We start from the raw sequence: 55,981 nt of genomic DNA, 5'->3' as shown, positions 1-55,981 counted from the left end.
AAGGCCCCGCTGGAGCAATCCGGCGGGGCTTTTCTTTGGCGATTATCGCGTTTGCCAACATAACCTTCGCTTTGTCCCCTTGACTTCGTCAGCCGTGCCTCCTCGCAATGGCGAGGGGCGCAATTGAAAAATAGGCTTTTATTGTAAGTCACACGCATTTTTACTAATCGGATTTTGCGAAAGTGCCCGAAACTCCGAAATTAACTGTACCTTGGTAACTATGCTGGCTGAAATTGGGCAGTATGGAACATATTTCGTATGATCAAGGACCAGACATCGCGCGGTGCCAAGCTGGTGATTGGCTTGCTCGTCTTGGCTATTGCTCTGGCGTCTCTGGGGGTGGGCTACATTCGCTTTGGCGGTCCGTTGCATCGCCATAACCTGCTGCAGGACGAATTGCTTGCCGACATCTTGCCGCCACCCGCATTTGTGGTTGAGCCCTATCTTCACGCGACGTGGATGCTGGCCGACCCTAACCATGCGGCAGAGGCGCTCACCGCGCTCAACGAGGAGCATGCACTATTCCTCCAGCGCAAGGCCTACTGGAAAGAGGCTCCTGTTCCGGAACAATTGCGCGATCAGGTGTCTGCCACCATCGGCACAGCGGATGCGTTCTGGACGGCACTTGATGCGCGCTTCATTCCCGCGCTCAAGGCGGGCAATGTTGATGCCATGCGCCAAGTCCACGCCGCAGAACTTACTCCGGCATACCAGCGGCAGCACGCCGCAGTTGCCCGCCTTGTCGAAAAATCAGGCGCATACCGCGCTGAGCTGATGGATTATGCCTATACTGTGGTCACATTCCTGATTGGTGGCTTTTTGCTTCTTGCCCTTACCGTCATTGGCCTGATCCACGCCGCTTCCCGCCTGATTCGTAACCGCGTTGTGGCACCATTGGTCGATACGGCTGAAACGATGCAACGCATGGCCGATGGTGATTACAGCGAAGTCGCCATTGCATCAGATCGCAATGACGAGATTGGCATCATGGCACGCGCGATGGCTGTTTTTCGCAGCAATGGCATTGCGCGGCAAACCGCAGCACAAGATCAGCAAGTCGTTGTGGCAGCGCTATCGGCAGGGCTTGATTGCATGGCACGGCAAAATCTGGAGTACCGTATCGAGCAATCCTTCCCCGAAGGCTACGAAGAGCTGCGTGTGAATTACAACACTGCGGTTGACGCGCTTGCATCAGCCTTGCGCACTGTGCGCGTGGGATCGGCCAGCCTTACCGCTGCGATTGCCGAAATTCGTGCAGCCAGCGATGATCTGGCTTTCCGCAACGAACAACAGGCATCCAGCCTTGCCCAAACCGCTTCGTCGATGAGCGAGGTTACCGCCAGTGTGCGCGACACAGCAGCTGGCGCGCGCAGCGTGCAGGAAACGATCAATGCCACGCACCGTCAGGCCAGCGAAGGCGGCGAAGTGGTGCGGCGCTCGGTCGAAGCCATGGCCGCGATTGAGGCATCGGCGCAGGAAATCAGCCAGATCATCACGGTGATTGATGGCATCGCGTTTCAAACCAATCTGCTTGCTCTCAATGCCGGTGTCGAAGCGGCGCGAGCAGGCGAGGCAGGCAAAGGCTTTGCGGTGGTTGCCACCGAAGTGCGCGCCTTGGCGCAACGCTCGGCGGAAGCAGCGCAGAATATCAAGGTCTTGATCGAGACGAGTACGGCGCAAGTGGGGCAAGGCGTCAGTCTGGTTGGCGAAACCGGCAAGAGGCTTGGCGGGATTGTTGATCAGGTTGCCGCAGTTGATGCGCTGATCATGCGCATTGCGCAGGCCGCTTGCTGCCAGGCGGAAAGCCTTGGCAGTGTGAACATGGCCGTCGCGGATATGGACCGGATGACGCAGGCCAATGCTGCGATGGTCGAACAATCGTCAGCTGCAACCCACAGTCTGTCGGCAGAGGCCGAACGCCTGACTCAACTCGTCTCCTCATTCCGCACGCGTGAAAAGAGGTCGCGCCCTACCCATGTGGCCAATCCCGAAGGTCTGCGGCGCAACTCTGCTCTGCAAAACGAACGTGCCGCGCCGCGCCTGGCGCTTGCCGCTGGCTGAAACAACAAAGCCCGGCGAACCTTGTCGGGTCGCCGGGCTTGTTTGTTCGTGGCTTTGAAAAGGATTAGCGGCCCCGGCGGTGTTCACCCTTAACCCAGCGCACGGTGCCTGATGAAGCGCGCATCACCACGCTCTCAGTCGTCATCACGCCGTCCTTCCGGACCTTTACGCCATCAAGCAGTGAACCATCGGTTACACCGGTGGCGGCAAAGATACAGTCGCCCTTGGCCAGTTCACTCAGGTCATACTGTTTGTTCAGGTCAGTGATGCCCCACTTGTAAGCGCGGCCCCGTTCATCGTCATTGCGGAACAGCAAGCGGCCCTTGAATTGACCACCAACGCAGCGCAGCGCAGCAGCAGCCAGCACACCTTCAGGCGCGCCGCCTGATCCCATGTACATATCGATTCCGGTATCGTCGTTGGTCACCGCGATCACGCCTGCAACGTCGCCATCGGGGATCAGCGAGATGCCGCAACCCAGTGCGCGCAATTCAGCGATCAGATTGGCGTGACGCGGGCGATCCAGCACGCACACAATGATATCGCCAGGTTCAACGCCCTTGGCCGCCGCCACGGCCTTGACGTTTTCGGTTGGCGATTTGTCCAAATCGATGATGCCATCGGGGTAGCCGGGGCCAACCGCCAGCTTGTCCATATAGACGTCCGGTGCGTTCAGCAGACCACCTTCTTCGGCCACCGCCAGCACGGCAAGCGCATTCGGACCAGCCTTCGCGGTGATGGTGGTGCCTTCCAGCGGATCAAGCGCGATGTCGATCTTGGGGCCACGGCCCGGTGCTGCGCCAACCTTTTCACCGATATAAAGCATAGGCGCTTCGTCACGTTCGCCTTCTCCAATCACAACGGTGCCGTCCATTTCCAGTTCGTTGAAAGCTGCGCGCATGGCTTCAACAGCCGCAGCGTCAGCGGCTTTCTCGTCGCCCCGGCCGATCAGGCGGGATGCGCCGATGGCGGCGGCTTCGGTCACGCGGACCATTTCAAGCACGAGAACGCGGTCAAGAACTTTTGATGGGGCGGGGTTTTTGGGCTGTTCGGTCACGGTGGCTCCCTATAGGTCTAAGCGGGCTTGATCACGCAGGCCGTATGTTCAGCCATTGTGCAGGGTCTAACCGGTAGTACCGGGTCGACGCAGGCCTTTGACTATGCAAACGTATGCGTGAACATCAATTTAAGACTGAGCAATAAATACGTGGCTCAAGTGACGTGGGTATGACCCAGAGTAGTAGACGTGAGGGCAGGGTCTTGTCGAGACAGAGAGTAACAGTTCTGGCCTGCATTGCGCTTCTTTTTGCTGCAATGCCGACGATTGCCCTTGGTCAGGCCGGCCCAGCGGCAGCTGTACAGGGGCCAACCCTGCCCGGAACTACCGCTCCCCAAGATGATGCGGCCATGTCGCAACGGCTGCTCACCGGCCGTCAAGCAGAACGCTGCCGTCCGATGCAGCGCGCCGATGGCACCATCGTCGTGTGTGGCGGCAAGGAAGCGAGCGAGAGGGAGCGTCTGCCCCTGCGCGGTGAAACCGACACTGCAAAATCAACCGACGATGGCAGACCGCGTGCGCCCAGCGTCTCGGGACTGCGTGATTGCAGCCGGGGTTGCATCGGCATGGGTAGTGCCCCTGCGCCAGTATACTACTTCGACATCAAGGCTTTGCCTGCCCCACCGCCGGGTTCGGACGCAGAACGCATCGCCAATGGTGAAATACCTGCGCCGTAATCGGGCGTAAACTGCGTTCAATCCCTCAGAATGTGCATGACCAAGGGTGCTTCGGCCAGCGCGGGTGACCCATCCAACAGGCGCAGCGCTTCTGTGATCGCGCTTTCTGGCCCTTCGTGAGTCACCATCGCCACCATCACTTGTGCATTGTCCGAATTGCCCTTTTGAATCAGGCTTTCGATCGAAACGCCCGCATCGCGCATAGCCGCGGTGATCTCGGCCAGCACGCCGGGACGGTCTGCCACGTTAAAGCGGATATAGGCCTTGCCCGTGCGGTGCCCCACATCGGCAGGCGCTGCATGATCCAGCTCGGCCACCGGGATTGAGAACGGCGCGCCGATATCGCCGCGTGCAATGTCGATAAGGTCCGCCACAACCGCGCTGGCGGTCGGACCATCACCTGCGCCTGCGCCTTGAAACAGCAGGCGGCCTACGAAGTTGCCCTCGGCCACCACCGCATTGGTTGCGCCATCCACGTGCGCCAGCGGGTGGTCGCGGTGGACAAGGTGCGGGTGCACGCGCTGGAACAGGCGGCGGTTGCCGTCTGCATCAATCTCGGTCTGCGCCATGCCGATCAGCCGGATGTAATAGCCGAGCGCATCGGCCTGCGCGATATCAGCCGCCAACACGCGGCGGATGCCGGTTGCCGCCACCGGCTTGAAATCTACCGCCGTGCCAAACGCTATAGACGAGAGAATCGCCAGCTTGTGCGCAGCATCGATGCCATCAATGTCAAAGCTCGGATCAGCCTCGGCATAGCCCTTGGCCTGCGCCTCTGCCAGCACATCGGCGAAGTCGCGCCCGGTATCTTCCATTGTCGAGAGGATGTAATTGCAGGTGCCGTTCAGAATGCCATAGACCCGCGCGATCTCGTTTGCGGCAACGCCTTCTTTCAGGCCCTTGATCACCGGAATGCCGCCTGCGACCGCCGCTTCAAACTTCAGCGCCACCTTCGCCGCTTCGGCTTTGGTCGCCAGTTCCACGCCATGATGCGCGATCATCGCCTTGTTTGCGGTCACCAGTGCCTTGCCTGCCTCAAACGTCGTGCGCGCTAGCGCCAGCGCAGGACCATCGGCCCCGCCAACCAGTTCAACCACCACATCGACATCGGGCCGCTCGCCCAGAATCACCATGTCGTCTTCCCACGCATAGCGCGAGACATCGAAGCCGCGATCTTTGGTGCGATTGCGCGCGCTGACCACGGTAATCTCGATAGGCCGTCCGGCGCGGCGCGCGATCAGGTCGGCATTGGCCTCGATCACCCGGATCACGCCGCCGCCCACTGTGCCAAGTCCGGCAAGTGCGATGCGCAAAGGTTCGCTCATATCTGTTCCGTCCGCCAAAATAGTCGCGCGGGCCTTAGGCGACAGGCGCGCCCGGGGCAACAGGGTGAAGTGGCCCCACAATCACTTCAGCGCATCACATCAGCGTATCACTGGCGCGCGGGTACGGCTGCATTCCCCCAGTTCGCGCAAAACAAAGGCATAGTCCTCTTCAGCAGCGCGATGCTCCTGTTCGCTGCCCGACAGCGCCGCGCCTTTGGGGATTGATCGCGGCAGGAAGCAGGCGAGGCGATACCAGGTCAGCGTATCGCGCATGGGCGGGCGCGCAGCCTGATCGACGATCTCCGACAAGCTGACCCCCCACGTCCGGTCCATGCCGGGGCGGCGTATTACGGACAACGAAACCGGCGCGCTGTTTTCGGTTTGGAGGAACAATTGCGTTTCGCCTTCATCAGCCAGATTGCCGGGCACAAACAGGACTTCGCGCAGCGCCATGATCCGGGGCGCTGCCTCGGCAGAAAGCAGTTCGGCCAGAATCGCGCGCACCCGCGCTTCAACGCCAGTCGTCCAACCGATTTGCGCGCCCCCGTCAACCAGTCGCAATTCGCCCGGCCGCCCCGCAACATTGCGCGCAAAGATCAGCATTTGCGCTTTGACCAGCTTTGGCAACTTGCCTTTGGCATCAAGCGGGATATCCGCCAGATAGCGCACAGCTTCTCCCATGGCCGGGCCAAATAGCAATGCGGTGGTGCGCGCTTCGATCAAAACCCGGGCTTGGCCGGGCTTCAACCCTGGCGCTTGTTCGGGTTTGAGGCGGGTTACTTTGCGCACTTGCACCCGTACAACCACTTCGGCTGAATCGGTCAGGCTGGCCAGATCGGCATATGTTAGATTGTCCGAAACAGCGGTTGCGCTTTTGATTGCAGCGGTGCCGCCTGCGCGAATCGCACCTTGTTGGGCGATTGCCGACGTTGCTGAAATGCTGCTCAGCAACCCTGCGATAACAAGGGTGGATAATGTGGATCGTGTTGCAGACGTGGTCATTTTTGCCTTTCCGGCAGCATAAGAGGGCGTCTCCATACTGCTATTTCCGTCAATTTCAGCCAGTGCAACCATGAATCGACAGTTAACGGATTAAAGCATTTGCGCGCCTTTGGCTTCGCCGTTAAGAATGCTCCTTGTTCGGGCAATCCAAAAACAAGCAGCCCGACGCTTGCCGCCGCCAACCCACCCGGGTTGCGTCGGTGGACCGGGTTGCCGGCAGGGTGGATTGAAATTTGCTGGATTGGCTTTCGCGCGGATCACCGATCTGTCGTGCTGGCCCCACTCTGGTTAGGGCGCGCACCCGCGTGCTCTTGGCCAAGGTGGACGATCAGGAGTATTGGAGCTGAATGGCATACGTTGACCAACAGATGAGCGGTAACAAGATCACCGCGCTCATCATCGTTGCGATCCTTCATGTCGTCATCGGTTACGCGCTGGTCTCCGGGCTGGCGAGCGAGGCGTACACGAAGGTGAAGGAGATAACCGCGGCGGTCAAAATCGAGGAAGAGAAGCCGCCGGAAGAACCGCCGCCTCCTCCCCCGAAGAATGACACGCCCCCACCGCCGGTCGTCGCGCCTCCGCCGCCGATCAGCTTTAACGCGCCTGCACCGCAAGTGCAGACAGTTAATGAGGCGCCACCATTGCCGCCTCCGCCGTCGCCGGTGGCTCTACCGCCGCCGCCTGCTGCACCGCCTGCTCCTCGGTTCCAACCCAAGGGCGCAGCGCCAAAAGGCAATCCAGGCAACTGGGCGACGTCGAATGACTACCCTTCGCGAGCACTTCGCGAAGAGCGTGAAGGCACAACAGGTTTCCGCGTAACAGTGGGTCCTGATGGCAAGGTTACGGATTGTCAGATCACCAGATCTTCAGGCAGCCCCGACCTTGACGAAGCGACATGCGCCAACGTTCGTCGCCGCGCGCGTTTTACGCCCGCAAGTGATGGTGATGGCAACCCGGCTTCGGGCTCATATTCGAACTCAATTCGCTGGGTCATTCCAAAGGACTGATTTAGCCGAACGGACACGAAAGCCCGTTCGACTGGCTTTCACGCACTTTGATTTGATTTGAAGAGGAAGACTCGCAATGTTCATCTACAACCTTGCCGCTGCGGCGACCAACGCTGCGCCAAAGAAGGCCTTCGGCCTGATGGAAGCACTGTTTCCGGATGGTAAGCCAAACTACATCGGCATCGCGACGCTCGTGATCCTGGGCGTCATGTCGTTCGGTTCGTTCTACATCATGTTCACCAAGCTGTTCGAACAGAACAAGATCCTCAAGCAGTACGCCAACATCAGCGCGTTCTGGCGTGCGCCGTCGCTGCGTGAAGGCGCTGCAAAGCTCGAAAAGAACAGCGCATGGCGCCAGGTTGTTGACGATGGCCTCAACGCCGAAGACCAGCACGGCAAGATGACCGATTCGATGGAAGCCCATGATTGGCTCCACGGTTCGCTCGCTCGCTCGGAAGCGTCGATCAACTCGATGCTTGCTGGCGGCCTGCCGTTCCTTGCAACCGTGGGCGCAACTTCGCCGTTCATCGGTCTGTTCGGTACCGTGGTCGGCATCTACAACGCGCTGATCGCCATCGGCCTTTCCGGTTCGGCATCGATCGACAAGGTGGCAGGCCCAGTGGGTGAAGCTCTGATCATGACCGCACTCGGTCTGCTCGTGGCTGTTCCCGCCGTGCTTGCCTACAACTGGCTTCAGGCACGCAACAAGAAGATCGCAGAACTGCTCTCGGGCTTCTCGACCGATCTGCTTGCGAACATCAATTCCAAGGGTGTCGTCAAGCCAGCTATCAAGGCTGCGCCTGCTGCTGCTCCGGCCGCTCCGGTCAAGAAGTAATTCTGTAACCTCTGGTCGGCGCTAGACGCCGACCTGTTCTACGCGGGGCTTCTGCCGGAGCCTCAACCCCACGGGGCAGGCTCCGGCAACTTCCGCGGATCAGAACAGATAGGATGTAACCCATGGCAATGTCTGTAGGCGGCGCTGGCGGTCAGGAACGCCCGATGTCGGACATCAACACCACGCCGCTCGTGGACGTGATGCTGGTGCTGCTGATCATCTTCCTTATCGCGGTGCCGGTCGCAATCCAGTCGATCGAAAAGCTTAAGGTCCCCATCCTTCCCAGCGAAGAATCGCAGGACAAGGTCGACAACCTGATGCTCTCGGTCGTCTCGACTGACGAGGCAGGCCGTAGCCCGAAGGAACCCGGATATGCAGGGTCTTCGCGCACTGGCCAATGCCGCGTCTATTTCAACAACTCGGTCCCGGTAGATAACAACGAGCTGTACCAGCAGGCTTTCAATCGGCTTGATTCGATTGTGAAGCGTGAAGGCGGCGCGGCAAATATGGATCCGGAACAGATCCCAGAAGTGCAGATCCGTGGTGACGTTAACGTGCCTTGGAAGTGTATTGCTGGGGCCATCTATAACGTCCAGATTGCTGGCTATCCAAAGGTCGGCTTCATCTCAACCCCGGTTGATCCAAACGGCTAAGTCCGCAAGGACTTAACCAAGTGCAGCCGGACCAGAGAACGAACAGGAGTACCTTAAGATGGGAATGAGCGCTGGATCCGATGATGGCCAGCCGATGATGGAAATGAACACGACGCCGTTGATCGACGTCATGCTCGTGCTCCTCATCATGTTCATCATCACCATCCCTGTGGCGACCCACGCGGTAAACATCAATTTGCCGCAACCACAGCCACCGTCGCCTAATCAAGTGATCGATCCGATCAAGAACAAGCTTGTTTTGACGACAACGAACGCGATTCTGTGGAACGGTGCGCCGATCACAGAAGGTCAGTTGGTGTCAATTCTGCAATCGACCCGGGCGATCAATCCCGAGCCGGAACTCCAGTTCCAGCCCGAGGAATATGCCAGCTACGAGATCACGAACCGCGTGATGAAGATCATCACCGATTCCAAGGTTTCGAAGTTCGGCTTCGTCGGCAACGAAAACTTCGCGACCTTCTCGAAAGCTCAATAAGCTTTCCAGAAAGTCTCGCGTTTTCCAGCCGCAAGGTTGCACAAAACACGAAAAGGGAGCGGCGTAATCCGCTCCCTTTTTGCGTGGGGGCCTCAACCAGCGCCTCGCCACCAACCTCCATCCCATCCACCTTCGTCATTGCGAGCCCCGCGCAGCGGGGAGAAGCAATCCAGCCCGGTGCTCACCAACTCGGGATGGATCCACCCGCAATACCAACTTGCAAACGCGCGCGTCAGTCCAGCAACGCTCAATCCGCCCGCATCGCCGCTGCTGCAAGGCTCTCGGCCTCCAGCAGCATCTCATCATCCGCTGCCCCCGCAGGCAGTGTTTCGCGCCCGATCATCACCAGCACCGGCACAGCCAGCGGTGACACGCGGTCCAGCTTTACATGGACCAATTGCCCCGCTGCACGATCCAATAGATCACCCAAACGCCCAACATCGGTCATCCGCGCGCGCGCATCAGCCCATGCAGCTTCGATCAGCAGATGATCGGGCTCATACTTACGCAACACGTCATAGATCAGGTCGGTCGAAAACGTCACTTGCTTGCCCGATTTGCGTTTGCCGGGGTGTTGGCGTTCAACCAATCCCGAAATCACCGCCACTTCGCGAAACGCCCGCCGCAGCAAGTGCGATTCCTGTACCCATTCCACGAACTCGTCCGTGAGAATATCGGGCGAGAGCAGCGGCACCGGATCATCCACCGCGCGCGCGCCCCACACCGCCAGGGCATAGTCATTGGCGACAAAGCCCAACGGCATCATCCCGCGCTCGTTCATCCGCCGCGTGATCAGCATCCCCAGCGACTGGTTCGCGTTCCACCCCTCGAAGGTGTAGTAAACCGTGTAATGCCGTCCGTTGTGCGGGAAACTCTCCGCCAGCAAATCACCGGGGCCGGGCAAGCGGCTGCGCCAGTCCTGCATCTCCAGCCATTCACGCACATCATCGGGAAAGCGCGCCCAACCGGGACGATCCACCATCAAAGCCCGCACACGCTCGGAAAGATGCGTAGTCAGCGGCAGACGCGCACCGTTGTAACTCGGGATTTGGCCCGGTTTCTTGGCCGCACGCACGATCAGGTCGAGATCGCGCACGCCCTCCACTTCCAGATCCATCCCGGCAAAACGGATCGTATCGCCGGGTGAAAGCGAGGCACCAAAGCTTTCCTCGACTTTGCCAAGGCTCCGACCGTTGCGGAAGCGCACCTCCAGCATCTCGGAATCAATGATGATCCCCGCGTTCAGCCGGTGCCGCGCGGCGTGTTCAGGATGCACCAGCCGCCACATGCCCTGCTTGTCCCGCACAATCCGCTTGAACCGGTCATAGGCGCGCAGCGAATAGCCGCCCGTCGCCACGAATTCGAGCACACGGGTCCACAGCGCCGCATCAATCCAGCGATAGGAATAGGACGAGCGCACCTCTGCCAGCAGCGCGGCTTCATCGAACGGCCCGGCACAAGCACAAGCCATCACATGTTGCGCCAATACATCCAGACCTCCTGCGCGGAAATCCTCACCATCGCGCTGCCCGTCTTCAACCGCCTCCTGCGCGGCAAAAGCTTCCAAAAATTCAAAGCGGTTGCCCGGTACCAGCAGCGCCCTGCTCGCACAATCCAGCCGGTGATTGGCGCGGCCTATGCGTTGCAGCAACCGCGACGAGCCCTTGGGCGCACCCATCTGCACCACCAGATCGATGTCGCCCCAGTCCACCCCCAAATCGAGGCTGGCCGTACACACCAGCCCGCGCAGTTCCCCTCGCGCCATCGCCCCTTCAACCTTGCGCCGCGCCTCTTTGGAAAGCGACCCATGGTGGATGCCGATGGGCAGCTTGTCGTCGTTCACGTCCCACAGCAGTTGGAAAATATACTCGGCCAGAAACCGTGTGTTGGTGAAGATCAGCGTGGTCTTGTTGGACTTGATCGCCTGATACAACTGCGGCACCGCCCACGCCGCCGCATGCCCGCCCCACGGCACGCGCTGGTCCTCAGGGTGCAGGATCGAAACCTGGGGCGGCGCGCCCACCTCGCCTAGTACCAACCGCACCGAAGCTGCATCGCCCTGCGGCCCCAGCCAGCGCCGAAAGTCATCCGGATCCGCCACCGTTGCCGACAATGCGACCCGCTGCATATCAGGCGCAATCGATTGCAGCCGTGCTAGCGAAAGCGCTACCAAATCACCCCGCTTACCAATAGCCAGCGCATGTACTTCATCAACTATCACCCGCTTCAACCCGGCAAACATCGTCGCTGATTCGGGATAGCTGAGCAGCAGCGACAGCGATTCTGGCGTGGTCAAAAGCACATGCGGCGGCTTGGCCCGCTGCCGCGCCTTGCGGTCCGACGGTGTATCCCCGCTCCGCGTCTCGACCCGCACTTTCAGGCCGATGTCATCAATTGGCGTCAGCAGATTGCGCTGCACATCATGCGCTAGGGCTTTCAGCGGCGAAACGTAGAGCGTGTGCAGCCCATCACCCGGCGGTGAATCGCCTGCAAAATCGGCCAGCGTTGGCAGAAATCCCGCCAGCGTCTTGCCCGCCCCGGTATCGGCCACCAGCAATGCGTGATCGCCCGCCCGCGCCGCCGCCAGCATATCCCATTGATGCTGCCGCACGCGCCAACCCCGCTGCGCAAACCAATCAGCGATGGAGGAAGGAAGCGTCATCGCTCTTTAGATAGGTTGTGGCAGGCGCAACCGAAAGGATGGCCTTCGGTGCCTTATGATACCAGGCTCCGGATCGAGAAGATCAGCACGCCAAGCCCAAGCGCGATCCATAGCCCTTTGCCAAGCCAGCCTGGCGCGTTGGCCGCTGCTTCATCCTGCACCCAAAGCGCCACCCGCACAGGATCGAAATGCTGCTCAAGCTCGGGAAAATTGTTCCGAATCTCTTCGAGCAGCATTGCCACATCACCGCGCCGGATGAACAGTCCGCGACGGCTCGCCGGTTGGGCGGGTGTGGCAAGCTCGATCCAAGCTTTGTGCCATGGATGGCCAGTCCTTTGGACGTCCTCAAGGAAGTGCAAGCCACGCAGGCGGCTGTTCAGGAACATAACCGCTGCGCGCCCGCTTTCCTTGCCGCGCTCGCTCCCCCACAGAAATACGCGCGCGGCAGGCTCAAGCAACGGAGCTGACCGCGGCCAGCTATCGCAGAGCAGCTGCGCCAGCCAATCATCAAGCGCGTCAAACGCGGCGGCGCTGACGTTTTCGGCATTGTGCAACACCGCCTTCAGGTGGCCGCGCGCCATTGCCTCCTCCCAGCCTTCGAGCGCAGCCAATCCTTCGCCAGCGGCTTCGGGCAATAGCAGCCTTTGCAGCGCCTGTTCGTGCGCCCAGCCCGGCATTACCGCATCGGCATTCTGTTCCAGGCCCAGCAGTACAGGCCGCGCAAACGGATCGCGCGCCATCGCAATGGCTTGCTCGGCAGGGGCCTGGGCCGCAGCAAAGCCTCGCGTCACATCCAGCGATTGCGCGCTTTCGCCCAACCGTGTCGTCAGCGTGGGTTCGGACATGCCCTTTGCCTCGGGCGCGCCGAAAAGCCAGTTTGCGTTTGCGCGCTTGGGTCCGTCCTGGTCTGTCATCTGGCTCAAGATGGTTATCAGTGGCCGAATTGCGAGCCGCGCGCGATGCCTGATGCATCCAATTGCGCATCAACGTGTTTGAGCAAGCGTGAAAGGCCCGCATCGCTGCGGCTTTCCGCGCGGACCACCAGCACATCTTGCGTGTTGGACGCGCGCAGCAGCCACCACCCGTCGGGGGTGTCAACACGCACGCCGTCAATTTCGTTGATCCGGGCACCTTCTGCGCGCAGCCGCGCCGCCACTTCGGCAACGACGGCAAATTTGCGCGCTTCATCAACCTGAAACCGCAGCTCGGGTGTATTGATCATTGTGGGCAAGCTTGCGCGCATCTGCGTGACCGATTTGTTCAGCCGAGCCGTGGCAGCGATCAAGCGGGTAGCCGCATAAAGCGCATCGTCGAATCCGTAGTAACGATCGGCAAAGCAGACATGGCCGCTCATTTCGCCGCCCAACAGCGCACCAGTTTCGTTCATTTTGGACTTTATCAAGGAGTGCCCGCTCTTCCACATTAGCGGAATGCCGCCAAGCGCGGAAATCCGCTCAAACAGCGCGCTACTGCACTTCACATCGCCGATGATTATTGCTCCGGGCGAGGTTTGCAGCACATCTTCCGCAAAAATGCTTAGCAATTGATCGCCCCAAATCGTGCGGCCAGCGCTGTCGATTACTCCAATTCGGTCTCCATCTCCGTCGAATGCTATTCCGAAGTCGAGGTTTCCCGCCGCGACAGCCTGCACAAGATCGGCAAGGTTTTCCTCCACAGTCGGATCAGGATGATGGTTGGGGAAATGGCCGTCCACAAACGTAAACAGCAAAGCATGGTGTCCGGGCAGTCTGGCAGCCATAGCCTCGACCACGGGGCCAGCGGCGCCGTTGCCAGCGTCCCAGCCGATGCGCAAGCCCTCCAGCGCGGATCGGTCGACGCCGTCCAGCCCGCCGAGCAGGCGACCAACGTAGGCATCCATGATGGCAACATCGGTGACGGTTCCATTGCCCGATACCCAACGGCCTTCATCGGCGATGCGCCCGAGATCGATTATATCGGCCCCAAAGAACGATCGTCCTTCAAGTACCGCTTTGAAGCCATTGTGATTGGCGGGATTGTGGCTGCCGGTTACCTGAATGCCGCCCTGTATATCTGGAAGTGAAGCGGCAGCGAAATAGAGCATCGGGGTTGGCCCCATGCCGATCCGCACCACATCGATCCCGCTGGTGGTAAGCCCTTCAACCAGAGCTTGCTCCAGCACCGGCGAACTTAACCGCCCATCATAGCCCACCACAACGCGCTTGCCGCCAATTTGCGCCACCCGCGTGGCAAAACTGCGCCCGATGGCGTGCGCATCGTCCGGCCCCAGCGTTTCGCCAAACACGCCGCGAATATCGTATTCGCGCAGGATCGAGGGATCAAAACTGTGGCGCATCGCCTCGCGCTTAACCGTTCCGGCGATCACCCAACCGGGCAAGCAGCAGGTCGCGGGCAGCATTGGCTTCGTAAACAGCCTCATTCGATCCACCACGATCGGGGTGGACCTTTGTGATCAGGCGGCGGTGCGCTTCGATCACCTCGTCATGGCCCGCAGAGGTTGAAATGCCCAACAGGTTGCGCGCTTTGGCTTCGTTGTTCTGGCGAGGATCACCCGCCAGCAATTCCCACGGCCACCGCCCCGACAGCATTTTGCATGCGATGCTGACAAGGGCGACAAGCGCAAGAACTTTGAACATCAGGCCGCGCTCTCCAGCGTAGCCTTGGCCGAGTCCGCCTTTGCCGATACCGGCAATTTCAGGCCGGCGACCAGCGTGCGCAGTTCTTGCCGGGCAACAAGGTGGCTGGTGCCCAGTTCGCCCAGATGCCCCTTGTCCAGCAAGGTCAGCCCTGACGGGAACAATTCGCGATAGATCACGCGTTCGGACAAGCCGCTGGCAATGCGAAAGCCCACGCGCTTGGACAATTCGGTGAGCGCGGTATCGATGCGGCGCTGGTTTCGCGCTTCGGTATAGCCGGTGCGGTTGCGCACCACGACCCAATCCATTTCGCGGCGGGCATTGGTGATCGTGGCCATCGCCCGCTTCTTGCGCGCTTCCCAGATCAGTTCGGCATAGAATGACAGGCGGCGCACTTTGAAGGTTTCGGCGTCCACCTGCCCGATCAGATCGAAATCGACGAAGCTGTCGTTCAGCGGCGTCACCAGCGTATCGGCGCGGGTGGCTACGTGACGGGCCAGCGGATCATCACGGCCGGGCGTATCATAGACGATGAAATCGTGCGTTTCAGCCAAGCGGTCGGTCAGGGCGTCAAGCTCTTCGACGCTTTGCGCGTCATAGACTTCGAACGTAGCGGTGGGCAGCGCGATGGCCCGGCGGCGCATGGTTTCCGCACGATTCTCAAAATAGCGGTGCATCGTGCGCTGGCGGGCATCAAGATCAATCGCGGCCACGCGCGCGCCCTGATATGCCAATGCCACGGCCACATGGACCGCCGTGGTCGACTTGCCGGTGCCGCCTTTTTCGTTGGCGAAGACGATGCGGTGGGGGCCATTCGACAAGGGCGGTACTCTCTTTTGTGGTGCGCGGGCCGGGCTTGCGGGAGGACGCTTGCCCTCCTATCGCCCTTCCCATCAGACTTAGTGGAGAGGGGCCTCGCGTGCAAACCATCAAACGGCTTGTTGAGCTACGCGAAGCGGTCGATGCGCTCAAAAACGGGGGAAAACGTGTCGCGCTTGTCCCCACGATGGGTGCGTTGCACCAAGGACATCTGACGCTGGTGCGCGAAGCGGCCAAGCATGCTGACCATGTCGTCGCCTCGATCTTCGTCAATCCCCGCCAGTTCGGGCCGAACGAGGATCTTGATGCCTATCCGCGCCGGATGGCCGCCGATTCTGCGCTGCTCGAAGCAGAGGGCGTGGCGGTGTTGTGGGCTCCCACGGTCGATCAGATGTACCCCGATGGCTATGCCACCAATGTCTCGGTTTCAGGGGTGAGCGAGGTGGCTTGCGGTGCGGCACGGCCGGGTCATTTCGATGGCGTGGCCACAGTGGTGTGCAAGCTGTTCAATCAGGTGCGGCCGGATGTAGCGCTGTTTGGCGAAAAGGACTGGCAGCAACTGGCCGTGATTCGCCGCATGGCCCGCGACCTTGATCTGACCTTGCCCAAAACCGATGCCATCATCGGCGTGCCCACCGTGCGCGAGGCCAGCGGCCTCGCCATGAGCAGCCGCAACCAGTATCTGACTGCGGCCGAACGAGATCAGGCAGCGGGGCTTTCGGCGGCGATGCGCAAAGCGATTGCGGCGATTGAAGGCGGGGCGGATGTAACGGCGAGCCTATCCGCGCTCAACACCGATATCCTCGCCACAGGATTCCTGTCGGTCGATTATGCCGATTTGCGCGATGCGGCGACGCTTGCGGAATTGGCGACGTTTTCCGGCCAGCCTGCCAGACTGTTGGTGGCTGCGCGCATGGGGGCTGCGCGCCTGATTGATAACATGGGGCTTGGCGGCAACTGATTTTCAGTAAACCGGCGGATCAACCTCGGGCACGGCCCCTACTGGCGCGACCGGCTCACCCTGTAAGCGCGGAGGCATCGCGTTTTCAGGCACATCATCGATCTGCATGTCGCGCGTGGACACGTGTTCAAGGTTGCGCACGCGCACTGTGATATCGCCGCCGGTCAGCGTAAGTTCGTTGAAGCTGGGCGGGGTGGAGCGCACGCGTTGCGACAAGGTGCCCGCGCCGATCATCCGCACCGGACCATTGGGTGTGGGGTGAATGAGATCGAACGGATCGTGGACGTGGCCAGAAAGAACCGCGCAGACATTGCGGCTGGCCAGCGCGGCCAAAGCGCGGCTGCCGCCCCGGGTCAGCGCTTTGCCGCGTGTTCCGGCCTCAACCAACGGATGATGGCACGCCACCACTGCGCGCGTGCCGGATGGCAGAGCGTCTATCGCAGCCAGTGTCTGGTCCAGAGCGGACTTGCCGACGGTGCCTTTCGACCAATTGAGCCGCCACTGCGCGCGGGCTGTGGTTTTCAACGGAATGATCACCATGCCGGGCAGATCGAGTTCACGCTCCAGCAGCGATTTTATCGCATGGAACCGGCGATAGGGATCGAAAAAGCGTTCGATAAGGTTGAAATAGGGCAGGTCGTGATTGCCCACTTCGACCGTCACCGGCACGCCCAGCGACTGGATCCACTGCACCGCAGCTGCATATTCGCGGTGACGCGCGCGCATCGTCAGATCGCCCGTGATCGATACGGCATCAGGCTTTTCGGTTGCGATGCATTGCGCCACCCAATCGAGCGCGCGGCGATCTTCCAATCCGAAATGGATATCGCTGATATGGAACAGGCGGGTCATGACGAAAGGGGTGATTGCCGTTCACGCACTGCGGGTCAATCCCCGCCGTGTTTTGTCGAAATAAAGTCTACCGGAAAGACAATGCGGGTGAACTTTTCGGTCGTGCCGCCCTGGCGGCGTTCGCCATCAATCATCAACGGGATGGGACTTGTGCTGGAGCACTCGATCGCTTTGAAATGGCCAAGATCATCGTGTGGCCCAAGGCGGAAATCCCGCTTGATCAGCATCGCAAAGCCTTGCGCGGCAAAATCGGCAAGGTCGTTGAAGTCGTACCCCTCGACCCGCAAACCATCCTCTTCCGGCGCCACGCGCAGCGCGCGATAGCCGTCTGCCTTGGCGGCGGCGCAAGTGGCGATGGTTACCCCCGCGCCTTCGCGTGTTTCGCGTAAAGCTATGGAGAAGGTTTCGGCAACTGCGCCCAAATCGAAGTCGCGCACGCTTTCGCGCACATCGGCCCACATCGCGCCGGGGCCGGCCAGAACCTCGACCAGCGCAGTGCCTTGTGATGTGCGAACGGCGGGTCGGGGGAGGCGGTCATATGTGCCAGCGCCAAGACGGGCGATGACATCTTGCGCGGTAACATCACCATGCAGCGCTTTGGACAGCAGGTTCATCGTGCCGCCGGGAAGCACCAGAATCGCGCCATCCCAGCCTTCGGCCTTGGTGGCCGTAGCGTTGATTGTGCCATCACCGGCAAACACCGCCAGAGTCTTCACGCCTGCCGCGTCCAAGGCCATGCCAGTGGGCAAGTCCTCGTCGGGAAGGCGGATGAGACGCATGGGCTTACAACCAGAAGCACCGAGCAACGCCGCAAGGACTTCCACCGCCGCATCGGTATTGCTGCCGCTTGCGGCATTGGTGATCAGCCAGAGGGGAGAAAGGTCCATCGCAGCGGATAAACCCGCAGGCCAGGCGATTGTTCCTAAACCCTGTCAGTCAGGATCAGGTAGGCTGAAAAACTGTTGAGCACCGAATAGACAACATAGGCGATGGGGCCGCTTACCACGCCATCGGCGGCAAACATCAGTGCGGCAAACAGCAGCATGAATTCGACGATCATCGTGAAGCGGCCACCCAATGCGTGGTAAAACCACGGCATTTTCCCAAGCATGGGATGGCCGCTGTCCATGACGGCGCGGTGGAGGGCAAAGTTGCCGATGCCCAGGAGGAAGGTAATCACAATAGCCATTGGCGCAGACGATATGACTTTGTTGGTCAAATGTCACACGTGCAGTTCGTAGACCGGAAATTGCTGTTCGTCCGGTGCGGGCGGCGCTCGTCGGACGCTAGGGAAAGCTGGTCGAGGCAGGGGCGAACGCGTGCACCGGTGCGCGTAGAGAGAATGCATGCGGTGGCTAGCCAGTCCCCATCGACCCCCGACGCCAAGCTGGCCCGGTCATCGCAAACTCTCTCGCCGGATGTGCTCCGGCCCTTTTTGAAGGACGACGCCATGATCCGCAATTCTCTGATCGCCGCCAGCCTGTTTGGTCTTGCCCTGACGGCCAGCCAACCCGCCTTTGCCGAGACCCGCCTCGTGGGTTACGCCGATCTCGATCTGACGACGCAGGCAGGCAACGCCAAGCTTGACCAGCGGCTCAAGCGTGCTGCCAAGAAGGTATGTGGTCTCAATGGCACGACCAATCCGCTGCGCGAAGCGGCGGCCAACCAGCAGTGCTTTGCCAAGGCCTTTGCCGAAGCGCGCCGTGCCAAAGTGAAGGTCCAGCAGACGATGCTGGCAGCGCGCTAAGGCCTCGCGATCCACCCGTTTGCCCGGCCGGATTAGTCCCCCGTCCGGGCCAGACTCAAGGGGTCGTCGGGTGGCCGATGACCCCTGCTTTTTAGCCGACGTCCTGAAGTTTGAGCGGGGCTTTGCTGGCGTCGAGTTCGCCCCGATCCCGCCACATCAGGTCTTCGGGCGAAAGCGGGCGACCGTCCTGGCCGCGAATGCCGATGGCGGCGATGGGCAGGCCATCGCGCGCATCGCACAGCACCGGGTTGGCGGGTACGCCAAGTTGCCACTTTTCACCCCACTGGCGCAGCGCGAGCATGGCGGGCAGGAGGTCCAGACCTTTGGGCGTCAGGCGATATTCGATGCGGCGACGATCGTCGGCGCAATGTTCGCGCTTCAAAATGCCCACTTCGACCAAGCGCGACAGGCGGTTTGACAGGATGTTGCGGGCAATGCCGAGGGCTTCGAGGAAATCTTCGAAGTGGCGCACGCCGTTGAAGGCGGCGCGCAGGATCATGAATGACCAGCGTTCACCCATTGCTTCGAGGGCGAGGGGCAGGCCGCATTGGGCGATTTCATGCAGGGGTTCGCGGAGCTTTTCCATGGTTTAGTTGATGTAACACATGCGCAGAGTTTTTATAAGTTTTTAGTTGCAACTAAAAACTGGTCATTATAGGTAGCGAATCGCAACGGAATTGGCATCCTCTCCAAGCATAGCGCTTTTCCGGTGCCCCAATGGACCACATTCAGGGGAAACCACATGATTTCAGGAAATTATCGCGGAACTGCCCGCAAGCTTCTGCCCGCTTTCATAGCCGTGATGGCTACGACAGCCAGCTTTGTATTGACCGCAGCGCCAGCGCGCGCGGCCACTAACGGCCCGTTCTATTCAGCCACGCTCAGCCGCCCGATGGATGGTGCGCAAAAGGTGATCCAGAAGGGCGTCTTGTGGAAGTGCGAAGGCGCTGCTTGCGCTGCCCCGCGTGACACTTCGCGCCCCGTCATGGTCTGCGCGCGGCTAGTGCAAAAGGTCGGCCCGGTCACGCGCTTTGCCACACCGCAAGGGGAACTTAACCCCGAAGACCTTGCCCGTTGCAACCAGTCCGCCGCCGATTGATCCAAACTCCAGCGCGCGCCAGACGCACACCCTCTCTGGCCCGCCAACCTGAAAAGACCGCGAACAGCATGACTATTCGCGGTCTCTTTTTGTGCGTACCATAGCGGTTATGCGCATTCTTGCTGCCTTGGCGCTTCTGGCTCTTTCATCTGCTGTTACCGCACAAACAAGTGCACCGCCGGTGCCAGACTTGTCGCGCCTGAGCGAGGACCACCGCGCCGCGCTGCGTTGCGCGGCGGCCTTTGCGATTGTTGCAACGGTGCAGTCAGGTGGCGAAAGCCTTGCAGGATGGCCGCCGCTGAGCGTGCGCGGCAAACGGTTCTTTGCGGATGCGGGCGTGGCAGTGATGCGCGAGGCCGGGATTGATCGTGCCGCCGTGCGCGACCTGATCGCGGGCGAAGTGCGGGCGCTTCAGACCGCAGCCGAACCCGATGCGGCGCTGGCCGCGCTGGCAAAGCCTTGTACGGTGCGGCTGGATGCTGCGGTTTCCCCGCTTGTCACGCCCGGCTTGCGCCAATGTGCCGCGATCATGACGCTGGCCTATGACGAGATATATGCCCGCGAAGGCTTGAGCGCGGCGGCACGCGATCTGAAAACGCTGGCGTCGGTCCTTTCGGCGCGGGAACGCGAGGCCCTGATTGCAGCGGGCAAAACCGGCGGTGAGGCAGATCGCGCCATGGCCGAAACGCGCGAGGCCATTGCCGCAGAAGCAGGCGATGGCAAAGGTGGCATCGACAAGTATGAAGTGGCGCACTGCTACACCCTCGCCAAGCCGGACGAGAAAACACACTATTAAGGGTAGCGGCATTGAGCGGGGCGCTGTGGCCCCCCATATTCGCGGCAAAGGAGATACCGCATGCCTGACAAACTCAACTTGTCCGAAGCCGAATGGCGTGAACGCCTGACGCCCGAGCAGTATCACGTGCTTCGCCAAGGCGGCACCGAACGCGCGTTTACTGGCGCTTATGAAAAGAACAAGGCGGCTGGCGATTACACTTGCGCCGGATGCGGCGCGCCCTTGTTCAGATCCGACACCAAATATGACAGCGGATCAGGCTGGCCCAGCTTCTATGCGCCGCTGGAATCCGATGTGGTTGATGAACATCGCGATACCGCCCACGGCATGGTTCGCACCGAAGTGCGTTGCGCACGCTGCGACGGACATCTGGGGCACGTGTTCCCTGATGGCCCTGCGCCCACCGGCCTGCGCTATTGCATGAACAGCGCCTCGCTCGATTTCATTCCCAAGGATTGAGGTGATTGCGGCGTTGGCAATCACAACCTTCAGCTTCGGCAGCTTCGCTTCCTCGAAATGACGAGGCTATGTTTGCGATGGACATAATCGCCAAAAGGCCGGGGGCGTCAGCGAGCGTCTTGGCGCAATCGCGAATTAACGGTTAACCCTGCGTTACGATTGCCCTATGCATAGGGCAGCAAGGTGTTTGGGCGGTCATGGTTGACCATGCCTGCGCCAAGATGAGGGAAGCGGTACAAGACTGATGGCCAGACGGGATATTCCCCGCCGCTCTGATGGCGGCCGGTCTTCTCCGCAACCTGCACAGCCCTCGGCGTTTCGCCGGTGGATCGGGCGGCTGTTTGTGTGGGGCACAGGCTTCATGCTGCTTGGTGCGCTTGCGCTGGGTGTCGCGGTGGCGGTGACGGTGCGTTCGCTGCCGGGCTATCAGGAACTGAAGTCCAGCCAGACCGGACAGATGATCGTGGTGCGCGCGGCAGACGGTTCGGAAATCGTCACACTTGGGCCAAGCTATGGCAAATGGGTGCCTTACGAGCGTATTCCCCAGCCGATGAAAGATGCGATGATCTCGGTCGAGGATCGTCGTTTCCGCAGCCACTGGGGCGTTGATCCGATCGGCATCGTGCGCTCTGTCATGGTGCGTGTAGAAAAAGGCGCATGGCGGCAAGGCGGATCGACGATCACGCAGCAATTGGCGCGCAATATCTTCCTGAACAACAACAAGACCTTCGGGCGAAAATCGCGCGAATGGATTTTGGCGCTGGCGCTGGAGCAGAAGTTTTCCAAGGACCAGGTGCTCGAACTCTATCTGAACAAGGTCTATTTCGGCGGTGGTGCTTATGGCATCGATTCGGCTGCGCGGAAGTTTTTCGGCCATCCGGGGGAAGAGATCACTCTTCCCGAAGCGGCGATCATTGCCGGGCTGGTCAAGGCCCCATCACGCTATTCACCCACGGCAGATGCGGATGCGGCGATTGGCCGTGCGGGCGTGGTGTTGCAAACCATGGTCAGCAATGGCGTGATCTCTGCCGATGAAGCCGCCGGTATCAACCTGAAAAAGGTCAAGATGGTTGAAGACCGCGACGCCCAGAATTCGGCGCGCTATTTTACCGATTGGGCACTGCCGCAGCTTGATCTGATCCTGCCGGAAAATGACCAGCCGATTGAAGTGTGGACCACGCTTGATCCGGTGATGCAGCGCGCAGCGACTGCTGCAATTGCTGGTTTTGCGCCCAAGGGCGCACAGGGCGCGCTCGTTTCGATGGACCGCGATGGCGCGGTGCTGGCGATGGTGGGCGGCACCGATTATGTCAATTCGAACTACAACCGCGCGGTCAATGCGGTGCGCCAGCCGGGTTCGGCGTGGAAGCTGTTTGTCTATCTGACTGCGTTGGAGGGGGGCTATACCCCCGATGATCGTGTGGTGGACGAACCGGTGACGATCGAAAACTGGACTCCGCGCAACGATGGCGGGCGCTATGCCGGTGAGATCGATCTGCGCACCGCCTTTGCCTATTCCAAAAACACCGTGGCCGCCCAGTTGGGCAACGAGGTGGGCTTCGGGCAAGTGGCCAACATGGCACGGCGTTTGGGCATCACCACTCCGATCAATACCCTGCCATCGATGGTTCTGGGATCATCGGATGTGCGCGTGATCGATATGGTTCGCGCCTTTGCCGTGGTTCAGGCCAAAGGCATGTCGGTTGCGCCATTCGGCATCCGCAAAGTGACGACGACGGATGGCGAACTGCTGTATAGCTATCGCGCCGATAACCCGCAGCAATTGATACCCAATTATGTGGCCGCCGGGATGACCGACCTGATGCAGACCGCGGTAAACATCGGTACCGGGCGCGCAGCGCAGATTGGCCGCCCCGTTGCGGGCAAAACCGGCACGACATCTTCCAACAAGGACGGCTGGTTCCTTGGCTTCTCCAGCGGGATCACCACGGGCGTGTGGATGGGCCGCGATGATGCCAAAGCGGTTCCGGGCCTTCAGGGCGGTGCCGCACCCGCGCGCGCCTTTGCGGCCTACATGAAAGTCGCCACGGCCAAGCGCCCGGTTGAAAAGTTCGATACCGAGCTGAAACTGCCGCAATGGCAGCTTGAGCCGGATGACGAAGCCATGCTCGGCAATCCCGATGAATACTTCTATGTCGATGAGCAGGGCAATCTGGTGGACCCGTCGCGCCGGGACCGTGAGCCTGCGGTCGAGACATTTGACGATTCCAATGTCACGCCCGAAGGCGTGCCGGATGAAGCGCCCCAAGCGGCCAATGACGATTTCCTGAACCGCGCCACCGGCCGCCAGCGACCGCCTCAACCACCGCAATAGGGCGACTGGGCGCTTATCGGGCCTGCGCGCAGAACCTTTTGTGATTCAGCGCGTTATGTCTTCAAACGGGAACGCTCTTCCCAAGGAGACAGGATATGGGCTTACTGAAATGGGCGGTCGTTGGCGCGGCCGGTTATGCGATTTATCGCGCATCGCAAAGCAGGGACGCGGCGACCGGCCACGCGGCCTTTGCCGATGGCGAAGCCACCGACCACAATTTTTCGCAAGTCCGGTCTGCCGGTGTGGAAGGCATGCGATCCGATCCCGAGCATTGGGACCGCACAGATCAGGCCTCGGACGAGAGCTTCCCGGCGAGTGATCCGCCGGGGAGGTACTGAACGGGGCCAAAGCATTTGTCAGGCGGGTTCGAGCAGCAGGCTGGCGGCGGCGGTGTTGCCGACCCGGATCAAAGTTCGGGTGGCAGAAGTTAGCGCCCGCTTAGGTAACGTAACGGACTGTTTGGCAACGTGGTTAACCGCTAGTCTGCGCAGATGCCCTTATCCAACGCCGAACGCCAACGCCGCTATCGCCAACGCCTTAAAGCGCGGGCATCGGGCGATGCTGTGGTGGATCAGGCGCGGATTGCGGTAGAGCGGGCGGTGCAGGCGCTATGGGCCTATCATGAGCGGCCCTCGCCCACGGGCGTTGCGTGGAGCGCGATCGACGGGTGCCGGACTTTGGGCGAGTATCGTTCTGAGTTGGAGCGATCACCCAGCAACTTGTTGCAGGCGTGCCGCGCGTTCTTGCCGGGGTTTGAAGGCCTTACTCTTGATGAGGCGCGGGCTGTGGCCGATGTGATCGAGCTTGCCGATGCCTTGCGTCTGGCACCGGCGGGCAGGATTTTCCTTCCGGAAGCCGCTTAGAAACCGGCTTCGATAGCGACGCGGATCGCATCGGCGCTGGTCTTTACATCCAGCCCTTTGAGCACGGCAGAGCGGTGCATCTTGACGGTGCGTTCGCTGAGCGAGAGCTCATATGCGATCTGCTTGTTCAGCTTGCCCGAGGCCATGAGCACGAGGATTTCCTTCTGGCGGCGGCTGAGGCGCTCGACGCGTTCGGCTGCGCCATTGCGGCGGATATCGTTGGCGTGGGCCTGATCGGCGGCCATCTCGACTTGCGAGCCGAGGTAGTATTCCACCTCGCCCGCAGAATCGAAGATGGGGGCGACCATTACGGCATTGCGGAACGGGGTGCCGTCCTTTTTGTAGTTCAGGATTTCGACCATCACGGGCTGGTGTCGCCAGATGCCTTCGCGCAGGATCAGCGCCTTTTCAGGCTCGGTCCCTTCGCCGCGCAGAAAGCGGCAGTTGCGGCCGATGATCTCCTCACGCGGGTAGCCGGTGAGTTCAACGAACGCGTCATTGCAGGCAATAATCGGGTTGTCCGGTAAACGCGGGTTGCTGATGACGGCTGCCGTCGGGCTGGAATTGATCATTTCGGCTATGGACATGGACCTTACATACGCCTGTTTCCCCTGCATTCCAAGCCGTGCCCTTTGGTCCGTGTTGTTCCCGATGGGGGTGGCGCGCATTCGGTCAACATTGCAGCAACACTGCCTGCCGGAGTCCTTGGCCGATGAACGTACTTTCCCCTTCCCTCGCCGCCTCCTCCGGCATGGCTGACGTCGTTGGCGAAGATGGAAAGATCGTGGTGCCCGATGAAGTGCAGGACGCAATCCGCACACTGTTGCGCTGGTCAGGTGATGAGCCGGATCGTGAAGGTCTGATCGATACGCCCAAGCGGGTGGCGCGGGCCTGGCGGGAGTATTGCAGCGGCTATGCCAGCGAGCCCGGCGTGCACCTTTCGCGCACGTTCGAGGAAGTGGGCGGATATGACGATGTTGTGCTGCTGCGCGATATTCCGTTCCAGAGCCATTGCGAACATCACATGGCCCCGATCACGGGCACGGCATCGATTGCCTATTTGCCCAAGGACCGCGTTGTTGGCATTTCGAAGCTGGCGCGCGTGCTGCACGGCTATGCCCAGCGCCTGCAAGTGCAAGAGCGGCTGACCGCCGAGGTGGCGAACTGCATTTGGGAGAATTTGCAGCCGCATGGTGTGGCTGTGGTGATCGAAGCGCAGCACGGATGCATGACGGGCCGCGGGGTGAAGACGCACGGCGTGGGCATGGTGACCAGCCGCATGCTAGGGTGCTTCCTCAACGATGCCAGCAGCCGCAAGGAAGTTTTGTCGTTGATGGGACGTGGTTGAGCCACGGGACACAGTGACAATGCGTGTTGCAATCGTTGGCGCCGGCATGGCCGGCCTATCTTGTGCGGACCGGCTTAAACGCGCCGGCCACATGGTTTCCCTGTTTGACAAAGGCCACAGGCCGGGGGGCCGGATGTCTACCAAGCGGCTGAATACGCCACTGGGTGAGACACATGTTGACCATGGCGCGCAGTATTTCACGGTGCGCGATCCTGCCTTCATGGCCCAAGTGGCGCGCTGGTCTGCCTGCGGAGTGGCTGCGCCGTGGCCTGCCGCCGGAACCGGCGCTTGGGTTGGCGTACCGGGCATGAGCGCGGTGGTACGCGATCTGGCCGATCATCATGACGTGACGTTCGGCTGGTGCGTGCGCGGACTGGTGCGGCGTGACGGGCTTTGGTACTTGTCTGGCGAGAACGCTGACGGCGAACGGGCGGATGCCGGGCCGTTTGATACGGTGGTGGTGTCGCTTCCGCCCGAGCAAGCCGCAGCGATTGTCGCGCTGCACGACCTGTCGCTCGCATCAACCGCATTGGCGGCGCGATCACAGCCGTGCTGGACAGGGATGTTCGTATTTGACGCCAAGCTGCCGACCGGACGCGATACCGTGCGCGACGCGGGATCGATTAGCTGGGCGGCGCGTGATTCGGCAAAGCCGGGGCGCAAGGGTCCGGAAACGTGGGTGGTTCAGGCCAATCCCAACTGGTCGAGCGCGCATATCGAAGAGACCAGCGACATGGTGGCCGCAGAATTGCTATCGGCCTTAAGCGGCGCGCTTTCCATCAAGATGCCCGAGCCGGTGACGGCGATTGCCCACCGCTGGCGTTATGCGATGTCTACCGGAAGCAATCTGGGAGCGCTGTGGAGCCCGCAATCGCAAATCGGCATTTGTGGTGACTGGCTGCTGGGGCCGCGCGTGGAGAACGCGTGGCTTTCGGGCAAGACACTGGCCAGCCAGATCATGGCGACGGTTGAGCAAGCTGCGGCCTGAATGCTCTCGACAAGCGACTGTGGCTGAGTCAGGGGGGTGGCATGAGCGATCAGGATACCCCTTCGAGCCAATCCCCGATCCGGGGTAACTTCTTGCCCGAAGATCAGGCCCCGTGGCAGGGCTGGTGGAAGTGGGCAGGCAAAGACCCGTTCGAAGACGCGAGCGGCCCGTTCTTTGTAAAGCGGGATGAGCGCGGGATCGTGACGGGATTTTTGCCGGACAGCAAGAACGTGAACGGACACGGCACCGTTCACGGCGGCGCACTGATGACCTTTGCCGACTATACCCTGTTCATGGTGGCCGGAAGTGGCGGCGATGAAGTGTACGGGGTGACCGTGACGATGAATTCCGAGTTCATCAACGCGGCGCCCCCCGGCCAATTGTTGACCGGGCGCGGCGAGTGCACCCGCGCCGGACGCAGCCTGATCTTTGTGCGCGGCACGATTTCTTCGGGCGATGCTGTGGTGATGAGCTTTTCCGGCACGATCAAGCGCGTGAAGGGCACGTCCGCGCATTGATGGCTTTGCTTTGTGGCATGTTTGATTGCCAAACAAAAAGGGCCGCTCCGGCTGGAGCGGCCTTTCTTTTGTCGGATATCGGCCTGCGGTTTAGCGCAGGCGCACCGGCATGTAGGTGGCGGGCTGGCCACGGCGCTGGATGCGCAGCAGCACGGCTTCGCGGCCCTCGGTCTTGGCGGTGCGCACGATCTTTTCCAGATCGGCCAGGCTGGTGACAGCAACGTAATTGGCTGACAGCACAATGTCTCCGCGCTGCAATCCCTTTGTGGCGGCATCGGACGATCCATCTACTGCCGTGATCACCACACCCTTGGCATCTTCGCCTGCACCCAATTGCCGCGCGATTTGCGGGGTCAGCGGGATGGCGACAAGGCCGAGCGATGTTTGCAGAACGCTGGGCCCTTGCTGCGGCTTGGCAGCAAAAGTGTCCTCGTCCTGCTTTGCATCGGGGTCAAAACTCTGGTTGGCCAGCTCTTCTTCGGTCGGGCGTTTGCCGACGACGGTTTGCACCGTCATGCGCTGGCCGTTGCGCAGCAGTTCGATCGGAATACGCTTGCCAGGTGCGGTGTTGGCGACGATGAACGACAGCGTCTGGTCGGGCGAGACGTCCTTGCCATCAACCTTCACCACCACGTCACCGGCCTCGATACCGGCCTTGGCGGCTGCTTGGGCAGGTTCGACAGCCTGGATGAATTCGCCGCGGTTCTTGGGCAGGCCCAGCGATGCGGCAAGGTCTTCGGACAAGGGCTGGATGCGCACGCCGAGATAGCCGCGATCAATCGCTTGCCCTGCACGCAGCTTATCAACGATGGGCGCTGCAACTTCTGCCGGAATGGCAAAGCCAATGCCGACCGAGCCGCCGGTGGGGGAGAAGATGGCGTTGTTAATGCCGATCACGTTGCCCGCCATATCGAACATCGGGCCGCCCGAGTTGCCCCGGTTGATCGAGGCATCGGTTTGCAGATAACGATCATAGGCAGAGCCTGAACCGGTGTTGCGATAGACCGCCGAAACGATCCCTTGCGTCACCGTGCCGCCAAGCCCGAACGGGTTGCCGATGGCAATGACCCAATCACCGACGCGGGCTTTGCGCGAATCGCCGAACTTCACGAACGGAAAGGGCTTGGGCGCGCTGATTTTCAGCACGGCAAGATCCGATGCGGCGTCCTTGCCGATTAGCTTGGCGGGGTATTCGGTGCCATCGGGTGTGGTAACAGTGATCGATTCGACCTCACCCTGTCCGTCAGCCGTGATCACGTGGTTGTTCGTGACAACATAGCCATCAGCCGAAATGATGAAGCCTGAACCCAGCGATTGCGCTTCACGCGTTTGCGGAGCGCCGCCACCCTGACCACCGCCGAACAGATCGCCAAACGGTGTGCCAGCAAACGGATTGTTCGCCTGCACTTTCACGCGCTGGCGTGTGGAGATGTTGACCACCGCAGGTTGAAGCTGCTGCGTGAGATCGGCAAAGCTGAGCGGCGCACCGGGGCGCGGCACCATCGTGCGCATCTCTGCCTGATCGTTTTGCGCAACTTGCGCGCCAGCAGGGAGGCCTGTCATCAAAGTCAATGCGCTGCCAGCCAGAAGCAGCGCTGAAGTTACACCGTAAGCATATCGCACGTGGCTGATCCTCTTTGTCTACAAGGAAGCCCGAGGCGGGCATCCTTGACGTCGTCAGTGCCTATTTCACGCCGTTCCGCCTGAACGGATTTTGAATGACGGCGTTCATGTTTGTTCATCAAGGCCGGTTCACTTGCCCCGGAATTGCTTAAGGTACTCGTTATCCGGCGAAAGAATGATCGATGTGCTCGAATCTTTCTGCCGGAACGTAGCATCGTAGCTTTGCATGGCGCGGTAGAAATCGTAAAACGCCGGGTCCTTGTTAAAGGCATCGGCATAGGTTTTCGCGGCAGTCGCCTCAGCCGTGGCGCGGATGATCTGCGCGGTTTTCTGGCCTTGGGCGCGCAGTGTTGCGGCTTCCTGCTGGCGCGCGGTGGCCATGCGAGTGAAGGCTGATTCCAGCGGGCTGCCTTCGGGAAGATCGGCGCGCTTGATCCGCACATCGATGATCTGCGCGCCATATTCGCGCGCTTCACGGTCAAGCCCGGCGCGGATTTGCTCCATCGCCTTGCCCCGGTCTGCGGTCAGCAGCGAATTGAAGCTGCGCTTGCCCAGTTCCTGCCGCAGCGCCGAATTGAGGATCGGCTGGAGCTGCTCGGTCACCCGTTCGGTTGTTCCGGCGGTTTGCACCATGCGCACCGGATCGATGATGCGGAAGCGGGCAAAGGCGTCCACTTCAAGGCGGCGCTGATCGGCCGAGAGCACCTGCTGGCGCTCCATATCCAGATCAAGGATGCGGCGGTCGATTTCGACCACTTGTTCCATGAACGGGATGCGCCACACCACGCCCGCGCCGGTTTGCCCGAATTCAACATCGGGGCGGAAGCGGTTGATCACGCGATCGGGCTGGCCCAGACGCACCACCACGGCCTGCGTCTTTTCATCGACGACTTTGAGGCAGCTTCCCGCTGCGACGAGCGCGACGGCGGCAGCGATGATAGGCACCCTGTGGTCATTCCACAGCGTTTGCAGGAAGGTCATGTCAATTTCCTCCTGCGGCTGGCTTGGGCTGGGTCCGCTTCATTTCGGGCAAGGGCAGATAGGACTGCACATTGTTCGATTCGAGGATGACCTTGTCGGTCTGGCTCAATACGCGCTCCATCGTTTCGTAATACATGCGGCGGCGCGTGACTTCAGGCGCCAGCCGGTACTGTTCATAGACCTTGTCGAACGCGGTCGCCTCACCGCCTGCACGGGCGGTGAGCTGTTCGGCCCAAGCCTGTGCGCGGTTGATCTCGCTTTGCGCATCTTGTTGCGCTGCCAGCACTTCCTTGAACGCATCAACCACTTTGGTCGGCGGATCGGTTTTCTTGATATCGACGCCTTGGATCGACACGCCCGAGCGATAGGCATCAAGCACGCGCTGCATGCGGTCACGCACGTTCTGTTCGATCTGCTGGCGGCCCGAACCCATCGCATCGTTCAGGTTTACCTCGGCGATGGACTGGCGCATCGCGGCCTCGGCCACTTCGCGCACGGTCTGATCGGGTTCGGCCAATTGGAACGAATACTGCTTGAGGTCCTTGATGTTCCAGCGGACCAGATAGGTCAGGAACAGCAAGTTCTGATCGCCCGTCAGCATCAGCTTTTCGCCATCGCCTTCGGGAATCGATTCGCGGCGGATCGAGGTTACGTCGGTGACGCTGACCTGCTGGATCGGCCAGGGCATGGTGAGCGCCATGCCGGAATCGAGCGTGCGCGAATAAGAGCCGAACGTGGTGACGATGCCCTTTTCCTGCGGGGCAATGCGGTGGACCATCGAGGTGGCAAGCCAGATCGCGGCCACAATCGCAACGCCCACAGGGGCCCATGATTTGCCATCGGGCCGCTGCGGCAGGCGCGGCATGGTTGGGCCACGGCCTCCGCCGCCACCCCCGCCGCCCTTTCGGGCGCGGAAAATGTCTTCGATATTGGGGCCACGCCTTGGTGCGTCGCCTGATTGTGGGGGCAACCAAGGGTTGCGCGGGCCATCAGAGGGAGCGTCCCCTTGGGATGCGGATCCTTCATCCCCCGATGCTGGCGGTTCTCCGCTGCCTGATCCCCAGGGGCTTTTCTTGCCCGCCATGAAAAGTCCCCGTTCCCGGCCCAATCGCGCGATCCATCCAACCTGTTTGTTCATGATACCTACTATAGGAGCGGATTCCGTTAAAAACAGTGTCCATTCCCCAAAATTCATCTGCTAGGAGGCTGGCGACAGAATAGCTTAGGATTTGGTGTGAGCATTACAGAAGATGGCTTGGCGCAAGCATTGGCAGCAGCGGCAGGAGACAGGCTGCAAACCTGCAAGCTGACCGACGGTGTGGCAACGATCATGCTCGAAGTGGGCGGGCTGGAACGGCTGGATCGCGACAAGCTGGAAATGGCCGTCCGCGATGCGGCGCGGCAAGCAGGCGTTGCTGAAGTGCGCCTTGGCATGACCGCAGAACGCAAGGCGCGGGTGATCATTGCGGTGGGATCGGGCAAAGGCGGCGTCGGCAAATCGACGCTATCGGCCAATCTTGCCGTGGCGATGGCGCGGCTGGGGCGCAAGGTCGGGCTGGTTGATGCCGATATCTATGGCCCCTCGCAGCCGCGCCTGCTCTCTACCGAAGGCCGCCGCCCTGAAGCAGAGGGCAACAAGATGATCCCGATACCAAGCCCCTATGGCGTGCCGATGCTGTCGATGGGCCACCTTGTCCAACCCGGACAGGCCATTGCGTGGCGCGGGCCGATGGCGGGCAATGCGCTGAACCAGTTGATCGATGCGCATTGGGGCGAGACCGAAATCATCGTCGTCGATCTGCCGCCGGGCACCGGTGACGTGCAATTGACGATGCTTGCCAAGCATAAGCCCGCAGGCGCGGTGATCGTTTCCACGCCGCAGGATCTGGCGCTGATGGATGCCACGCGTGCGATCGGTCTGTTCGAACAGGGCAAAGTGCCGCTGATCGGCATGGTAGAGAACATGGCGGGATATATCTGTCCGCATTGCGGCGAGGAGAGCGATCCGTTCGGCCATGGCGGGGCCGAGGCTGCGGCCAAGACGATGGGCCTGCCGTTCCTTGGCCGTGTGCCGCTTGATCTGGCGATCCGGCAGGAAAGCGATGCAGGCAACCCGCCCGCAGCAGGCGATACCCCGCAGGCAGAGGCGTTCTTGTCCATCGCGCGCGGCGTGCTCGCATGGTTGGACGCCAAACGCTGATGCGGCTGACGCGGCGCGGGATGCTGGTGGGCGCAGGGGTGGGCGGCGCGCTGCTTATCGCCTTTCCGCTCATCCCTCGCCGCCATGGCGTGCCGCTGGTGGCGGGCAAGGACGAACATGTCGTCGATGCCTTTCTAAAGGTGGGCAAAGTCCGGTCAGCGAGCGGCAAGACGGATTGCGTGCTGACCGTGGCGGTGCCGTTCTGCGAAATGGGGCAGGGCATCACCACGCTGGTGGCGCAGATTATCGCCGATGAGGCGGGGGCCGATTGGCGCAAGGTTGCGGTTGAGGCCGCGCCGATCAGCGCAGCTTATGCCGATCCGGTGCTTTCGGCGCATTGGGCACCGCTGTGGATGCCGGTGTTTGCAGCGTTGGGGGATGATCCTACGGGCCTTCTCCCGCGCCTCCATGCCGAACGCGAGCCAGTGATGATCACCGCCGATGGCACGGCGCTGGCCGCGTTTGAAACGCCGTTGCGCGAAGCGGGCGCTGCATTGCGGGCGATGATGGCGCAGGCAGCAGCAGACCGGTGGGGCACTGGCTGGGAGGAATGCGAGGTCAAGGACAGCGAGGTGCGCTACCAAGGCAAGCGCGCGTCCTTTGCCGATTTGCTCGATAGCGCGGTGACATTCGATCCGCCCGCCATTCCGGTGCTGCGCGCCGATCCCCCGCGTGAGCCGCCGGGGCAATATCCCGAAGGGGCGCCGCCACGCCATCCCCGGATCGATCTTCCCGCCAAAGTCGATGGCAGCTTTACCTTTGCAGGCGATGTGCGCCTGCCCGGCATGGTCTTTGCCGCCATCGCGCACGGGCCGCAGGGCGCAACCGTGCTTTCCAGTTATGACAAACAGGCCGCCGCCGGGGTGCGCGGGCTGGTGGGCGTGGTGCGGGCCAAGCGTTGGCTGGCTGCCGTTGCCTCCAATTGGCACGCTGCCGACAAGGCAGTGCGCGCGATGGAGCCGCAGTTCAAGGCTGATGGCCCTGTGGCCGAAAGCGAAAAGGTGCTGGTCGCCATCGACAAGGCGCTCAACAAGGGCGAGCCGACCCGTGTCTATGCCGAGGGTGACCCCGATCCACTGCTGACAAAGCCCAGCCTCTCGGCGCGCTATGATGTTGAACCCGCACTCCACGCCCCGCTCGAAACCGCGAGCGCCACAGCGCGGATGCGGCAGGGCAAGCTCGAACTGTGGATCGCCACCCAGGCACCCGAACGCGCAAGGCGGGCCGCAGCCCGGGCGGCAGGCCTCTCGCGCCATGATGTGATCGTCTATCCGATGCATGCAGGTGGCAGCTTCGATGCGCGGCTGGATGTGCGGATCGCAGCAGAAGTGGCCACGATTGCCACCACACTGAACAAGCCGGTACAGCTTACATATTCGCGCTGGCAGGAATCGCTGGCAGGTGTGCCGCGCACGCCGCTTTCGGCGCAACTCGATGGCGCGTTAAGCCCGGACAAAGTCCAGGTGCTCGGCTGGCGCGCGCGGCTGGCGATGCCTGCCACGGCGCGCGAATCAGGCGCGCGGCTGCTGGATGGCTGGGGCATTGGCGATGCGCTGGGCCTGCAGGACAGCGCTGATCCGATGGCGTGCGAAGGCGCGCTGCCGATGTATCGTATCCCGGCAAAGGCGGTGGACCATGTGCCGGTGGCGCTGGGCCTGCCCACGGCGCGGTTTCGGGGCCAAGCGCACGGCTACACCGCGTTCTTCACCGAAAGCTTCATTGATGAACTGGCGCACCTTGCCAACAAGGAACCGCTGTCGTTCCGCATCGCCATGCTGGAGGGGCAGCCCCGGCTGGTTGATTGCCTGAGCGGGGTGGCGCGGCTGGCGCAGTGGGATGGCGGGGTTGAGGCATCGGGGCAGGGCATTGCCTGCCACCGCATGGACCTTTCCACCGGAGAAGATGGGGCCACCGGTCAAGAGACGCCGCGTTCGGGCTTTATCGCGGTGGTGGCAACGGCCCGCGCCGAGGCAGGCGTGGTGCGGGTAGAGCGGATCAGCGCTTATGTGGATATTGGACGTATTGTGAATATGGGCATCGCGCGCCAACAAATAGAGGGTGGGTTGATGTTCGGTCTGGCCCATACGGTTGGCGGATCCACAAGTTATGCTAAAGGGCGGCCCTTGGCAGGCCGGTTATCGCAACTGGGCCTGCCTTTGCTTGCCGATTGCCCCAAGGTTGATATTGTCTTTGCCGACAGTAAGGCAGAGCCGTTCGACCCGGGTGAATTGGGTATGGTTGCCGTGGCTCCTGCTGTTGCCAACGCTTTATTCTCTGCCACGGGCGCGCGTTTCCGCCGCCTGCCGCTGATTTCCGAAGGCTTATAAACCTTCCAAAGGATTCCAATGCAACGCCCCGCTGATCACCCGATTATCGCTACCGGCAAAGTCGGCGTTCTGGTCGTGAACCTTGGCACGCCCGATGCGCCCGATACCGCGTCGGTGAAGCGCTATCTCAAGGAATTCCTTTCGGACAAGCGCGTGGTCGAAATCCCCACCTTGATCTGGCAGCCGATCTTGCGCGGTATTATCCTGAATACCCGGCCCAAGAAATCGGCCCACGCCTATGCGCAAGTATGGTCTGATGAAGGCTCACCGCTGGCGGCGATTACCGCAGCACAGGCGCGCGCGCTGCAAGTGCGATTGGGCGATGCAGCGATTGTGCGCCACGCGATGCGCTATCAATCGCCAGCGATGGCCAAGGAGCTTGATGCGCTGCTGGAGGCCGGGTGCGAACGCATCCTCGTTGCCCCGCTCTATCCACACTATTCGGGCGCAACCACCGCCTCGGCGCTTGATGCGCTGGCCGATTGGATCAAGGCTCGCCGCCGCTTGCCCGCATTGCGCACCCTGCCGCCCTATCATGATGATCCGGCCTATATCAGCGCGCTGCATGCCGATCTTGGCCGCCAGATCGATGCGCTGGATTTCAAACCCGAACTGCTGATGCTCAGCTTCCACGGCATGCCAGAGCGCACTTTGCATCTGGGCGATCCCTATCATTGCCATTGCCGCAAAACCGCGCGGCTGGTGTCGGAACGCTTTGCCACAACACATCCCGGCCTGCGTATTGAAACCACGTTCCAATCGCGCTTTGGCCGGGCCAAGTGGCTTGAACCGGCAACCGATACGGTGCTGATCGCCGAAGGGCAAAAGGGCACCAAAGCCATCGCGATTGCCGCGCCCGGTTTCTCCGCCGATTGCCTTGAAACGCTGGAGGAACTCGCGATTCGCGGGCAGGAAGATTTCTTTGAAGCAGGCGGTACGCATTTTGCCTCGCTCACCTGCCTCAACGCAGGCGATCACGGCATGACCATGCTGGAAACGCTGGTGCGGCGCGAACTGGCGGGCTGGATCTAATCGCGCTTGGCGTCTTCGGATATCCATGTTAATTGATCGGTTAAATGTACAAAACCGGGAGATATCATGGCCACTATTGCGCCAGATCTGAAGGCCGAACTCCATACGGATCGCGCCAATCCGCATTGGGTGCGGCTGGATGGCGATCACAAGCTTGATCATATCCCCGGCGAGGATGGCTGGCCGGTAATGGGCACCACGATCATGCAATTGTCTGATCCGATCGGATTCCAGCAGCGCATGACCGAAACCTACGGCCCGGTCTATCGCACGCGCAGCTTCGGGCGGCGCGGGGTGAACCTGATCGGCGCTGAAGCCAATGAACTCGTGTTGTTTGATCGCGACAAGCTGTTTTCGAACGAACAGGGCTGGGGACCGGTGCTGAACCTGCTGTTCCCGCGCGGGCTCATGCTGATGGACTTTGAACCCCACCGCGCTGATCGGCGCGCGCTGTCGATCGCGTTCAAGCCCGAACCGATGCGTGCCTATTGCGGGGTGCTCAACACCGATATCGGCAATGCTGTGGATCGCTGGGGCGGTCCGATGCAGTTTTACGATGCGATCAAGGCGCTGACGCTCGACACCGCTGCCTCCAGCTTTCTGGGCCTGCCTTTGGGGCCAGAGGCCGATGTGCTGAACAAGGCCTTTGTCGACATGGTGCAGGCCTCGGTCGGCGTGGTGCGCAGGCCGCTGCCGTTCACCAAGATGGGCAAGGGCGTTGCCGGGCGGCGGTTGATGGTCGATTACTTCGGCAAGCTGTTGCGGGAACGCCGGACCAATCCGGGGCAGGATATGTTCAGCCAGTTCGCGCTTGCCACGCGCGAAGACGGCACGCTTTTGCCTGAAGACGTGGTGGTAGATCACATGATCTTCCTGATGATGGCTGCGCATGATACGATCACCTCTTCGGCCACGGTGCTGTTCTGGCAATTGGCCAAGAATCCCGGCTGGCAGGAGCGGCTGCGCGCCGAAGCCCGCGCGGTGACGGGCGGCGATGGTCTGCCTGTCGGTTATGATGATCTGGGCCAGATGGAATTGACTGAGCTGGCGTTCAAGGAAGCGCTGCGGTTCATGCCGCCGGTACCCAACATGCCGCGCCGCGCACTGCGCGATTTCGAATTTGGCGGCTTCCGTATCCCGGCGGGCACGAACATCGGCATCAGTCCGGCAGCGGCCCATGCCGATCCCGCGCATTGGCCCGATCCCGAACGCTTCGATCCGCTGCGCTTCACGCCCGAGAATGTGGCGGGGCGGCACAAATATGCGTGGGTGCCGTTTGGCGGGGGCGCGCACATGTGCCTTGGTCTGCATTTTGCCTATATGCAGGTCAAGTTGCTGGTCAGTCACATTCTCACGCGCTACGAGGTGACCATGCAAGCAGGCCGCGATCCTTCGTGGCAGGCTTGGCCCATCCCGAAGCCGCGCGATGGACTTCGCGTCGAGTTGCGCCGAATCTGTTGACGATTCGGTGCGCTACCGTTAAGGGCGCCGCTTTCCGGTGGTGTATTGCCACCACCCAGAAGATTTTCGCGGCCCGTCTCGTGCGGCCCGCCACAGGACGAGAAACAGGAAAACATGGCCAACACGCCGCAAGCTCGCAAGCGCATCCGCCGCAATGACCGTCGCGCCGAAATCAACGGCAACCGTCTTTCGCGCATCCGTACCTTCGTGAAGAAGATCGAATCCGCGCTTGAAGGTGGTGACAAGACCGCCGCTGCTGAAGCGCTGAAGGCTGCACAGCCAGAACTGGCGCGCGGTATTGCGCGTGGCGTGATGCACAAGAACACGGTTGCCCGGAAGATTTCGCGCCTGACCAAGCGGGTGGCCGCTCTCTGATTCGCGACTGCCGATTCGCGCTTTTGGCCGCCCGGTCGGGACCGCCTAAGGAGCGTGTGTCAGGATATATACGCGAATATATATGCAAAAAGGCCGACGGTAACCCGTCGGCCTTTTTCGTATGTCATACATAGCAAAGCGTGAATGACCTACGAATGTAGCATTGTGACAGTGTGCAGACGCAGCAAGTCACGGAAACAACACGATTCGCTTGGTCTATTCTGGAAAAATATTACTTATCAATAGCTTGATGCAGTTCTGCGGGGATTGGCGAGTCAAGGGCATTTATTTCAGTTTTTTTGCGCCCCTTCGCTTGCCTTCATGGGTAATCGGCCAATAAACAGGGCTCCTACCGACGACGGGAATCATCGTCTTCCGGTATCACTGAAATCATTTCCATTGTCGTCCGCTATACATCTGTGTGGTCGGGCACAGAAAATTTGTGCCTGCGGGACCTGATCGGTCCGCGCAAGTTTTTGGCAGTCAGGGTAGCGACGGGTGAAGATGCAAGAAGTCGCAAGAGAGAACGCCATACAGCGTGTGGATGCAGGTATCGCCGGGCAGACGCAGGGCGTCGTGTCCGGAAGCACGGGTGGGGGCGCCATCACGGAGGGGTTGGGGATCGTGGTAGCCGCAAGCACCGAACGTAGCAGTACAAGCAAGAAAGGGCGGGATAACGCGATGATCGAAGACCAGGAAGCGCTGGATCTGGCAGCAGACTGGGCCGACATCAGCCAGGGCCTGAAGAAGGACCTTGGGCCGCAGCTTCACACGCAATGGATCAAGCCGATCCAGCTTGGTTCGTTCTGCAAGGAAACTGGCACGCTCGATCTGTTCTTGCCGACCGAATTCTCGGCCAATTGGGTCGCTGACCGCTTTGCCGATCGCCTCAGCCTTGCGTGGAAGATCGCGCGTTCCGAAGTACGTCAGGTGCGCATCACCGTGCATCCGCGCCGCCGTTCCTTGCCCGAACTGCGGCTGGGTGGTGACGCGGCTGTGCAGCCGCGCATGGTATCGCACATGGCCGCACAGATGGCGGGCTCACCGATGATGTCCGATACCGCGCTGTCGGGCCTCGATCCTTCGCTGACCTTTGCCGAATTCGTCTCGGGTTCGGCCAATGTGCTGGCGTTGAACGCCGCACAGCGCATGGCCGCGATTGAAACGCCACAGTTCTCGCCGCTCTATCTCAAAGGCTCGACCGGGCAGGGCAAGACGCACTTGCTCCATGCCATCGGCCACGCCTTTGCCGCCAACAAGCCGGGTGCGCGCATCTTCTACTGCTCGGCCGAACGCTTCATGATCGAATTCGTCCAAGCCATGCGCTCGAACGAGATGATCGAGTTCAAATCGCGCCTGCGCGGGTTTGATATGCTGCTGGTCGATGACATCCAGTTCATCATCGGCAAGGCATCGACGCAGGAGGAATTCCTCCACACGATCGATGCGCTGATGAGCGCTGGCAAGCGCCTTGTCGTGGCCGCTGATCGTGCGCCACAGGCTTTGGACGGGGTGGAGCAACGCCTGCTCTCGCGTCTGTCGATGGGCCTTGTTGCCGATATCCAGCCTGCCGATATCGAACTGCGCCGCAAGATCCTCGAACACCGTCTCGTACGCTTTGGCAGCACGCAAGTGCCGTCCGATGTGATCGAATTCCTTGCCCGCACGATCAACCGCAATGTGCGCGAGCTGGTGGGCGGCTTGAACAAGCTGATCGCCTATGCCCAGCTCACCGGCCAGCCGGTGTCGCTGCAATTGGCCGAAGAACAGTTGACCGACATCCTCTCGGCCAACCGCCGCCGCATCACGATTGATGAAATCCAGCGCACGGTCTGCCAGTTCTACCGCGTTGATCGCACCGAAATGGCCTCCAAGCGCCGCGCCCGCGCGGTTGTGCGGCCGCGTCAGGTGGCGATGTATCTCGCCAAAGTGCTCACCCCGCGTTCGTACCCCGAAATCGGGCGCAAGTTTGGCGGGCGCGATCATTCCACGGTGATCCATGCCGTGCGCCTGATCGAGGAACTGCGCACGCGCGATGCCGATATGGACGGCGATGTGCGCACGCTGCTGCGCCAGTTGGAAGATTAAAGGGGTTTCAAGAGGGTTCACGCAGAGACGCAGAGAAGAAGTTGAGACGCGGAGAGATGTTGCGCTTGCGGCAAAGCCGCTCAACAATCTTAGCCTCGGCCTCTGCCGTGATCGTAGATTGACAAAGGGGCCTGTCGGCCCCGCACTACCTCTCTGCGCCTCCACTTCTTCTCTGCGTCTCTACGCGAACCCCTTCCTCTTTCTACCCGCAATCCCTAACTGCAAGCCATGACTCCAGACCGCCTCGACCGCTTCGCCCGCCATATCGTCCTGCCTGAAGTGGGCGCGGTGGGGCAGGCGAGGCTGGCCGCAAGCCATGTCGTGCTGGTCGGCATGGGCGGCATCGGCTCGCCCGCGCTTCAGTACCTTGCCGGAGCAGGCATTGGCCACCTGACCCTGATCGATGATGATGTGGTCGAGGCCAGCAATCTCCAGCGCCAGACGATCTATACCGAGGCCGACATTGGCCAGCCCAAGGCCGCTGCTGCCGCCGCATGGGCCGCGCGATTTGATCCGGTTTTAACGGTCACGCCCCATGTCATCCGCATCACCCGCGACAATGCCGACAGCCTGATTACAGGCGCTGATGTTGTGCTGGACGGCTGCGACAACTTCGCCACCCGGCTTGCGGTATCAGATGCATGTGTGGCGGCGGGCATCCCGCTCACCTCTGCCGCGCTCGGCCGGTTTCAGGGGCAAGTGGCGAACTTTGCTGGGCACCGTACCGACCACGCGTGCTATCGCTGCTTTGTCGGTGATGCCTTTGATGCCGAGGATTGCGATAGCTGCGCCGACATGGGCGTGCTGGGCGCGATGGTGGGCATGGTGGGTGCATTCGGGGCGATGGCCGCGATGCGCGTGCTGCTCGAAGGCGTGAGCACGCTGGGCGATCCGCAATGGGGCCAGTTGCACGTGCTTGATGGCCTCAAACCCGGCTTGCGCACGATGCGGATTGCGAAGGATGCGGAATGCGGGGGGTGTGGCGAGGCCTTGTAAAGGGTTTCACGCAGAGGCGCAGAGAAGAAGTGGAGACGCAGAGGGGGCAGTCTTGGCCGCAAGGCCTCCCAAAAATCCGGCCATGCACAAGAAGGCTTGGTCAGGTTTGAAAAACGGCTTCGCCGTCAAAACCAACCCCTCCGCGTCTCCACTTCTTCTCCGCGTCTCTGCGTGAACCAACTTTCTTCGCTTCAAGCACCCAGCAATTCATCCACCCACGCGGGCACGATTTCGCTGGCAGGGCCCAACCGCGTCTCATGGAACCACGCCGAGCCTTTGCTGCGTTCAAGGTTCAACTCCAGCGTTTGCGCACCCAGATCGCGCGCGCGGCGCACCAGCCCGCCCGCAGGGTAAACCGCGCCAGACGTGCCGATCGATACAAACAGATCAGCCTCGGACAGCGCCGCATAGATATCGTCCATCCGGTAGGGCATTTCGCCGAACCACACGATATCGGGCCGCAGCGCCGGTTCTTCGCACGACGGGCAGGGCGGGCGCTGGATCAGCGGGCCGGTCCAGCGGTGGCGTGCATCACAAGCGGTGCACCACGCGTTGAGATGTTCGCCATGCATGTGCAGCACGTTGAGCGCCCCGCCCCGCTCGTGCAGATCATCGACATTCTGGGTGACGATCAGCACTTCGCCGCCTGCCCGTTTGGGCCATTCGCGGTCAAGACGCGCCAGTGCGACATGCGCAGGGTTAGGCTGTTTGGTCTGGATCGCCGCGCGCCGCATGTCGTAAAACCGCAGGACAAGATCGGGATCGCGGGCGAATGCTTCGGGCGTGGCCACGTCCTCAACCCGGTGCTGTTCCCATAGGCCCCCTTCGCTTCGGAAGGTATCAATGCCCGATTCGGCGGAAATTCCCGCCCCGGTGAGAATGACGATATTGCGCAGGTGTTGCATCGGGACCATGAAGCACAGCGACCAAGGGACAGGCAATGACCAAAGACGTAACACGAATCGGAATTATCGGCAGCGCTGGACGAATGGGCAATGCGTTGCAGGCCGCGATCATTGCGGCAGGGCACAGCTTTGCCGGCGGCATCGACAAGGGCGGTGATCCGCTCGCGCTCGCCAAGGCCAGCGATGTGCTGGTCGATTTCTCGGCGCCTGCCGCGCTGGAGTTCAATCTGGATGTGGCGATCCATGCGGGCATCCCCATCGTGATCGGCACCACCGGTTTGGAAGAGCGCCATCACTGGCTGGTCGATGCCGCAGCGGTCAGCATTCCCGTGCTGCAAACCGGCAATACCTCGCTGGGCGTCACGCTGCTTTCGCACTTGGTGCAAGAGGCGGCGCAGCGCTTGGGCGAGGATTGGGATATCGAGATCGTCGAGACGCACCACCGTATGAAAGTGGACGCGCCATCGGGCACGGCTCTGCTGCTGGGTGAGGCTGCCGCCAAAGGGCGCGGTGTGCATCTGGCCGACGAAGCCGTACGCGGGCGCGATGGCATCACCGGCGCGCGCAAGGCGGGCACCATCGGCTTTGCTTCCCTGCGCGGTGGCAGCGTAGCGGGCGATCACTCGGTCCACTTTCTGGCCGACAATGAACGCCTGACCTTCTCGCACCTTGCGGAAAATCGCGGTATCTTTGCCAAGGGCGCGGTCCGCGCGGCGGAATGGCTGCTGGGCCGTGATGCAGGACGTTACACCATGCCCGACGTTCTGGGCCTCTGATGAAAAAGGCGGACGTCTTCGAATTCTTCCGCCGTCTGGCCGAGGCGAATCCATCGCCCGAGACCGAGCTGGAATATGGCAATGTCTACCAGTTGCTGGTGGCGGTGACGCTTTCGGCACAGGCAACCGACGTTGGCGTGAACAAGGCGACGCGCAAGCTGTTTGCGCAAGTGAAGACGCCGCAAGACATGCTCGATCTGGGCGAGGATGGCCTCAAAAGCCACATCAAGACCATCGGCCTGTTCAATGCCAAGGCCAAGAACGTGATGGCGATGGCTGAAATCCTTGTGCGCGAACATGGCGGAGAGGTTCCGGCAGATCGCGATGCGCTGACCGCGCTGCCCGGCGTGGGGCGCAAGACTGCCAATGTTGTGATGAACTGCGCGTTTGGCGCGGAAACCTTCGCGGTCGATACGCACATCTTCCGTGTTGGCAACCGCACCGGCCTTGCCAAGGGCAAAACCGTGCTGGCGGTCGAGAAGGGGCTTGAGAAACATGTGCCCCAGCCATTCCGCGTGGGCGCGCATCACTGGCTGATCCTGCACGGCCGCTATATCTGTAAAGCGCGTACGCCCGAATGCTGGCACTGCCCGCTGGTTGACCTTTGCGCTTTTAAGGTCAAAGTTCTGGAGAAGGGGGCGAAACCGGCAGTGGCGGCAAAAAAGCCGCGCGTAGCCAAGAAGCAGGAGAGCATGACATGAAGCGCATGACTTTTACCCTCCTCACCGCAGCAGCGCTCACCGGATGCGCGGCGCAAGGCGGCGGACGCCAAAACACCAGTGGTCACAGCAAAGATACCCCTGCGGTCAAGGTTGTGGGTGACCCGGTCACTTGCCTCCCGATCCAGTCGATCCGTGAATCGCGCGTCCGCGATGATCACACCATCGATTTCCGCACCGGCAACAACCGCTGGTATCGCAATAGTTTGCCCAGCCGTTGCAACGGCCTCGGCTTTGAACGCACCTTCACTTATGCGACATCGCTCAGCCAGGTGTGCAATGTCGATATCATCACGGTCCTTGCCAACCTGGGTGGCCCCGGCTTCATGCCGCGCGGATCGTGCGGGTTAGGGCAGTTCACGCCGGTTGAGTTCGTGAAGTAAGGCGTCAAATTCCTCCCCGTTTGGCCTTCGGCAAAACAGGGAGGATTTTTGGGTTAGCCCTCGAAATTCACCGGATCGAGGTTCAGCCCCGCCCGCCCATCGGCGGCTGTATGCGCAGGTGCTTCCGGCGGTTCGGCATCGGGGTCGAGCGGTGGTTGCAACATGCCTTCCCATTTGGTGATCACCGATGTTGCCACCGCATTGCCCACCACGTTGGTGGCGCTGCGGCCCATGTCGAGGAAGTGGTCGACGCCCAGCACCAGCGCGATGCCTTCGACCGGCAGGCCAAACTGGTTGAGCGTTGCGGCAATTACCACAAGGCTGGCGCGCGGCACCCCGGCAATGCCTTTGGACGTGACCATCAGCGTCAGCAGCATCACGATCTGGCTGGAGATCGGCAGTTCGATGCCATAGGCCTGCGCGATAAACAGTGCGGCAAAGCTGGTGTAGATCATCGACCCGTCAAGGTTGAAGCTATAGCCCAGCGGCAGGACAAAGCCCGATATACGGCGTGGCACGCCGAAGCGGTCCAACTGCTCGAACAGCTTGGGCAGCGCAGCTTCGGAACTCGCGGTGGAATAGGCGAGCAGCAATGGCTCGCGGATATAGCGGATCAGCGTGAAGATGCGCCCGCGCAGGAAGATTGCACCCGCGCCCAGCAGGATCGCCCACAGGATCAGCATGGCGAGGTAGAACGATCCGACCAGCTTGCCGTATGTCACGATGATGCCGAGTCCGCGCAGCGCGATGACCGACGAGATTGCGCCGAACACCGCGAACGGGGCAAAACGCATGACATAGCCGGTGATCGTCAGCATCACTTGCGCCAAGGCCTCGGCCCCGCGCACCAAAGGCGCACCCTTTTCGCCCACGGCAGACAGCGCGATGCCAGCGAAAAGCGAGAACACCAGCACTTGCAGAATATCGTTCTTGGCCATCGCTTCAATAGGGCTGGCGGGGAAGACCGAGAGCACAAAGTGGCGGAAGGTGAAATCGCCCGTCGCCAGTTCGCCCAGATCGCCGGTTGGCGTCAGTTCAAGGCCGACACCCGGCTTGAGCAGGTTGACCATGATCAGGCCCAGCGTGATCGAAACGAAGCTGAACGTGACGAACCACGCCAGCGAACGCCCGCCGATCCGGCCCAGCGCCGCGCTATCGCCCATGCTGGCAATGCCGGTGACGATGGTGGCCAGCACCAGCGGCGCCACGATCATCTTGATCAGTCGCAGGAACACATCGGGCAGCAGTTTCAGCGTATCGGCGGTGAACGCCAGCGTTGCATCGCCCTTGGCGTAACCGGTGTTGAGCGCGTAACCGACGATGATGCCGAGCACCATGCCGACAAGGATGTATAAGGTGAGGCGCTTGGCCAAAGGAATGCTCCCGCAAGAATGTTGCGGCTGAGACTAACGACCTTTCACGCGAAACCCAAGCGCTTCAAACCACCTTTGTGGTGCGGCGGGTGAGCCTTGGGCATGGCATCCCGACAGACCGTCGTCACCCTTAACGTCTATGTCTCGATTCAAACCTGCGGCGCGGGCATCAAAGGCTGTAATGTTTCACGCAGAGGCGCAGAGAAGAAGGGGAGACGCAGAGAGATTGTGGGGGCCGAAGGCCCCTTTGTCGATCAACGATCGCGTAAGGGGCAAGGCAAAGATTGATGAGCGGCGTTGCCGCAAGCGCAACACCTCTCCGCGTCTCGACTTCTTCTCCGCGCCTCTGCGCGAACCCCTCTTGCCTATCGCGGAAGGGACTATCTCTCCAACCACACCGGAGGAGCCTGTGGCTTACCCGCACTGCGCGCGGTGGAGCAGCTTTTGATCCGCCAGCACCAGCGCCATCATCGCTTCGAGCACCGGCACCCCGCGAATCCCCACGCACGGATCGTGGCGGCCCTTGGTGAACAGTTCGGTCGCCTCGCCCTCACGCGTGATCGTGGGCATGGGTGTGAGGATCGAAGAGGTTGGCTTGAACGCGACGCGCACCAGCACCGGCTGTCCGGTGGAGATGCCACCTGCGATTCCGCCGGCATGGTTGGCGGTAAACTCCGGTGCGTTTACACCCGGCCGCATCGGATCGGCATTGCCCTCGCCAGTATTGGCCGCAGCGGCAAAGCCATCGCCGATTTCCACGCCCTTCACCGCGTTGATACCCATCATCGCGTGCGCCAGTTCGGCATCAAGCTTGGCATAGAGCGGCGCGCCCCAGCCAGCAGGCACGCCCGTGGCCACGCATTCCACCACCGCGCCCAGCGATGAACCCGATTTGCGCGCGTCATCCACCAGCTTTTCCCAGCGGGCAGCGGCTTGTGCATCAGGGCAGAAGAACGGGTTGTTGCCGATTTCGGCTGCGTCAAAGTTCGCCATATCAATGGCATCGCCGCCAATCGCGCTGACATAGCCAAGGATGGAAACTTCCGGAATCACCAGCCGCGCCACGCCGCCGGCGGCCACCCGCGCTGCGGTTTCGCGCGCCGAAGATCGCCCGCCGCCACGATAATCGCGAAAGCCGTACTTGGCGTCATAGGCATAGTCGGCGTGGCCGGGACGATAGGCCTTGGCGACATCGCCATAGTCTTTCGAGCGCTGGTCCACATTCTCGATCATCAGGCTGATCGGCGTGCCGGTGGTCTTGCCTTCAAACACGCCCGAAAGGATGCGCACCTGATCGGGTTCTTGCCGCTGCGTGGTAAAGCGCGATTGGCCGGGGCGGCGCGCATCGAGATAGGGCTGGATATCCGCCTCGCTCAAGGCAAGGCCGGGAGGGCAGCCATCAACCACAGCGCCCAGCGCCGGCCCGTGGCTTTCGCCCCAGGTGGTGAAACGGAATACGTGACCAAAACTGTTCAGGCTCATGGGCGCGCAATGTCCGAATATTGGTGAAAACGCAACACCACCCCCCGGCCCCCTCGTCTGAAGAGGAGGGGGAGCAGAAAAAAGCCCCATCCTCTTCAGAGGAGGGGGTTGGGGGCGGTGGCCCGACACGCTAAGCTCCGCCCATGTACCTCGTCGTCTTCCGAAACCGCAAACGCGCCGATATCGATGCCGCCGCCTATTCGGCTGACGCGGTGCAGATGGAGGCGCTCGCCCACGCGCAACCCGGCTTCCTCAGCTTCAAAAGCTACACCGCCACCGATGGCGAAGTCATCGCGCTGTCAGAATGGGCGGATATGGACGCAGCCCTTGCCTGGCGGCGCGTGGCCGAACACGCCGAAATGCAAGCCAAAGGCCGCACCGACTACTACGAAAGCTATACCCTCTACGCAGGCACCCCTTCGCGCGTGCACCACTTCAACAGGCAGACTCCATGAGCATCACGGTTTACGGCATCCCCAATTGCGAGCAGAATGCAAGGGTTGTAGACAAAATCTAGAATGACCTAAATTATTGAAAATTATACAGAATAAAGGGATTGCAATGGCCGCCATAGTGTTTGGGATTCCTAACTGCGATACTGTCAAACGTGCTCGCACCTGGCTTGGTGAGCATGGCGTTGCCTATAACTTCCACGACTACAAGAAAGCTGGGGCAGACGCCGACAAGCTAGCTATTTGGATCGACAAATTTGGTTGGGAGAAAGTGCTGAACCGCGCTGGGACGACGTTCAAGAAGCTGTCAGACGACGTGAAAGCGGATTTGGACATAGAGAAAGCTATTGCGATTATGATGGAAAATCCATCTGCCATAAAGCGCCCGATTGTCGAATATGACGGCGGCATCTTGCTGGGCTTCAACGCTGATGAGTGGGAAAAGGTGCTATAGATCGACTGCTGCCGCATAAATACAATATGAGATTTTATGAATTCGCCACCAACAAGCCGCGAAAACCGCGCAAGCCCAAGAAACCCATGACACCTGAGCAATCCATGGTGGCTGCTAGAAAACGTCAGGTTGATACTGCCAAGCAGGCGTTGCAATCGGTCAAGGATCAACAGAAGCAGCGGAAAGCAGCGGAACGCGCAAAACGGATTTCCTATTCAGGAACCTTACAGCAACGATCAAACTGATCTTCGATCTGCTCTCAGTCTTCAGGTCAGACCTCCATTCTACCCACATACGCTGACGAGCTGTCATGTCGATCTAAACCAGACGCGAATGGCTACGAGTGTAGCGGTGTAGTGAGGTGGAATGAGATTAACTATGTAGAAAACTTCATGGGTTGGCTCACTAGTAGTGAAATTTGACAATGAAAACGCCCCCACGGCGAACCGTGAGAGCGTTTACGAACCTTCGCCGTTGAGCATGACGCCCTCCGTGGGTATTATATAGCCACACTAACGCGGTGGCATGTGTCATTTGTCGGTCTATTAAAGCTTCAACACGACGTAATTGTTGCAGAAGTGCTTAAACTTGTTGGTCTTCCACCAATGAAAATAAAGTGCGTGGTATTCATTGGTAAGCCTCGGGTCTTCGAAATATGTCATAAATGCAATTCTGACAGGTCGAACACGACCCCACATTGTCCGTCGTTTATTGTAAATTGTGTCCATTGTTTTGCAGAATTCATCTTGCCAGATATTAAAGAATTGGGCCTCGTCAGGTCGAGCTATAACGTGGAAGCCGCAAGCATTTTTCTGTGTTTCGAACATCACGATGTAGCCGAAACTTCCCGAGCTTTTGCGATTACGGGCCCTAGTGAACAGATATTTTCGATTGAGTGGGTGCATAATGACCTCCTTGAGATTGTGGATATAAAAATGCCCACCGCCACTGATGGGAGACAGTGGGCATTCACCTTCGCCGTCGAGCATGGCGCTCTCCGTGGGTTCGATGTGCAGCCAGACTAACGCGCTGGCATGTGGCGTTTACATAGGATCAGGGCTAGCGAAGTCGTTGAAGTCTGCTGGCACGGGGATCGCAGCAATTGCGTTTGCAATGGCTCGTTGCACAGCGTCCTTTGGAACGCCTGCTTGGATGAGAGCAGCGACCTGATCCTGCGTCCCATCGCTGGTAATAACATTCAGGGCATCTGCATCGAGCTTAGCTTGACGAGCATCTTCATTGGCTTGCGATTTGTCGTCTTCCTTTTGGAACTTTCGCCCGCGACGGATGACGTAATTTTCGTACTTGGCCCGGCCCCAGTCCGTGTAACCAACGATCACCATTTTCCCGTCAACAACCTTGAAGACGGCCTGCCCGTAGCGCAAAGTCTCAGGGACGCTTTTTGCGGCAGCAAAAACGTCGCCATTCAGGCCTGCGTCCTCGCCACGTGCGATGAGTTTGTCGCGCTTGCTTTGCTGACTACAGCTCAAATTGGTAGGGACAGAAGCAGGCTTCGATGTGGAGCCAGGATTGCGCTTGCGATCCCGCATCTCAATACCCAGAAGGCCGCCACCGAATTCAGAGTCGTTGAAGTTCTGGATGGTCTCGACCACCTTGTCCTTATCTACGCCTTTTTCGCCAAGGTAACGGAGAACGTTGGCGTATTTTTCAGCGGAACGATTAGGCGTACAGACAATTGATTTGCCATCCTCAGTTTCAACTTCTTGTACGTTTCCGTAAAGAAGTGTAACGAGAGCCTTCCAAAAATTTTTCGAGTTTAGATTTTTGACGAGATTACCAAGACCGTTGTCGGCAAGAACTATTTTGAACTCGCTTGCATCAACAGAGTTCAGCCTGATTACCCAGCCGATCTTGTAGACTTCCTGAAGCTGCTTGTACGTTATCGTGCGCGTATCAGTTTCTAGCTTAGCGATGGCCTTATTGTCTGCGGCCAGCACGTTCGCTTTGAACGCCTTTACGACATCCTCGATGCGCTCACGCCTGAAATCGCGCGCGTCCGCACGGGTGATGCCTGTACGCGCGCTGTAGATAACCTGTTCGTGCGGCGTGGCGTCGGTGACAGTGGTATTTGGCATTTCAATTCTCCTTCATCGACGCGGCACAATGCGGCGTCGTGAGGCCTTGATACGGAAAGGTTGTCTGGTTACGTGAATGACAAGATTATTTTTAGGATTCTGGCCAACCCCCAATGCAAGAAAAGCACCTGTCAATCGTTGGTGACGACGCAAACTGGTTTAAGCTCTGGGGATGGTATCTCAGGGCAAGCCCAAGCTATGAACGAGCGCGTTATTTCAGGACTGGTGTGTCGTTTGGCGGTGGCGATCTGCCCGCCGATTTTGACACTGTCCTTAGGGTATATGATGCCTTTGGGGACGTAAGGTTCATGTCCATCAATCGATGGTGGCGATCCGTAGCTATTCCGCAATTCGGTGTATCTGAGGACCGTCCAAGGGTGACGCCTTTGGGGTCTATCAGGCACTATGATGAGGATGATCGCTTGGCGCGCATACGAAGCAGCGTCAGGGATTATCTAAACGAGGAGTGGCTGGACCAAATTCAGCCAACGTCGATTATCGCTTCAATACCCGTTGGTCTGCCGAAGGCGCAGATCATGAAGCAGATTTCTGAGATGGTCGATGAAATAGCTGAGCGTGAAGCTCGAAGTGGAGCAAATACGCTGAGAGGCAACGCAGCCTTCAAGCTGGCGCGCTCGTCAAAGCTGCATTACGCGACGATGATGCGATACCTCAAATGCCTGCATGTAAAGTCGGCAAATCCGAAAATGACCTTGTGGCAAATTGGGGCGACGGCGGGCTTGAGTGTGCAGCACCGCTTGTTAGACCCGTCAGCAGAGCCAAATGCAGACAATGAAAAAGCTAGAACGTCATTGAAGGAACTGACGAGCCGTGCGCTTCTACGCGGGCATATGATTGCCGAAAATGCGGCAAGGGGCATCTTTCCTAGTTATGCCAAGTGCACCCACGCTATGCCAGTGGAATACTCTTTCATACACCGTAAAAGATTCAATTTTTTCCCTAGTGAATGAACTTGAATAATTCCGTGCTTAATCGTGCGGTAGATGACAGAATTGATCCAATCCAACCTATCCATTTTTGCATTGGAGTATTGTTAAAGCCTGTAACACGGCACCAGACGAAAAAGGCTTCGCCAATCTGTTCGCCGCTTTGCGTCCGTCGATTGAGATACCTGAATACAAATCAAACAAGCAAGCAATGGCCGTGTCAGGGACGTATTGGACGGCGAAGCTTCCAATGCGGGCCGAATGGCCAATTGCTATCACGCGCCAGAGCCGCAGGCGTGGTGCGGGATATGTTGATGATTGCTATGGCCTTGCTCTGGCTATCGCCAATCGCAACGCCACAAAAAACAACACCGCCTGCCTATCCAAGCCACTTCGCTGCGCTCGCTGGCTTGGATACGCCGCTTTGCGTCGTTTTTGAGCCTCTTTTCAATTGGTTGATGTAACGAAAACTATCTTAAAGACAGTATATAAAAATTACATGTCTGGTGCCGTGTTACAGCGTAAATCGGGCCAATTCCGTTTGCGAAAAGATAAATAAAACTGAGCGGCGGCATCCCGCATTTGTCCAAATCGTGTTCTCGCCGCCGCTCATTGAACACGGACAAAGGGACACATGGCGGGAATGATGCTCGGACAATGGCATCTGGGACAAAGGAGAACACTATCGAATGAATACACGAATTTACTATGTTTCTGCGCCTGCTGGATCAGGCAAAACCTACCAACTCGAACAACACGCGGCCAAGTTGGTGGCCAGCCAGAACAGGAAAATCCTGATCGCGCAGCCGACCACGCACCTCATCCGACAAACCGCTGTAAACCTGCGCCGCGAAAATCCCGGCTTGTCGGTCAAAACCATCTACAGCAATGCCCAACAGGATGCCGTTATGCCGCGCATTGAAGCCCACATGGCCGGTACGGACGCAGCCAAAGGCCAAATTCTGCTCGTGAGCCACGAAGCGCTCAAGCGTTTACCAGCGGCCTATCGCCAACATTGGGATTTGTTCGTAGACGAAATCCCCAGTGTGTTCGAGTGCCTGACGCTTCGGATCGTGAAGACCCACACGCACCTGACCGACCATATCAAACTGGAAGACCTTGGCCGTGGCATCAGTGCGGTGAAGATTGCTGCTGGCCATCAAGCGCCCTTGGAAACCTTGCTACGCAACGACAGCCAGGACGAACTGCTGGACCATTTCGGCCAAATCGCCAGCCATCTGTTGGACGAGCATCGCACCGTCATGGTGGAGACAGAATGCTATCAGGCCTTGCTGGACGGCAGCAAAGCCAAGGGGGAAATCAATTTCTTTTCGATCCTTGGGCCTGAGTTCGTTCAGGGGTTTAATTCCGTGACGCTCATGGGTGCCAATGCGCTGGAAACGGAATTGTTCGTACTGTGGGGCACGCGCACGGATGTTAGCTTCGTGCCGCATCCGATTTTGACCAAGGCCTTGCGTTACTACAGCCATCAGAACGGCCCGCGTCTAACCGTCAATTATCTGTTCGAGCAAGAATGGTCGATTTCACGCTCTCAGCGGGTCAGCGACGACACAGGGCTAACTTTGCTCGATGAAGTCGGCGATTTCATCCAGCGCTTTTTCGCCGGGCAGCGCTTTCTATGGGTAGCCAACAAGTCAGCGGACATGCTGATGTTTGATCGCAGCGACCGCTTGCCTGCCGTCAGCCACGGCCTCAACGAACCGCATTTCATCTCCTGCCACGCCGTGGCCAGCACCATTGCGCTCGTTCACAACCATGCCAGCGCGAAGTTTCTGGGAATGCTCGGCCTTAGCGATCATCAAATCCGCACGGTGATCTGCTATCAGGCAGAATATCAGGCCATCATGCGCTGCTCGCTGCGCGATCCCGATGCCATTGCTCCCGTGACCGTCATCGTACCCAGCTGTGCCAGCGCGGAATGGATCGCGGGCAAATTTGCCGGGGCGGTAATCAGCAAGCTCAGCACGGGGCTAGATTGGGAGGTCGGGAAAGTTGGTCGCCCTAAGGCCGTACGACCTATGACAAACAAAGAGCGGGTCAGGAAGCATCGCGAACGCAAAAAATTGGAGGCGGCTTGAGATGGGTATTGACGCTATACTGCGGGACATTGCGAAACGTCACGGGGTTCCCGTCGGCTTTGACGATTTGAAGCGAGAGCCGCTGAGTGACGACCAAAAGCGAGCATTCCGAGATAATCTCGCAAACTCCCTGCAACCGACCTTCACGGGAATGCCCATGCCATTGTCGCAGGTCGAAACGCAATCAGGTGTGGCATGCGTTGCCGTCCAAACGCTTCGTGGACTGATTGACGAGGCCGAGTTGATCCCAGCAAGGTTGGAAATTGCGATGTTGGATATCGTTAGCGGCGCAGCGAGGTTGCCCCGCATTAAGTTTATCGGGTTGGAAAACTGTATTCAGGTCGAGCAAGGACGGCATCGCATAACAGGGTTGCACCTGCTCGGTTTTGAATTCGCTGAAGTCAGTTTCCTGTTAGATCAAGCGGACAAGATGCGAACAATTTTTGGGGACAATTTTCGTATTCTATAGGTCGGGCAGTCCGTTTCTTTTTCCTCACTAGTAGTGAAGCGCCGCCTTGCGCCGCATTCAGGTAGTCCCTGTCGTGACAGTCGCATTCCGCGCTGCGGCTGTCACATTTAGGTCGATTTCCCTCTAAAATGACATCAGATGGTGTGGCTCCAGAACCAAAAGTGACAGGAGCACAAATGATTGTCGGCTATGCGCGTGTCAGCACCACGGACCAATGTTTGGACGTCCAGATGGACGAACTTTCTGCTCACGGCTGCGAGCGCATCTTTCAGGATCAGGCCAGCGGCACGAACCGTGACCGTGCGGGGCTAATCGAAATGCTGCAATTTGTCCGCGAGGGCGACAGCATCGTGGTCAGCAGGCTCGACCGTTTCGCTCGCTCGCTGACCGACCTGTTCCAACTGTTGGCCGAACTCAGCCGCAAGGGTGTGGCGTTTCAATGCGTCCACCAAAGCATCGACACCAGCAGCAGCACGGGAAAGTTGACCCTCGCGATTTTGGGCGCGGTGGCGGAATTTGAAAACGACATTCGCAGGGAGCGACAGCGCGCAGGGATTGCGAAGGCCAAGGCCAACGGGGTCTACAAGGGGCGCAAGGCTCGGATTGATGCTGAGCGGGTCAGGGAGTTGGCCGCTCAGGGCATGTCGGCAGGCGCGATTTCACGTGAGTTGGGATGCCATCGCCAATCGGTATATCGCATGATCGCTGCGCCAGCAGGCCTATAGGTTGGTTCAGACCCTCGTGCGGACGATAGCGCTGTAGTCGCGATACGCATCAAGCTCACTTTGAGTGATCTGCCCGCACTCTTGATAAAGCGCGGCAAGGTGCTGATAATAATCAAATTCGATAGGGCAAGGTTCATATGCGTGGGTCTTGACGCCGAGCCAGACGCGGTAAAGTGTTCGGTCTTCCGTTCCGTTCGGTTCAGCATCATCAGGGCACAGCTTTTCCATCAATGCCGCCGCCGCACTGCCAAACTCTTGATACATCGCGTTGGTGATCTTGAGGTTGGGCAAGCCTACTTCCCAGTTCTCAACCTGCGAGCGAAAGAAATCAGTCCATCGGTCGGCCAAGGGCAAGGCGTGTTCTCCGCAGTTAGGCTTATTGTGATACCATATGCGAATTGTGGAAAAGTTAACCGCCCGCAGCGGCATCAAACGATCAGATGATTCGAATAGATACCTGAAATCTCCGATCGACCGTCTGAACGACGATGCCATCGACTGACCTTGACCATAAAGGCCAAGGAGAAGTGAAAATGTCGATCCTCAAGACCCTCAAGCTGACCGCTGCCACTCGCAACGTGACCCTGACGCCCGAGCAGGTGCTGCGCGGTAAGTTGGTCAGCTATCTCAACGAGCAGAAGGCACTCGCAGAAGCAGAAATCGGCGGAACGGCGTTCAGGGCCACCAAGCGCGTTACCCGCACCAACGAAGCGGGCGCAAAGGTCCGTGTTGATGCCCCGCGTCATGTCCGTAAGGGTTGGTTTACGGATGCTGTCGGCAAGACGTTCTTCCAAATCCGCTACGGCAGCAAACCACTCGAACTGGCCAAGGGGATGAATGCCGTGGAGGTTGAAAACCTTGCAGGTTTGCCCGCTGTTATCAATTCGATCCTTGAAGCAGTCCAAGCTGGTGAACTGGACATACAAGCAAAGGCTGCGATTGCCGACCGTAAGGTTAAGCGCAAAACCAAGCAGGCAACCGCATGATGGCTGGCGATGCGAGGCGGGCAGCAATCGCTCGCCTCAATGACCGCTTCCGTTCCACGGGTAGTGAGGGCCAGTCCCCCTTACGCTGGCCATCGCGGGATTGCCGAAAGGCGAGTTGAATGAGGTCGCTGGCGCGGTCAGGCGTTTTGACACATTTACGCCTGAAAATAACCCATACGGCAAGCATTACTGCGCCTCACTAGTAATGGCAGGGCATCGGATCATCGGGAAGATCGAGTATTATCCGCCAAATTACGCGGGTAACGACCCCCACCTTGCCGACGATCCGTTCGCCAAGCGGGCAATGACGATCATGCTGAATAAAAAGTCGCAGTCTATTTTATGCACTAATTATTGATTGGAACCAATCCGAAAATCGACGAAGAGAACGAACTTTCTTCTGAATGCAAATCTTCTGCGCCTAGATCTATACCATAACCCTTTACATCGACATGATCTATTTTTCCTATATCGTAAAGACCTCTAGTAGAATCACCATCGCATTGGTGAACCAATACAACTATATTTGTTCGATAGCAAATAGCGTAGGTTACCGCTTGATTTATATCATCTCTATTTGGCTTATCTTTATATTTTACTTCAATTATAAGCGATCGCGCGCCCGCTATACCTAAGACTATGTCTGGTTGGGCGAGCTGTCCCTTTTTGTTATCAAAGAGCGGACGTTTTCCATCTCGATTACCATCGCGTACGAAGACATGATTTGGTCGACGCAGTTGCAAAACCCGTCGCGCATATTCTTCAAAAATCTCATCAAAATTCACAATGAAGGATGATAGAGACACATCCTCGCCGGTTGTATCAAGTGAAATACCTGTTCCAGACAATATCATCAAAGCAATTTCTGTTGCTCGATAATAGTAGGCGCGTTGCTGAGGGAAGCGTAGTCCAGCGATATCGCCCCGCACAGCTTCTAAATCTGGAATGCGAAGCCCTCCAATAACTGAAGGAAAACTCCCGTATGTCAAATTCACTGACCGGATCAGCTTCTTCTTTTCATCGCTGGTCGGCTGCATGCGCAAAAGAACGTGCTGCAATGCAGCCTTTAGGATTCGATTCACGGGAACATCTGATGTTTGCTCAAATGTGGACGTCTGGGCCAAATGTCGCTGACCTTTGGCCCATGCTCGCAGAGTCCCGTTTAGTTCCAGTCTGCCGCGGGGGTTACCGCTAATGTGGCTCTTGGGTTGGTAGGATTTGAGAAATCCGCCCTCAATTATAGGCATGAGCGAATCCCGAAAGTTCAGCGCTAGAAATTCCAACACGCTGGCGCTGCCTAACGTGTCATTTAGATACAAGCGGCTTGCATTGGGTAACAAGGAAAGCGAGCGGTGAGCAATGTCCAGAACGCGAGACAAATTGCTGACGGGCAACTTTGGCCGCACGTCCACGGAAATCTGCGGAGTAAGGGGAATTATCCCGATATATGGTCCAGCGGTTAATATGACCCGGCGGCGTCTAAATTGAAGAAATAGAAGCCCCCTTTCTTCTACCTGCGGAAACACTTCAATGCTTCCCGAAGGGGCAACAGTCGAAAGTGACAGTTCCAGCGATTTTCTGGATTGCAGGCGATAAAGGGTTCGCCCGTCAGGCAACAGCTCACCGACCTCGTTCAAAGGCGAGTTCACTGATCAGCCGTCGCCGGTGCTACCGGCTGATCAACCGGTTGACTTTGGTCTGCAATTATATCGGCGAAGCAGGTAGACCAAATGTCATCAATTTCCTGACGGGTATCGGAGTCATAGCGGTATTTTTTGTGTAAGACCCTGATTCGGAAGTTTTTCAATTCCAGCAATATCTTGCGGTTCTGCGTGT

At 59.6% G+C, this 55,981-nt stretch carries 60 protein-coding genes; 36 read left to right on the top strand and 24 right to left on the bottom strand.

Going from position 1 to position 55,981, the window contains the following annotated elements:
* The first annotated feature begins 258 nt into the window (after positions 1-258).
* Positions 259-2,061, top strand: coding sequence for a methyl-accepting chemotaxis protein (locus IP81_RS05520; RefSeq protein ID WP_054106984.1), 1,803 nt, complete (start codon positions 259-261; stop codon positions 2,059-2,061).
* A 64-nt stretch (positions 2,062-2,125) separates the two neighbouring features.
* Here IP81_RS05520 and glpX read toward each other — a convergent pair whose 3' ends face one another.
* Positions 2,126-3,118: a class II fructose-bisphosphatase gene (gene glpX, locus IP81_RS05515; protein ID WP_082356005.1), complete on the bottom strand. Its 993-nt coding sequence runs from the start codon at positions 3,116-3,118 to the stop codon at positions 2,126-2,128.
* 350 nt (positions 3,119-3,468) lie between these two features.
* Between glpX and IP81_RS05510 the strand changes: the two genes are divergently transcribed.
* Positions 3,469-3,795: a hypothetical protein gene (locus IP81_RS05510; RefSeq protein WP_197274533.1), complete on the top strand. Its 327-nt coding sequence runs from the start codon at positions 3,469-3,471 to the stop codon at positions 3,793-3,795.
* 17 nt (positions 3,796-3,812) lie between these two features.
* Here the strand turns inward: IP81_RS05510 and IP81_RS05505 are convergent, their stop codons facing one another.
* Together IP81_RS05505 and IP81_RS05500 are read right to left on the bottom strand one after the other, a co-directional pair.
* On the bottom strand, positions 3,813-5,120 hold the full coding sequence (locus IP81_RS05505; protein ID WP_054106982.1) for a homoserine dehydrogenase: 1,308 nt from the start codon (positions 5,118-5,120) through the stop codon (positions 3,813-3,815).
* Between the two features lie 99 nt (positions 5,121-5,219).
* Positions 5,220-6,122, bottom strand: a complete 903-nt coding sequence (locus IP81_RS05500; protein WP_197274532.1) for a hypothetical protein — start codon at positions 6,120-6,122, stop codon at positions 5,220-5,222.
* A 347-nt stretch (positions 6,123-6,469) separates the two neighbouring features.
* Between IP81_RS05500 and IP81_RS05495 the strand changes: the two genes are divergently transcribed.
* From IP81_RS05495 to IP81_RS05480, 4 genes are all read left to right on the top strand, one after another.
* Positions 6,470-7,129 (top strand): energy transducer TonB, encoded by a 660-nt coding sequence (locus IP81_RS05495; RefSeq protein ID WP_054106981.1) that lies wholly within the window; start codon positions 6,470-6,472, stop codon positions 7,127-7,129.
* Positions 7,130-7,205: 76 nt separating this feature from the next.
* A complete protein-coding gene (locus IP81_RS05490) occupies positions 7,206-7,964 on the top strand; it encodes a MotA/TolQ/ExbB proton channel family protein (RefSeq protein WP_054106980.1) in 759 nt (252 codons plus the stop codon).
* A gap of 122 nt (positions 7,965-8,086) precedes the next feature.
* Positions 8,087-8,617, top strand: a complete 531-nt coding sequence (locus tag IP81_RS05485; protein ID WP_197274531.1) for a biopolymer transporter ExbD — start codon at positions 8,087-8,089, stop codon at positions 8,615-8,617.
* Between the two features lie 58 nt (positions 8,618-8,675).
* Complete coding sequence (locus tag IP81_RS05480) at positions 8,676-9,113, top strand: biopolymer transporter ExbD (RefSeq protein ID WP_054106979.1); 438 nt, start codon at positions 8,676-8,678, stop codon at positions 9,111-9,113.
* Positions 9,114-9,360: 247 nt separating this feature from the next.
* On the opposite strand, the gene IP81_RS05475 is transcribed toward IP81_RS05480, so the two are convergent.
* From IP81_RS05475 to IP81_RS05455, 5 genes are all read right to left on the bottom strand, one after another.
* On the bottom strand, positions 9,361-11,775 hold the full coding sequence (locus tag IP81_RS05475) for a ligase-associated DNA damage response DEXH box helicase (RefSeq protein ID WP_054106978.1): 2,415 nt from the start codon (positions 11,773-11,775) through the stop codon (positions 9,361-9,363).
* A gap of 53 nt (positions 11,776-11,828) precedes the next feature.
* The gene (locus IP81_RS05470; RefSeq protein WP_197274530.1) at positions 11,829-12,620 is read right to left on the bottom strand and encodes a hypothetical protein; all 792 of its coding nucleotides are present in this window, start codon (positions 12,618-12,620) and stop codon (positions 11,829-11,831) included.
* Between the two features lie 86 nt (positions 12,621-12,706).
* Complete coding sequence (gene pgmG, locus IP81_RS05465; protein ID WP_054107075.1) at positions 12,707-14,110, bottom strand: phosphoglucomutase/phosphomannomutase PgmG; 1,404 nt, start codon at positions 14,108-14,110, stop codon at positions 12,707-12,709.
* A 10-nt stretch (positions 14,111-14,120) separates the two neighbouring features.
* Positions 14,121-14,411, bottom strand: coding sequence for a molecular chaperone DnaJ (locus IP81_RS05460; protein WP_054106976.1), 291 nt, complete (start codon positions 14,409-14,411; stop codon positions 14,121-14,123).
* A complete protein-coding gene (locus tag IP81_RS05455) occupies positions 14,411-15,232 on the bottom strand; it encodes a division plane positioning ATPase MipZ (protein ID WP_054106975.1) in 822 nt (273 codons plus the stop codon). Before IP81_RS05455 ends, IP81_RS05460 begins: the two co-directional genes overlap by 1 nt.
* Positions 15,233-15,330: 98 nt before the next feature.
* Here IP81_RS05455 and panC point away from each other — a divergent pair, with 98 nt between their 5' ends.
* Positions 15,331-16,191, top strand: coding sequence for a pantoate--beta-alanine ligase (gene panC / locus IP81_RS05450; protein WP_054106974.1), 861 nt, complete (start codon positions 15,331-15,333; stop codon positions 16,189-16,191).
* A gap of 3 nt (positions 16,192-16,194) precedes the next feature.
* On the opposite strand, the gene IP81_RS05445 is transcribed toward panC, so the two are convergent.
* From IP81_RS05445 to IP81_RS05435, 3 genes are read right to left on the bottom strand one after another with little or no spacing between them, the layout of a single operon-like run.
* Positions 16,195-17,043: a metallophosphoesterase gene (locus IP81_RS05445; protein ID WP_054106973.1), complete on the bottom strand. Its 849-nt coding sequence runs from the start codon at positions 17,041-17,043 to the stop codon at positions 16,195-16,197.
* A 35-nt stretch (positions 17,044-17,078) separates the two neighbouring features.
* Positions 17,079-17,930 (bottom strand): diacylglycerol kinase family protein, encoded by an 852-nt coding sequence (locus IP81_RS05440; RefSeq protein ID WP_054106972.1) that lies wholly within the window; start codon positions 17,928-17,930, stop codon positions 17,079-17,081.
* 35 nt (positions 17,931-17,965) lie between these two features.
* On the bottom strand, positions 17,966-18,232 hold the full coding sequence (locus IP81_RS05435) for a hypothetical protein (protein ID WP_054106971.1): 267 nt from the start codon (positions 18,230-18,232) through the stop codon (positions 17,966-17,968).
* Positions 18,233-18,493: 261 nt separating this feature from the next.
* Here IP81_RS05435 and IP81_RS20840 point away from each other — a divergent pair, with 261 nt between their 5' ends.
* A complete protein-coding gene (locus IP81_RS20840) occupies positions 18,494-18,790 on the top strand; it encodes a UrcA family protein (protein WP_054106970.1) in 297 nt (98 codons plus the stop codon).
* A 91-nt stretch (positions 18,791-18,881) separates the two neighbouring features.
* On the opposite strand, the gene IP81_RS05425 is transcribed toward IP81_RS20840, so the two are convergent.
* Positions 18,882-19,376, bottom strand: coding sequence for a helix-turn-helix domain-containing protein (locus IP81_RS05425; protein WP_197274529.1), 495 nt, complete (start codon positions 19,374-19,376; stop codon positions 18,882-18,884).
* 156 nt (positions 19,377-19,532) lie between these two features.
* Between IP81_RS05425 and IP81_RS05420 the strand changes: the two genes are divergently transcribed.
* The 6 genes from IP81_RS05420 (at position 19,533) to IP81_RS05395 (ending at position 24,342) form a co-directional block, all read left to right on the top strand.
* On the top strand, positions 19,533-19,889 hold the full coding sequence (locus IP81_RS05420) for a hypothetical protein (protein ID WP_054106969.1): 357 nt from the start codon (positions 19,533-19,535) through the stop codon (positions 19,887-19,889).
* A 109-nt stretch (positions 19,890-19,998) separates the two neighbouring features.
* Positions 19,999-20,685 (top strand): hypothetical protein, encoded by a 687-nt coding sequence (locus IP81_RS05415; RefSeq protein ID WP_054106968.1) that lies wholly within the window; start codon positions 19,999-20,001, stop codon positions 20,683-20,685.
* A 60-nt stretch (positions 20,686-20,745) separates the two neighbouring features.
* Positions 20,746-21,144 carry a peptide-methionine (R)-S-oxide reductase MsrB gene (msrB, locus tag IP81_RS05410; protein ID WP_054106967.1) on the top strand — a complete coding sequence of 133 codons (399 nt, stop codon included), beginning with the start codon at positions 20,746-20,748 and terminating at the stop codon, positions 21,142-21,144.
* Positions 21,145-21,388: 244 nt separating this feature from the next.
* Positions 21,389-23,479 (top strand): transglycosylase domain-containing protein, encoded by a 2,091-nt coding sequence (locus IP81_RS05405; protein WP_054106966.1) that lies wholly within the window; start codon positions 21,389-21,391, stop codon positions 23,477-23,479.
* Positions 23,480-23,574: 95 nt separating this feature from the next.
* The gene (locus IP81_RS05400) at positions 23,575-23,817 is read left to right on the top strand and encodes a hypothetical protein (protein ID WP_054106965.1); all 243 of its coding nucleotides are present in this window, start codon (positions 23,575-23,577) and stop codon (positions 23,815-23,817) included.
* A gap of 153 nt (positions 23,818-23,970) precedes the next feature.
* Positions 23,971-24,342, top strand: coding sequence for a hypothetical protein (locus tag IP81_RS05395; protein WP_054106964.1), 372 nt, complete (start codon positions 23,971-23,973; stop codon positions 24,340-24,342).
* Here IP81_RS05395 and IP81_RS05390 read toward each other — a convergent pair.
* Complete coding sequence (locus IP81_RS05390) at positions 24,339-24,929, bottom strand: LuxR C-terminal-related transcriptional regulator (protein WP_054106963.1); 591 nt, start codon at positions 24,927-24,929, stop codon at positions 24,339-24,341. The two genes, IP81_RS05395 and IP81_RS05390, sit on opposite strands and share 4 nt — an antisense overlap.
* A gap of 164 nt (positions 24,930-25,093) precedes the next feature.
* Between IP81_RS05390 and folE the strand changes: the two genes are divergently transcribed.
* Genes folE through IP81_RS05375 form a run of 3 tightly spaced genes read left to right on the top strand, consistent with a single transcriptional unit; the run spans position 25,094 to position 27,196 of the window.
* A complete protein-coding gene (gene folE / locus IP81_RS05385; protein WP_054106962.1) occupies positions 25,094-25,690 on the top strand; it encodes a GTP cyclohydrolase I FolE in 597 nt (198 codons plus the stop codon).
* A gap of 19 nt (positions 25,691-25,709) precedes the next feature.
* Entirely contained in the window at positions 25,710-26,678 is a 969-nt protein-coding gene (locus IP81_RS05380; protein ID WP_054106961.1) for an NAD(P)/FAD-dependent oxidoreductase, read from the top strand.
* A gap of 41 nt (positions 26,679-26,719) precedes the next feature.
* Positions 26,720-27,196 (top strand): PaaI family thioesterase, encoded by a 477-nt coding sequence (locus IP81_RS05375; protein ID WP_082356003.1) that lies wholly within the window; start codon positions 26,720-26,722, stop codon positions 27,194-27,196.
* A gap of 90 nt (positions 27,197-27,286) precedes the next feature.
* Here the strand turns inward: IP81_RS05375 and IP81_RS05370 are convergent, their stop codons facing one another.
* The 3 genes from IP81_RS05370 to hflK all read right to left on the bottom strand — a co-directional run bounded on the left by IP81_RS05370 (position 27,287) and on the right by hflK (position 30,665).
* On the bottom strand, positions 27,287-28,819 hold the full coding sequence (locus IP81_RS05370) for a Do family serine endopeptidase (protein ID WP_197274527.1): 1,533 nt from the start codon (positions 28,817-28,819) through the stop codon (positions 27,287-27,289).
* Positions 28,820-28,948: 129 nt separating this feature from the next.
* Positions 28,949-29,800: a protease modulator HflC gene (gene hflC / locus IP81_RS05365; protein WP_054106960.1), complete on the bottom strand. Its 852-nt coding sequence runs from the start codon at positions 29,798-29,800 to the stop codon at positions 28,949-28,951.
* A gap of 1 nt (position 29,801) precedes the next feature.
* On the bottom strand, positions 29,802-30,665 hold the full coding sequence (hflK, locus tag IP81_RS05360; protein WP_369800704.1) for an FtsH protease activity modulator HflK: 864 nt from the start codon (positions 30,663-30,665) through the stop codon (positions 29,802-29,804).
* Between the two features lie 567 nt (positions 30,666-31,232).
* Between hflK and IP81_RS05355 the strand changes: the two genes are divergently transcribed.
* The 7 genes from IP81_RS05355 (at position 31,233) to IP81_RS05325 (ending at position 40,279) form a co-directional block, all read left to right on the top strand.
* A complete protein-coding gene (locus tag IP81_RS05355; RefSeq protein ID WP_231626241.1) occupies positions 31,233-32,000 on the top strand; it encodes an Mrp/NBP35 family ATP-binding protein in 768 nt (255 codons plus the stop codon).
* Positions 32,000-34,327, top strand: a complete 2,328-nt coding sequence (locus IP81_RS05350; protein ID WP_054107069.1) for a molybdopterin cofactor-binding domain-containing protein — start codon at positions 32,000-32,002, stop codon at positions 34,325-34,327. Before IP81_RS05355 ends, IP81_RS05350 begins: the two co-directional genes overlap by 1 nt.
* An 18-nt stretch (positions 34,328-34,345) precedes the next feature.
* On the top strand, positions 34,346-35,359 hold the full coding sequence (gene hemH, locus IP81_RS05345; RefSeq protein WP_054106959.1) for a ferrochelatase: 1,014 nt from the start codon (positions 34,346-34,348) through the stop codon (positions 35,357-35,359).
* Between the two features lie 66 nt (positions 35,360-35,425).
* Positions 35,426-36,820 (top strand): cytochrome P450, encoded by a 1,395-nt coding sequence (locus tag IP81_RS05340; protein WP_054106958.1) that lies wholly within the window; start codon positions 35,426-35,428, stop codon positions 36,818-36,820.
* A gap of 114 nt (positions 36,821-36,934) precedes the next feature.
* Positions 36,935-37,195: a 30S ribosomal protein S20 gene (gene rpsT / locus IP81_RS05335; protein WP_054106957.1), complete on the top strand. Its 261-nt coding sequence runs from the start codon at positions 36,935-36,937 to the stop codon at positions 37,193-37,195.
* Between the two features lie 681 nt (positions 37,196-37,876).
* Positions 37,877-39,283, top strand: a complete 1,407-nt coding sequence (gene dnaA / locus IP81_RS05330) for a chromosomal replication initiator protein DnaA (protein WP_157573093.1) — start codon at positions 37,877-37,879, stop codon at positions 39,281-39,283.
* 228 nt (positions 39,284-39,511) lie between these two features.
* Entirely contained in the window at positions 39,512-40,279 is a 768-nt protein-coding gene (locus tag IP81_RS05325; protein ID WP_054106956.1) for a HesA/MoeB/ThiF family protein, read from the top strand.
* Between the two features lie 191 nt (positions 40,280-40,470).
* On the opposite strand, the gene IP81_RS05320 is transcribed toward IP81_RS05325, so the two are convergent.
* Positions 40,471-41,184: an NAD-dependent deacylase gene (locus IP81_RS05320; protein ID WP_054106955.1), complete on the bottom strand. Its 714-nt coding sequence runs from the start codon at positions 41,182-41,184 to the stop codon at positions 40,471-40,473.
* A gap of 35 nt (positions 41,185-41,219) precedes the next feature.
* Between IP81_RS05320 and dapB the strand changes: the two genes are divergently transcribed.
* From dapB to IP81_RS05305, 3 genes are read left to right on the top strand one after another with little or no spacing between them, the layout of a single operon-like run.
* A complete protein-coding gene (dapB, locus tag IP81_RS05315) occupies positions 41,220-41,960 on the top strand; it encodes a 4-hydroxy-tetrahydrodipicolinate reductase (protein WP_054106954.1) in 741 nt (246 codons plus the stop codon).
* Complete coding sequence (gene nth, locus IP81_RS05310; protein WP_054106953.1) at positions 41,960-42,661, top strand: endonuclease III; 702 nt, start codon at positions 41,960-41,962, stop codon at positions 42,659-42,661. The genes dapB and nth overlap by 1 nt, the downstream gene beginning before the upstream one ends.
* Entirely contained in the window at positions 42,658-43,062 is a 405-nt protein-coding gene (locus IP81_RS05305) for a lipoprotein (protein ID WP_054106952.1), read from the top strand. Before nth ends, IP81_RS05305 begins: the two co-directional genes overlap by 4 nt.
* A gap of 53 nt (positions 43,063-43,115) precedes the next feature.
* On the opposite strand, the gene IP81_RS05300 is transcribed toward IP81_RS05305, so the two are convergent.
* Both IP81_RS05300 and aroC read right to left on the bottom strand, forming a co-directional pair.
* Positions 43,116-44,435 (bottom strand): dicarboxylate/amino acid:cation symporter, encoded by a 1,320-nt coding sequence (locus IP81_RS05300; protein WP_082356002.1) that lies wholly within the window; start codon positions 44,433-44,435, stop codon positions 43,116-43,118.
* A 414-nt stretch (positions 44,436-44,849) separates the two neighbouring features.
* Positions 44,850-45,917 (bottom strand): chorismate synthase, encoded by a 1,068-nt coding sequence (gene aroC / locus IP81_RS05295; protein ID WP_054106951.1) that lies wholly within the window; start codon positions 45,915-45,917, stop codon positions 44,850-44,852.
* 143 nt (positions 45,918-46,060) lie between these two features.
* Between aroC and IP81_RS05290 the strand changes: the two genes are divergently transcribed.
* The 3 genes from IP81_RS05290 to IP81_RS19550 all read left to right on the top strand — a co-directional run bounded on the left by IP81_RS05290 (position 46,061) and on the right by IP81_RS19550 (position 47,068).
* Positions 46,061-46,372, top strand: coding sequence for an antibiotic biosynthesis monooxygenase (locus tag IP81_RS05290; protein WP_054106950.1), 312 nt, complete (start codon positions 46,061-46,063; stop codon positions 46,370-46,372).
* 106 nt (positions 46,373-46,478) lie between these two features.
* Positions 46,479-46,823: an arsenate reductase gene (locus IP81_RS05285; protein ID WP_054106949.1), complete on the top strand. Its 345-nt coding sequence runs from the start codon at positions 46,479-46,481 to the stop codon at positions 46,821-46,823.
* 26 nt (positions 46,824-46,849) lie between these two features.
* On the top strand, positions 46,850-47,068 hold the full coding sequence (locus tag IP81_RS19550; protein WP_082356000.1) for a hypothetical protein: 219 nt from the start codon (positions 46,850-46,852) through the stop codon (positions 47,066-47,068).
* Between the two features lie 300 nt (positions 47,069-47,368).
* Here IP81_RS19550 and IP81_RS20070 read toward each other — a convergent pair whose 3' ends face one another.
* Both IP81_RS20070 and IP81_RS05275 read right to left on the bottom strand, forming a co-directional pair.
* Positions 47,369-47,812 carry a hypothetical protein gene (locus IP81_RS20070; protein WP_157573092.1) on the bottom strand — a complete coding sequence of 148 codons (444 nt, stop codon included), beginning with the start codon at positions 47,810-47,812 and terminating at the stop codon, positions 47,369-47,371.
* Between the two features lie 54 nt (positions 47,813-47,866).
* Entirely contained in the window at positions 47,867-48,919 is a 1,053-nt protein-coding gene (locus tag IP81_RS05275; protein ID WP_054106947.1) for a hypothetical protein, read from the bottom strand.
* A 113-nt stretch (positions 48,920-49,032) separates the two neighbouring features.
* Here IP81_RS05275 and IP81_RS05270 point away from each other — a divergent pair, with 113 nt between their 5' ends.
* The 4 genes from IP81_RS05270 (at position 49,033) to IP81_RS05255 (ending at position 53,159) form a co-directional block, all read left to right on the top strand.
* Positions 49,033-49,890 carry a hypothetical protein gene (locus tag IP81_RS05270; RefSeq protein WP_054106946.1) on the top strand — a complete coding sequence of 286 codons (858 nt, stop codon included), beginning with the start codon at positions 49,033-49,035 and terminating at the stop codon, positions 49,888-49,890.
* A gap of 746 nt (positions 49,891-50,636) precedes the next feature.
* On the top strand, positions 50,637-51,965 hold the full coding sequence (locus IP81_RS05265) for a hypothetical protein (RefSeq protein ID WP_157573090.1): 1,329 nt from the start codon (positions 50,637-50,639) through the stop codon (positions 51,963-51,965).
* A 1-nt stretch (position 51,966) separates the two neighbouring features.
* Positions 51,967-52,434: a hypothetical protein gene (locus IP81_RS05260; protein WP_054106944.1), complete on the top strand. Its 468-nt coding sequence runs from the start codon at positions 51,967-51,969 to the stop codon at positions 52,432-52,434.
* Between the two features lie 176 nt (positions 52,435-52,610).
* A complete protein-coding gene (locus tag IP81_RS05255; protein WP_054107066.1) occupies positions 52,611-53,159 on the top strand; it encodes a recombinase family protein in 549 nt (182 codons plus the stop codon).
* A 6-nt stretch (positions 53,160-53,165) separates the two neighbouring features.
* On the opposite strand, the gene IP81_RS05250 is transcribed toward IP81_RS05255, so the two are convergent.
* Positions 53,166-53,654 carry a hypothetical protein gene (locus IP81_RS05250; protein ID WP_157573089.1) on the bottom strand — a complete coding sequence of 163 codons (489 nt, stop codon included), beginning with the start codon at positions 53,652-53,654 and terminating at the stop codon, positions 53,166-53,168.
* A gap of 38 nt (positions 53,655-53,692) precedes the next feature.
* Between IP81_RS05250 and IP81_RS05245 the strand changes: the two genes are divergently transcribed.
* Entirely contained in the window at positions 53,693-54,145 is a 453-nt protein-coding gene (locus IP81_RS05245) for a hypothetical protein (RefSeq protein WP_054106942.1), read from the top strand.
* 85 nt (positions 54,146-54,230) lie between these two features.
* Positions 54,231-54,503, top strand: coding sequence for a DUF3768 domain-containing protein (locus IP81_RS21625; RefSeq protein ID WP_082355997.1), 273 nt, complete (start codon positions 54,231-54,233; stop codon positions 54,501-54,503).
* Here IP81_RS21625 and IP81_RS19545 read toward each other — a convergent pair.
* Positions 54,493-55,782: an McrC family protein gene (locus tag IP81_RS19545; RefSeq protein ID WP_197274526.1), complete on the bottom strand. Its 1,290-nt coding sequence runs from the start codon at positions 55,780-55,782 to the stop codon at positions 54,493-54,495. The genes IP81_RS21625 and IP81_RS19545 overlap by 11 nt on opposite strands.
* Before the next feature lie 8 nt (positions 55,783-55,790).
* On the bottom strand, positions 55,791-55,981 hold a 191-nt coding region (locus IP81_RS21225), incomplete at its 5' end, for a hypothetical protein (RefSeq protein WP_231626237.1).

The sequence above is a fragment of the Novosphingobium sp. AAP83 genome, from assembly GCF_001295795.1.
Classification (GTDB): domain Bacteria; phylum Pseudomonadota; class Alphaproteobacteria; order Sphingomonadales; family Sphingomonadaceae; genus Novosphingobium.
Note: the sequence above shows the minus strand (reverse complement) of the source record. Positions and strands in the feature narration are given on the sequence as shown.

Coding starts and splice junctions, on each gene's coding strand:
- IP81_RS05255 (WP_054107066.1), top strand. CDS start 52,611: ATGATTGTCGGCTATGCGCGTGTCAGCACCACGGACCAATGTTTGGAC.
- IP81_RS19550 (WP_082356000.1), top strand. CDS start 46,850: ATGAGATTTTATGAATTCGCCACCAACAAGCCGCGAAAACCGCGCAAG.
- IP81_RS05510 (WP_197274533.1), top strand. CDS start 3,469: ATGTCGCAACGGCTGCTCACCGGCCGTCAAGCAGAACGCTGCCGTCCG.
- IP81_RS05405 (WP_054106966.1), top strand. CDS start 21,389: ATGGCCAGACGGGATATTCCCCGCCGCTCTGATGGCGGCCGGTCTTCT.
- IP81_RS05490 (WP_054106980.1), top strand. CDS start 7,206: ATGTTCATCTACAACCTTGCCGCTGCGGCGACCAACGCTGCGCCAAAG.
- IP81_RS05395 (WP_054106964.1), top strand. CDS start 23,971: ATGCCCTTATCCAACGCCGAACGCCAACGCCGCTATCGCCAACGCCTT.
- IP81_RS05485 (WP_197274531.1), top strand. CDS start 8,087: ATGGCAATGTCTGTAGGCGGCGCTGGCGGTCAGGAACGCCCGATGTCG.
- folE (WP_054106962.1), top strand. CDS start 25,094: ATGGCTGACGTCGTTGGCGAAGATGGAAAGATCGTGGTGCCCGATGAA.
- IP81_RS05325 (WP_054106956.1), top strand. CDS start 39,512: ATGACTCCAGACCGCCTCGACCGCTTCGCCCGCCATATCGTCCTGCCT.
- IP81_RS05505 (WP_054106982.1), bottom strand. CDS start 5,120: ATGAGCGAACCTTTGCGCATCGCACTTGCCGGACTTGGCACAGTGGGC.
- IP81_RS05420 (WP_054106969.1), top strand. CDS start 19,533: ATGATTTCAGGAAATTATCGCGGAACTGCCCGCAAGCTTCTGCCCGCT.
- IP81_RS05495 (WP_054106981.1), top strand. CDS start 6,470: ATGGCATACGTTGACCAACAGATGAGCGGTAACAAGATCACCGCGCTC.
- IP81_RS05320 (WP_054106955.1), bottom strand. CDS start 41,184: ATGCAACACCTGCGCAATATCGTCATTCTCACCGGGGCGGGAATTTCC.
- IP81_RS05305 (WP_054106952.1), top strand. CDS start 42,658: ATGAAGCGCATGACTTTTACCCTCCTCACCGCAGCAGCGCTCACCGGA.
- IP81_RS05415 (WP_054106968.1), top strand. CDS start 19,999: ATGCGCATTCTTGCTGCCTTGGCGCTTCTGGCTCTTTCATCTGCTGTT.
- IP81_RS05350 (WP_054107069.1), top strand. CDS start 32,000: ATGCGGCTGACGCGGCGCGGGATGCTGGTGGGCGCAGGGGTGGGCGGC.
- IP81_RS05480 (WP_054106979.1), top strand. CDS start 8,676: ATGGGAATGAGCGCTGGATCCGATGATGGCCAGCCGATGATGGAAATG.
- IP81_RS05355 (WP_231626241.1), top strand. CDS start 31,233: ATGACCGCAGAACGCAAGGCGCGGGTGATCATTGCGGTGGGATCGGGC.
- IP81_RS05340 (WP_054106958.1), top strand. CDS start 35,426: ATGGCCACTATTGCGCCAGATCTGAAGGCCGAACTCCATACGGATCGC.
- IP81_RS05470 (WP_197274530.1), bottom strand. CDS start 12,620: ATGTCCGAACCCACGCTGACGACACGGTTGGGCGAAAGCGCGCAATCG.
- IP81_RS05445 (WP_054106973.1), bottom strand. CDS start 17,043: ATGACCCGCCTGTTCCATATCAGCGATATCCATTTCGGATTGGAAGAT.
- dapB (WP_054106954.1), top strand. CDS start 41,220: ATGACCAAAGACGTAACACGAATCGGAATTATCGGCAGCGCTGGACGA.
- msrB (WP_054106967.1), top strand. CDS start 20,746: ATGCCTGACAAACTCAACTTGTCCGAAGCCGAATGGCGTGAACGCCTG.
- IP81_RS05375 (WP_082356003.1), top strand. CDS start 26,720: ATGAGCGATCAGGATACCCCTTCGAGCCAATCCCCGATCCGGGGTAAC.
- pgmG (WP_054107075.1), bottom strand. CDS start 14,110: ATGCGCCACAGTTTTGATCCCTCGATCCTGCGCGAATACGATATTCGC.
- IP81_RS05425 (WP_197274529.1), bottom strand. CDS start 19,376: ATGGAAAAGCTCCGCGAACCCCTGCATGAAATCGCCCAATGCGGCCTG.
- IP81_RS05400 (WP_054106965.1), top strand. CDS start 23,575: ATGGGCTTACTGAAATGGGCGGTCGTTGGCGCGGCCGGTTATGCGATT.
- IP81_RS05275 (WP_054106947.1), bottom strand. CDS start 48,919: ATGCCAAATACCACTGTCACCGACGCCACGCCGCACGAACAGGTTATC.
- IP81_RS05435 (WP_054106971.1), bottom strand. CDS start 18,232: ATGGCTATTGTGATTACCTTCCTCCTGGGCATCGGCAACTTTGCCCTC.
- IP81_RS05245 (WP_054106942.1), top strand. CDS start 53,693: ATGTCGATCCTCAAGACCCTCAAGCTGACCGCTGCCACTCGCAACGTG.
- IP81_RS05270 (WP_054106946.1), top strand. CDS start 49,033: ATGCAAGAAAAGCACCTGTCAATCGTTGGTGACGACGCAAACTGGTTT.
- IP81_RS05290 (WP_054106950.1), top strand. CDS start 46,061: ATGTACCTCGTCGTCTTCCGAAACCGCAAACGCGCCGATATCGATGCC.
- aroC (WP_054106951.1), bottom strand. CDS start 45,917: ATGAGCCTGAACAGTTTTGGTCACGTATTCCGTTTCACCACCTGGGGC.
- IP81_RS05440 (WP_054106972.1), bottom strand. CDS start 17,930: ATGGACCTTTCTCCCCTCTGGCTGATCACCAATGCCGCAAGCGGCAGC.
- IP81_RS05475 (WP_054106978.1), bottom strand. CDS start 11,775: ATGACGCTTCCTTCCTCCATCGCTGATTGGTTTGCGCAGCGGGGTTGG.
- IP81_RS05260 (WP_054106944.1), top strand. CDS start 51,967: ATGGGTATTGACGCTATACTGCGGGACATTGCGAAACGTCACGGGGTT.
- IP81_RS05380 (WP_054106961.1), top strand. CDS start 25,710: ATGCGTGTTGCAATCGTTGGCGCCGGCATGGCCGGCCTATCTTGTGCG.
- IP81_RS05500 (WP_197274532.1), bottom strand. CDS start 6,122: ATGACCACGTCTGCAACACGATCCACATTATCCACCCTTGTTATCGCA.
- IP81_RS20840 (WP_054106970.1), top strand. CDS start 18,494: ATGATCCGCAATTCTCTGATCGCCGCCAGCCTGTTTGGTCTTGCCCTG.
- hflK (WP_369800704.1), bottom strand. CDS start 30,665: ATGCCGCGCCTGCCGCAGCGGCCCGATGGCAAATCATGGGCCCCTGTG.
- IP81_RS05390 (WP_054106963.1), bottom strand. CDS start 24,929: ATGTCCATAGCCGAAATGATCAATTCCAGCCCGACGGCAGCCGTCATC.
- IP81_RS05460 (WP_054106976.1), bottom strand. CDS start 14,411: ATGTTCAAAGTTCTTGCGCTTGTCGCCCTTGTCAGCATCGCATGCAAA.
- nth (WP_054106953.1), top strand. CDS start 41,960: ATGAAAAAGGCGGACGTCTTCGAATTCTTCCGCCGTCTGGCCGAGGCG.
- IP81_RS20070 (WP_157573092.1), bottom strand. CDS start 47,812: ATGCTCGACGGCGAAGGTGAATGCCCACTGTCTCCCATCAGTGGCGGT.
- IP81_RS05250 (WP_157573089.1), bottom strand. CDS start 53,654: ATGGCATCGTCGTTCAGACGGTCGATCGGAGATTTCAGGTATCTATTC.
- hflC (WP_054106960.1), bottom strand. CDS start 29,800: ATGACCTTCCTGCAAACGCTGTGGAATGACCACAGGGTGCCTATCATC.
- dnaA (WP_157573093.1), top strand. CDS start 37,877: ATGATCGAAGACCAGGAAGCGCTGGATCTGGCAGCAGACTGGGCCGAC.
- IP81_RS05285 (WP_054106949.1), top strand. CDS start 46,479: ATGGCCGCCATAGTGTTTGGGATTCCTAACTGCGATACTGTCAAACGT.
- IP81_RS05520 (WP_054106984.1), top strand. CDS start 259: ATGATCAAGGACCAGACATCGCGCGGTGCCAAGCTGGTGATTGGCTTG.
- rpsT (WP_054106957.1), top strand. CDS start 36,935: ATGGCCAACACGCCGCAAGCTCGCAAGCGCATCCGCCGCAATGACCGT.
- hemH (WP_054106959.1), top strand. CDS start 34,346: ATGCAACGCCCCGCTGATCACCCGATTATCGCTACCGGCAAAGTCGGC.